Below are 42,047 nucleotides of genomic sequence, written 5' to 3' on the forward strand. Positions count from 1 at the left end.
TGGCGTCCGCATGCTCGTCGAAGCGGCCGCTGTCGCGGTCGGCCACCCGCAGCACCCGTTCCAGGAAGGAGAGGCTGCCACTCGCCTCGGTGGCGCTGCACTGCTCGTCCACATGGCCCGCGTTCAGTTGCGCCAGGCCCCACTCGAGGCCGGCCTCCGCGGCTTCCAGTGCCTGCGTGGCGCGCAGCTGGTTGGCGGCATTCTTCTGCTCGACCACCAGCGAGCGGCTGGCGTAGGCGGCCGTGAGCATCATCGTGAACAGCAGCAGCATCACGACGACCAACGAGGCAGCGCCTTGCTGGCGCGCAGGGCATAGGCGGGCCATGGCCTCAGGCTCCGCAGCTGCCGACCACGCGGTCGTTGCGCAGGCGCACGGTCGTGTTCAGCGACCGCGTCACGCGCGCATCGCTGGCGGCCGTACCGTTGATCTGCAGCTGCAGCTCGCGCACCTGCTGCACCGGCGGGCAAGTGGCCGGCGTGCCGGAGGGCGGGCAAGGCGCATCGCAGTACGCGGCCAGCGACAGCTCATGCGTGTTCATCGTGAGCCTGAAGCCGGTGACGGTCACGACCGCCGGGTCGGTGATCGCCTGCCAGCCGCCGTCGCCCATCAGGAGCTTCAGCGTGCCGCTGTCGAGCTTGACGCCGCTTTGCTCATTGCTGTCGAGCACGTCGTTGTCATGGCCCGGCGCGTCCTGCGAGTAGGCGTAGCTGGCGCTCTGGCCGGCTGCCGTGACGGCGGCGTACCGGTTGGTGGCCGAACCGGAGGACGCGAACTGCAGCGCGGCGTTCTGCCAGTAGCCCGCACGCCGGAGGTCGCGTGCGATCAGATCGGCTGCGGCGCGCAGGTCCTGCTCGACCTGCGCCTCCAGTGCCAGCTTGCGGTTGTCGTTGAGCTGGTTGCTCACGGCGAAAGAGGCGGTGGCCACGATGAAGAGCCCGACGGCGATGCCGACCATCAGCTCGACCAGCGACACGCCTTGCTGGTGGCGGCTCACAGGTTCCAGCACCGGCTGGTGCCCGAGGTGGACTCGACCTTCGCCGCGTCGATCGAGCTGTAGACCACGCGGCCGCCCGCCTGCGTCAGCTTGAGCACCTGGCAGCTGCGGTCGCCGCTCTGGCCGGCGGCCACGGTGGCAGTGGCGACATACCCTTCGGCATCCGCCTCGGTGATGGCCAGCGTGTACAGGCCGGTCGGCGTGGTGGCCGGCAGGCCCAGCGAGCGCAGGTCGGCGCCATAGTCCAGATGGTCGGCACGCCAGCGTTCCTGCGCCAGCTGCAGCTGCATCAGCGCGGCCACGGCCTCGGCACGCCGACCGCGCCGCAGGGCGTCGGCAAACGAAGGCAGTGCCACGCTGGCAAGCACGCCGGCGATCGTGACGACGATGAGGAGCTCGACCAGGGTGAAGCCGCGGACCGCGCGGCGGGCGGGCAAGGTGTGTGTCATCGCGGCACCCTTCAGCAGGCCTTGTAGCCCGGCACCTTGGCGCCCGGCGAGCAGGCGCGCACCCGGCCCATGACATTCAGCACCTGGTGCACGGCCTCACCGGCGGTGTTGACCAGCTTCAGCGTGGCGGTGGGGGTGACGGTGCCGCGCGCCGGCTCGAAGGCCAGCGCCGCGCTGGTGGACTGCAGCTGCACACGGCCGGTGGGCTTGAACCCCACGGCCTTGAGCGCCTGGGCGCCGTCGTTGCAGGTGGACTGGCCGCTGGCGTCGCAGCGGCAGTCGCCCTGGTGGCCGGTGTGGATGAGGTAGCAGCTGCCTTCGGCGCCTGCCTGCACGGCCAGCCACAGGCGCTCGCCCCGGCTGATGCTGGCCGAGCGGAGGTAGTGCAGGTCCGTGCGCAGTTCATCGGCGCTGCCGCGCAATGTCTGGCGGTCCATCAACGCGCGCATCGACGGCACGGCCGCTGCGGCGACCACGGCGCAGATCACCACCACCACGCACGCTTCTATGAGCGTGACGCCTCCCTCGGCGTGTTGCATGAGTTCCCCCTGAGTGCTTGTCGTTGAACGAGGCGCACTGTAGGGAAGCGTGATGGAGTTGGCATTCCCCCTTGGGGGCCGAATCCCCGCGAATGCGGCACCCACTGAAAGGGGTGAAGGGCTGCTCCCCCGAAGGAGGGAGGAGGGGGGTCAGATGTCCCGGATCAGCTGCCGGAACTCGTCCACGTCCTCGAAGGAACGGTAGACGGACGCAAAGCGCACGTAGGCCACCTTGTCCATGCGCTTGAGCTCACGCATCACGTGCTCGCCCAGGCGGGTGGAGGGCACCTCACGCGCGCCGCTGGTGAGCAGCTTGTCCTCGATGCGCTCCAGCGCCGCGTCGACCTGCTCCACGCTGACGGGCCGCTTGCGCAGCGCCAGCAGCATGGAGGCACGCAGCTTGGCACGGTCGAAGTCCACCCGCGCGCCGTCCTTCTTCACCACCGACGGCAGCGCGATCTCGGGCCGCTCGTAGGTGGTGAAGCGCTTGTCGCACTTCAGGCAGCGGCGGCGACGCCGGATGACGTCGCCTTCATCGGATTCCCGGGTCTCGACGACCTGGGTTTCCTCATTGCTGCAGAAGGGGCAGCGCATGCGGCGCCGGTCTTACTTGTAGACAGGGAAGTCGCGCGTCAGCGCGGCCACCTTGGCGCGCACGGCGGCCAGGTTCGCTTCGTCGTGCGGCTTGTCCAGCACGTCGGCGATCAGGTTCGCGGTCTGGCGAGCCTGTTCTTCCTTGAAACCGCGCGTCGTCATCGCGGGCGAACCCAGGCGGATGCCGCTGGTGATCATCGGCTTCTGCGGGTCGTTGGGGATGCCGTTTTTGTTGCACGTCATGTGGGCCGCGCCGAGGATGGCCTCGGCCTCCTTGCCGGTCAGGCCCTTGGGCCGCAGGTCGACCAGCATCACATGGCTTTCGGTGCGCCCGGACACGATGCGCAGGCCGCGCTCGGTGAGCGTGTCGGCCAGCACGGCGGCGTTCTTCACCACCTGCTGCTGGTAGGCCTTGAACTCGGGCGACAGCGCTTCCTTGAAGGCGATGGCCTTGCCGGCGATCACATGCATCAGCGGGCCGCCCTGGATGCCGGGGAAGATGGCGCTGTTGATCTTCTTGGCGATGGCCTCGTCGTTCATCAGGATGATGCCGCCGCGCGGGCCGCGCAGGCTCTTGTGGGTGGTGGAGGTGACCACGTCGGCGTGCGGCACCGGGTTGGGGTACACGCCCGCGGCGATCAGGCCGGCGTAGTGCGCCATGTCCACCATGAAGAACGCGCCGATGTCCTTGGCGACCTTGGCAAAACGCTCGAAGTCGATGCGCAGGCTGTAGGCCGAGGCGCCGGCGATGATGAGCTTGGGCTTGTGCTCGTGCGCCAGGCGTTCCATGGCGTCGTAGTCGATGGCTTCGTTGGCGTCCAGGCCGTAGCTCACCACCTTGAACCACTTCCCGCTCATGTTGAGCGACATGCCGTGCGTGAGGTGGCCGCCTTCGGCCAGGCTCATGCCCATGATGGTGTCGCCGGGCTGCAGCAGCCCGAAGAACACCGCCTGGTTGGCCTGTGAGCCGGAATTGGCCTGCACGTTGGCGTACTGCGCGCCGAAGAGCTGCTTCAAGCGGTCGATCGCGAGCTGCTCGACGATGTCGACGTTCTCGCAGCCACCGTAGTAGCGCTTGGCCGGATAGCCCTCGGCGTACTTGTTGGTGAGCTGCGAGCCCTGGGCTTGCATCACGGCCGGCGAGGTGTAGTTCTCGCTGGCGATGAGCTCGATGTGCTCTTCCTGGCGGCGGTTCTCGGCCTGGATCGCGGCCCAGATTTCCGGGTCGACGGAAGCAACGGTGGATTGGGAACGGTCGAACATGGCAGTCCTCTCAAACTGCGCCCAAGACGCCTGGAAGCGGCTCGCCGGCGCATACGGTGAAGGGCCATCGCCCGCCAGCGTGAAGCGGCGGACCGAGGGCTGCCCAGGCGAACGGCGGGCAACGGCGCCTTGGCGGCAGCCGTCCGCGCTCCACGGTGCTTATGTCACCTCGGGTTCGCGTTGGAACCCTATCGCCAGTCGCGCGGCCTGCCAGTTTAGCGGAAGGCGCGGCGTTCGCCGGGTGGTCAGTGCAGCAGCGCCAGCCGCTGCGCGGTGGACGCGCTGGCTTCCTTGGGCGCGGCGGCGGGCAGCGGCTCGGCCTCGGGCGCCGGGCGTGCGGTGGTGGGAATCGGGGCGGCCGGCATAGGCGCGGTCGGCGACACGCGCTGGCCACTGGCCACGCGCTTCAGGTTGCTCTGTTCGGCCAGCACCTTGAAGACATAACCGCCGTCGTCTTCCAGGTTGGCAGCGCCCACGTAGAAGCGCAGGCCGGCTTCCAGGCCACCGGCGCGCTGGATGCATTCCTTCAGCACCTGCACGCCCACTCGCAGGTTGGTGACCGGGTCGAAGGCGGCATGGCGGCCGCCGAAGCCTTCGTACTTGGCATCGTGCACGGTGGTCATCACCTGCATCAGGCCCTGGGCGCCCACCGAGCTCTGCGCAAACGGGTTGAAGCTGCTCTCCACCGCCATGATGGCGAGGATGAGCGTCGGGTCCAGGCTGGCGCGCTGGCCCACGCTCCAGGCCTCCTGCACCAGGCGGCTGATCGGCTCGGGCGCGACGCGGTAGCGGTGCGAGATCCAGGTGGCCACCGCCGCCTGCTGCCGGGTGAGCTCACGCGGATCGGCCGCCGTGGCGCGCGACACCGCCTGGGGCTCGGTCAGGCTGACCAGCAGGTTGCCTTCGCGTTCGGCTTTGGCTTCCTGGCGGGCGTGCAGCCAGTGGTAGGCGTACTGCTCGGCGGAGGCCCGCACGTCGGCGCGGCCGCCGGCGAACACCAGCACCGCCACCACCGCCAGGCCCACCAGGGCGAGGGTGTTGTGGCTCACCTCCAGCAGGCCTTGTCCCACATCGCGCAGGAACACCGCGGCGGAACGTCCACATGCCTGGGGCAGCGAACGGATCAAACCTAGCGCTGTCATGTCACTCCTTTCGTCGTCGCCATCCGACGCAGACCAGCGGCTCATCGAGCCGGGCATCGCCTACAGCGACGTTGATAATCGGCCGGAGCCTCCAGAACACCGGCAAGAACACACGGTGTGGGGCGGCGGCCTCGTTGGCAGCGTGGCGCCCTGATCCATCCCTTGGTGGGCGGGGCGCGGGTTAACCCTGATCTGGATCAGGAACGCCCGAATTCTAGGAAGCTGTTTCATAACCAGTCAAGGATATGCAAACGCGTTGTTATTTCTTTTGTGTATGAAGTATCGCGACCTCCGTGAGTTCGTTCACCAGTTGGAGGCAGCTGGTGAGCTCAAACGCGTGCTACAGCCGGTATCTCCGCGCCTGGAGATGACCGCGCTGGCAGATCGGGTCCTCCAGGCAGGGGGACCAGCCTTGCTCTTCGAACAGCCCGCCGGTTACAAATTCCCGGTCCTGGCCAACCTTTTTGGCACCCCTGAACGAGTGGCCCGGGGCATGGGTGCGCAAGACCTGGGCGATTTGCGAGACGTGGGTCAGCTCCTGGCCAACCTGAAAGAGCCCCAGCCACCACGCGGCCTGAAGGACGCCGGCAAGCTGTTACAGATGGCCAAGGCCTTGTGGGACATGAAGCCGGCGATCGTGCGGCAACCGCCGTGCCAGGAGGTCGTGCTCGAGGCCGGTGATGTCGACCTTGGCCGCTGGCCGGTGCAATGGTGCTGGCCGGGCGACGCCGGGCCGCTCATCACCTGGGGCCTGGTGATTACGCGCGGGCCGCAGTCGGTGCCGCAGCCGCGCCTGCGGCAGAACCTCGGTATCTACCGCCAGCAGGTCATCGGCCGGCGGCAGGTCATCATGCGCTGGCTGGCGCACCGCGGCGGCGCGCTCGATTTCCGCGATTTCAGCCTGGCAAACCCGGGCCAACCGTTTCCGATCGCCGTGGCGCTGGGCGCCGATCCGGCCACCATCCTGGGCGCGGTGACCCCGGTGCCGGACACCTTGTCGGAGTACCAGTTCGCCGGGCTGCTGCGCGGCGGCCGCACCGAACTGGCCGCCAGCGGCGTGGGCGAAGGCGAACTGCGGCTGCAGGTGCCGGCCACCGCCGAGATCGTGCTGGAAGGCCACATCCCGCCGGCCGCGCCTGGATATGAAGGCGAAAGCGAACACGGCGTGCGCCTGAAGGAGAGCGGCGGCTACCTGCATGCCCTGGAGGGCCCCTTCGGCGACCACACCGGCTATTACAACGAGCAGGACTGGTTTCCGGTCTTCCAGATCGACCGCCTCACGCACCGCCGCGACCCGATCTACCACTCCACCTACACCGGCAAGCCGCCGGATGAGCCGGCGGTGCTCGGCGTGGCGCTCAACGAAGTGTTCGTGCCGCTGCTGCAGAAGCAGTTTCCGGAGATCGTGGACTTCTACCTGCCGCCCGAAGGCTGCAGCTACCGCATGGCGGTGATCTCGATCCGCAAGAGCTACGCCGGCCACGCCAAGCGCCTGATGTTCGGCCTGTGGAGCTACCTGCGCCAGTTCATGTACACCAAGTTCATCGTGATCACGGATGACGACGTGGACGTGCGGGATTGGAAGCAGGTGATCTGGGCGATCACCACCCGGATGGACCCAGTGCGCGACACCACCCTGGTGGAGAGCACGCCGATCGACTACCTGGACTTCGCTTCGCCGGTGAGCGGGCTGGGCGGCAAGATGGGCCTGGACGCCACCCACAAATGGCCCGGAGAGACGAGCCGGGAATGGGGCCGTGTGATCACGATGGACAAATCGGTGGAGCAGCGCGTCGCAGCGCTGTTCGATGCGCTGATGGGCCCGGCCTGACGCGGGGGGCCACCTCCCAATCGACCGGCGGCGCGCCATAGGCCCGCGGCCTTGATCTGGCGCCGCACATGCATTAACTTTGGCCTGCCTGCCAAGCAGGCACACCCCATGGGCGCAGTCTCTGCGCACCAGGAGCCCCGGACTCACTTCCTCTGGAGCTCCAATGGTCATTCGTGGCCCGCCCCCTCCATGCTGTCAAAGGTGTGGAGGGGTTTCGCTTTGTGGAGTGACCCGGTTCTAGGCGCCCACCAGCAGCCCGAGCAACTCGTGCAGCGCCTGGCGGGTGGACCGCAGGCCTTCGCTGCTAGGCAGCCAGCGCAACACGGGCCGGTCCTCGGTGGGGGCGAGCCCCATGGGCGCGGGTATCACTCGCACCGGGGTCCCCGTGCGCTGTGCGGCCTGCTCGAAGGCGCGGATGGCACGCGGCATGTGCCAGCCGTGGGTGACGAGCAGGATCTGTTCGATGCCCGGGCCGCGCAGCAGCGCCATCGTGTGCGCAGCGTTCTCGCGGGTGTCGCGCGATTCCGGTTCGGTCCACTTCAGCGGCCGCGCGAACTCACGTGCCGCAATGCGCGCCGCGATGTCGGCTTCGGACGCGCCCGAGGTGGCCGCATGGCCGCTGCCGCCGCTGAACGCGATCGGTACGCCGGTTTCACGGCTCAGCCACACGCCGTAGCGCAGCCGTTCCATCGACGCAGGGCGCAGGTTGGAGATGCCGTATTCAGGGGCCAGGGGTTCGCGGCCGGCACCCAGCACCACGATTGCGGTCTTCACGCTCGCGCTTTCTCGCTTGAGTTCGGCGAGGCGGTCCGTGCCCAGCGCCATGGGTGGCTTGAGCGCCGCGCGCACCAGCCAATCCCCCACGCCGCTGCAGGCGCTGAGCCACAAGCCGGTGAGCGACAGCACCACCACCAGCCACCCCCAGCCGCGGCGCCACAGGATCATGCGGGCTCCGACCAGCGTGAGCAGCAGCAGCGGCACAGGGGGCAGCAGGAAGGCCCCGAGCACCGGCTTCCACGATTCCATGCCCAGAAGAACCAAAAGGTCGTTCAACGAAACGCTCCGCACGCGCTGCCTGCAATGGGCGGCGATTGTGCCGGAGTGTTACCGCGTGCCGGCCACTGGAGGGCCAGGTGCGACCACTGCTTTGCGGGGGATGCGACTGTCAGCGTACGCGCCGGCGCCGGGCCACGACACCCAGTGCCGCGAGGCCGGCGAGTGCGAGGCCGGCGGTGCCGGGCTCGGGCACCGGGGCGATACGCGCCAGGTCGAACATGTCGATGTCGTTCTGCCCTGAGGCCAGCACCGACCCGTCGGCCTGCAAGACCTTGAACCAGCGGCCATCGCTGCAGCTGAGCACCAGCGTGCCCGGCGCGCCGGCCGCGATGCCGGTGCCGCCCATCGGGCAGGCCGAGGCGGCGTTCGGAATGGACTTCACCGCCGCGCCGGTGACGAAGTCACGCGCCACCAGCGTGCTGCCGATGGACCAGAGGAAGTGGCCGTCGTAGGCCAGGCCTTCGACGCTGTCCTGGCCGAGCGACAGCTGCGCCGTGTAGGTGCCCTGGCGCGCGTCGAACAGGTAGAGCGTGTCGTCGGACGCCGCGGCGATGTAGTGGTCGACGAAGGCAATGCCCTGCACCCGGTACAGGCCCGGATCGCTCCAGCGGAATTGCTCCTGGCCAGTGCGGTCGTACGCCACCACCGACGAGTTCATGAAGTAGGCAGCGAAGATCAGGGTGCCGTCGCTGCTGACGCCGTTCGGAAACGCATCGCTGACCGCGAAGCTGCTCAAGGGGTTCAGGTCTTCGTCGAGGTAATAGATGCTGTTGCTGCCGAAGCTGCTGGCCACGTAGGCCGGCGTCGTCGCCGCGGCGCAGCCCAGGCTGGTGAACAGCGCAGCGGCGGCGCACGACAGTGTGACGAGTGATGATTTCATGGTCTCCTCCCAACGGGACACGGCGCGGCTTGTTGCCGCGGCGCGATGCTACGGAAGGTCACTCGTCTTCAACGCAGCCGGCCCCCGTGTTTGCAGGGGCCGGATCTGAAAGAAACGTCTCCGAACGTGTCGTGGTCGGAGGAGGGTCAGAAGAAGGCCTGCAGGCCGGTCTGTGCACGCCCGAGGATCAGCGCATGGATGTCGTGCGTGCCCTCGTAGGTGTTCACGGTTTCCAGGTTGATCATGTGGCGGATGACGTGGTATTCGTCATGGATGCCGTTGCCGCCGTGCATGTCGCGCGCCACGCGGGCGATGTCCAGTGCCTTGCCGCAGCTGTTGCGCTTGATCAGGCTCACCATCTCCGGCGCCCACTTGCCTTCGTCCATCAGCCGGCCCACGCGCAGGCAGGCCTGCAAGCCGACCGTGATCTCGGTCTGCATGTCGGCCAGCTTCTTCTGCACCAGCTGGTTCTGCGCCAGCGGGCGGCCGAACTGCTGGCGGTCCAGGGTGTACTGCCGCGCGGCATGCCAGCAGAACTCGGCTGCGCCGAGTGCGCCCCAGGCGATGCCGTAGCGCGCCTTGTTGAGGCAGCCGAACGGGCCCTTCAGGCCGCTCACGTTGGGCAGCAGGTTCTCCGCCGGCACGAACACGTTGTCCATCACGATCTCACCCGTGATGCTGGCGCGCAGGCTCATCTTGCCTTCGATCTTGGGCGCGGACAGGCCCTGCATGCCCTTGTCGAGGATGAAGCCGCGGATCGCTTCCTGCCCGCCCACCTGGCCGTTGCCGTCCTCGAGCTTGGCCCAGACGACGAACACGTCGGCGATCGGCGAGTTGGTGATCCACATCTTGCTGCCGCGCAGCAGGAAGCCGCCGTCCACCGGCTGGGCGCGGCTCAGCATGCTGGCCGGGTCGCTGCCGTGGTTGGGCTCGGTGAGGCCGAAGCAGCCCACCCATTCGCCGGTGGCCAGCCTGGGCAGGTACTTCTGGCGCTGCGCTTCGCTGCCGTAGGCATGGATGGGGTGCATCACCAGCGAGCTCTGCACGCTCATCGCGCTGCGGTAGCCGGAATCCACCCGTTCCACCTCGCGCGCCACCAGGCCGTAACACACGTGGTTCAGGCCCGCGCAGCCATAACCTTCGATGGTGGAGCCCAGCAGGCCGAGCGCACCCATCTCGTTCATGATCTCGCGGTCGAACTTCTCGTGGCGCGCGGCCATCAGCACACGCGGCTGCAGCTTGTCCTGGCAGTAGGCCTGCGCCGCATCGCGCACCGCGCGTTCCTCGTCGCTCAGTTGTTCGTCGAACAGCAGCGCGTCGTCCCACTTGAAGCTGGCTTTGCTCATGGTGTCTCCTTGGTCTCAGCCTGGAATGATAGGCGGTGGGTTGCCGGGCCCTCGTCATGCCGGTGACAGCGCGCGCTGAAAGGTTTTGCGCCGGTCTTCGACAATGCAACTCACCCACAAAAAAGGATGCGCATGAGCACGAACCTCGAACAGGCCACGCTGGCCGGCGGCTGCTTCTGGTGCCTGGAGGCGGTGTACGGGCAGGTCGATGGCGTGGAGGCGGTGGAATCCGGCTACAGCAACGGGCCGGTGGCCAACCCCAGCTACGAGCAGGTGTGCAGCGGCAGCACCGGCCATGCCGAGGTGGTGAAGGTCAGCTTCGACCCGCAGCGCATCTCGTACCGCGAGATCCTGGAGATCTTCTTCACCATCCACGATCCGACCAGCCTGAACCGGCAGGGCAATGACGTGGGCACACAGTACCGCTCGGGCATCTACGTGCACACGCCTGAGCAGGAGCGCGTGGCGCGAGAGGTGATCGCCGAGGCGAACCAGACGCACGGCGGCCGCGTGGTCACCGAGCTCAAGCCGGTGGACAACTACTGGCGTGCGGAGGACTACCACCAGCACTACTACGCCAACCACCCGGACCAGGGTTACTGCGCCTTCGTCGTCGGCCCGAAAGTGGAGAAGTTCCGCAAGACCTTTGCGGCACGCCTCAAGCGCTGAAGCCCGGCGAGTGCATGGCGCGGCTCAAGGCGCCAGCCGCTCGCGCAGCCACTGGCCGGCCTCGAGCCGGTAGCGCAGCCGGTCGTGCAGGCGCGACTTGCGGCCCTGCCAGAACTCCCAGCGATCCGGCTGCAGGCGGTAGCCGCCCCAGTGCGGCGGACGCGGCGGCTTGAGCGCGAACTGAGCGCCATAACGCGCCGCGTTGGCCACCAGCACCGCGCGGGATGGAATGACCTGGCTTTGCGGCGACGCCCATGCGCCGATGCGGGAGTCGAGCGGGCGCGACGCGAAGTAGGCATCCGACTCCTCCGCGCTCACCTTCTCCACCCGGCCCTCGATGCGCACCACACGCTCCAGCTCCACCCAGTGGAACTGCAAGGCGGCAAACGGATGGGCGGCCAGCTCGCGGCCCTTGCGGCTGTCGTAGTTGGTGTACCAGACGATGCCACGCGCATCGAAGCCCTTGATCAGCACCACGCGAGTGGACGGCCGCTGGTCCGGGCCCACGGTGGCCAGGGTCATCGCGTTGGGCTCGGGCAGTTGCGCTGTCAGTGCCTGCTGCAGCCAGAGTTCGAACAGCTTCAGCGGGTCTGCTGCCGAAGCCTCTTCGTTCAGTTCGGCGCGCTCATAACTCTTGCGCAATGCGGCGAGTTGCTCGTTGTCCATGGCTGGCGAGTATCCGTCAGCAAGAAATCTCGTTCAGTACTAGCATGCGCCGCTCACACCAATAAACACCCTGCTCCCGGAGGTTGCAATGACGTCACTCAACGTCAACGGCAAGGCGGTCAACGTCGATGCCGATCCGTCCACCCCTGTGCTGTGGGCACTGCGCGATTCGCTGCAGATGACCGGCACCAAATTCGGCTGCGGCGCGGCGCTGTGCGGCGCCTGCACCGTGCATGTCAACGGCCAGCCGGTGCGCTCCTGCGTCACGCCGATCTCGTCGGTCGCCGGCCAGAAGATCACCACCATCGAAGGCATCGCCACCGACCGCGTCGGCAAGGCGGTGCAGGCGGCCTGGGTCAAGCATGACGTGGCCCAGTGCGGCTATTGCCAGAGCGGCCAGATCATGAGCGCCACAGCCTTGCTGCGCACCAACAAGAAACCCACCGACGCCGACATCGACGGCGCCATGGCCGGCAACGTCTGCCGCTGCGGTACCTACGCCCGCATCCGTGCGGCCATCAAGGAAGCGGCCCAGTCGCTGGCATGAGGAGCGCACGGTCATGAACTATTCCCAATTGATGGCCCGTGTGGCCAAGACCCAGCGCGCCACCGACGCCGGCCTGGACCGGCGCCTTTTCCTCAAGCTGGGTGCCAGTGTCGGCGTGGGCGGCGGCTTTGCACTCGGTGTGCTGCCGGCCACGGCGCAAACACCGGCTGCGGCCCTCAAGCCGGGCCAGATGCCGCCGGCGTTCCTGAAGGTGGCGCCCACGGGCGAGGTCACCGTGCTGGTGAACCGGCTGGACTTCGGCCAGGGCATCGCCACCGCACTGCCGATGCTGGTGGCCGAGGAACTGGACGCCGACTGGGCCAAGGTGCGCAGCGAGCTGGCACCGGCGGGTGAGGCCTACAAGGACGCCGGTTTCGGCATCCAGATGACCGGTGGTTCCAACTCCATCCACAACTCCTGGCAGCAGTACCGCGAACTCGGTGCGCGGGCGCGTGCGATGTTCGTCGCAGCGGCCGCCGAACGCTGGAAGGTGGCGCCCGAGCAGGTGCAGGTGTCGCAGGGCGTGGTGTCTGCAGGCGGGCACAAGGCCACGCTCGGTGAGCTGGCCGACAGCGCCATGAAGCAGCCGGTGCCGGCGCAGGTGCGCCTGAAGGACCCGGCGCGCTACCAGCTCATCGGCAAGCCGGTGCGGCAGATCAGTGGCAGTGCCAAGTCCACCGGCCGGCAGGCATTCGGGATGGATGTGCAGCGCCCCGGCATGAAGACGGTGGTGATTGCCCGCCCGCCGGTGTTCGGTGCCAAGGTGGCCTCTGTCGACGCGACGCCTGCCAAGGCGGTGAAGGGCGTGGCGGCTGTGCTGCAGGTGCCCCTGGACCGTGGCGCCAGCGGCGTGGCGGTGGTGGCCGACGGCTACTGGGCCGCCAAGATGGGCCGCGACGCATTGCAGGTCCAGTGGAACACCGACGGCGTGGACAAGGTCGACAGCGACAAGCAGCTGGCCCTGTACCGCGAGCTGGCCGCCAGGCCGGGCATCAAGGTGCGCGATGCCGACGCCTCCAAGTTCGCCGATGCGCCGCACAAGCTGAGCGCGGAGTACGTGTTTCCGTACCTCGCCCATGCGCCGATGGAGCCGCTGAACTGCACCATCGAGCTGAAGGACGGCGCGGCGGAGGTGTGGGTCGGCAGCCAGTTCCAGACCATCGACCAGATGACGGTGGCCGGCGTGCTGGGCCTCAAGCCCGAGCAGGTGACCTTGCACACCATGATGGCCGGCGGCGGCTTCGGCCGGCGCGCCGTGCCCAGCTCCGACTACCTGATGGAAGCGGCGCAGATCGCCAAGGCCTGGCGCGCCAGCGGGCAGACCGCGCCGCTGAAGATCGTGTGGAGCCGGGAGGACGACATCCGCGGCGGCTACTACCGCCCGATGCACCTGCACCGCGCCGAGATCGGCTTCGATGCGCAGGGCAATGTGCTGGCGTGGCAGCACCGCATCGTGGGCCAGTCCATCCTGATGGGCACGCCCTTCGAGCAGTACCTGGTGAAGAACGGCGTCGACGGTGTCATGGTCGAAGGTGTGGCCGACACACCCTACCAGGTGCCGCTGGCGTTGGAGATTCATCATCCGAAGATGAATGTGCCGGTGCTGTGGTGGCGCTCGGTGGGCCACACCCACACGGCCTACGTGATGGAGACGCTGGTCGATGAGATCGCGCGCACCACGAAGCAGGATCCGGTGGCCTACCGGCGCCGGCTGCTGGGCGACAAACACCCGCGCCACCTGGCGGCGCTGGACCTGGCGGTGCAGAAGTCCGGCTACGGCACCAAGGCCTTGCCTGCAGGGCATGCGTGGGGTGTGGCGGTGCACGAGTCCTTCGGGTCGGTGGTGAGCTATGTGGTGGAGGCCTCGCTGCAGAACGGGCAGCCGGTGCTGCACAAGGTGACGGCGGGCGTGCACTGCAATCGTGCGATCAACCCGCTGAACATCGAGGCCCAGGTGCAGGGCGCGGCCCTCATGGGGCTGGGCACCACCTTGCCCGGTGCGGCCATCACCTTGAAGGACGGCGTGGTGCAGCAGAGCAACTTCGGCGACTACACCGTGGCCCGCATGCCGCAGATGCCGCAGATCGAGGTGCACATCGTGCCGAGCAACGACGATCCCTTCGGCATGGGTGAGCCCGGCCTGCCGCCGCTGGCGCCCGCCTTTGCCAACGCGCTGGCCCGCCTGACCGGCAGGACGCCGCGCCAGCTGCCCTTCCAGATGGCGTGATACCTGGCTCCGCACACGCCAAAGCGGTGCGGTTTTTCACGCAGGAGGCCGTGGCACGGCAAGTGCCGCGGCCTCTTTTCATTGGTGGCCCGCCAAGCCCAGGGGAATGCCTTAGGTACTGATCCCACTGGTCCATGCCGGCGCACCCGCCGATGCTTGATGCAAGGGTGCGGCGAGGACGCCGCACGCCAGGGAGCAGAAGAAACGAAGAAAGCAGGTCATGACCTCGCGACCAACCATCATCGTGCTGGCCGCCGGCAAAGGGAGCCGTTTCCGGGGCGACAGCCACAAGCTCGAACAGGACATCGGCAGCGGCAGCGTGCTCGCCAGCACCTTGAAAAATGTGCTCGCCAGCCGGCTGCCCTTTCTGGTGGTGACCACTGCGCCGCTGGAAGCCGCCACCCGCCGCCACGTGGCCGCACGCGATGTGGTGGTGGTGCCCGAGGCCAATGGCAGCGCCATGCTCGGCATGGGATATTCCATCTCCGCCGGTGTGTGCGCGCGCTCGGATGCCTCGGGCTGGCTCATCCTGCCGGCCGACATGCCGCTGGTGCAGGGCGCCACGCTGGTGGCGGTGGCGCAGGCGCTGGACCATCATCCGGTGGCCTATGCCCAGCATCGCGGGCGGCGCGGCCATCCGGTCGCTTTTGCCGCAGAGCTGTATTCCGAGCTCGCCACCCTGAGCGGGGACGAAGGTGCGCGGCGCCTGACCGCGCGCTACCCGGCCTACGGCGTGGAGGTGGACGATCCGGGCGTGCTGGTGGATGTGGACACGCTGGAGGACCTGAGCGCCGTGCGTGCGCGGCAGGCGCAGCAGCCGCCGGACGCGGCGCGCCCGCTGCAGTGAACCAAGGCGCCGCCTGAGCGCCTTGGCGGCGTTCAGATCAGCTGGTGCTCGCGCGCCAGCCGCACCAGGCGCTCGATCTCACGGTCGCGCACACCGCGTTCGCGCAGGCAGTTGGCGGTTTCCACCAGGTACTGCAGGGTGGTGCCGAAGCGGCCGCTGGCGGCGCGCAGGATCTGCACCATGTCCTCGTCGGACAGCCGCGGCACATAGCTCGGGCTGCGCCGGCTCAGGGTGAACGCCAGCGCAGAGACGCTGCCGCGCGGTGTGCGGCAGGGCAGCCATTTCGGGTCGTAAACACCGTTGGGCATCTCACGCGCCCACAGGCGCTGCAATTCGTCGGCCGCCCGCTCGCGTGGGATGCGGTACACCACGCCGCGGCAGGAGCCCCCGGGCACGAGCGCGAACACCAGGCCAGGGCGCTCCGGCGTGCCGCGGTTCACGCGCGAGCGCATCCGCAACGCCCGGTGCCAGCCGTGCACCGAGGCGCTCAGGTGCTCCACCGCCTCGAACTCCGGCCGCCAGATCAGCGAGGCATAGCCAAACACCCACAGGTCGCTGCTGCCGCCCCATTCCGCCAGGGTGCGCAGCAGCAAGGCGGCGGGGTCGCGCAGGGCTGGGGGGCTCAAAGAGGGGGCGCTGTCGTTCATGGCTGGGAAGGGTGCCGCAAGGCCGGCGGCGTGTCGTGCATTTTGCGCATCAAACCGATGCGCGAATCCTTTTGGGGTTGGGCCGCCTCTTGGAAGGGGAGGCAGGTGCCTCGGCAACAGGAGTGAACCATGTTCTATGTGAAAAACGTACCCGGCTGGGAACGCGCGCTGCGCCTGATCGTGGGCGCGGCCACGGTGGCGGCGTCGCTGTCGCTGCTGGGCGGCGGCTGGCAAGGCTGGCTGGTAGGCGCCTCCGGAGCTGGGCTGGTGCTGTCCGGGCTGTGCGGCTTCTGTCCCGCCTGCGCCATGGTCGGCCGGCGCCTGAAGCCCTGATACTGCGGCGCCATGTGGAACCCACAGACCCAGGCGCCGCTGCTGGAGGCGGCGCGCACCGGCGATCCGGCGGCGCTGAACCGGCTGCTTGCGGCCTGCCGCCCCAACGTGCGCCGCTACGCCCAGCGCCACTGCCTGCTGAGCGACGTGGACGATGCGGTGCAGGAGGCGCTGCTCAGCGTGTCGCGCCACCTGGGCTCGCTGCGCGTGGCGGCGGCCTTCACCGGCTGGCTGGTGCGCATCGTGCAGCGCGAGTGCCGCCGGCTGGGCCGCATCACCCTGCGCTACGACCCCTACGACGAGGCCACGCTGGAGGCCTGGCTGGGTGCGCGCGACGACGACACCCTGCGCCATGAGCTGGCGCAGGCGCTGGAGGCGCTGCCGGCGCACTACCGCGAGGTGGTGTTGCTGCGCGACTTCGAGGAGCGCACCATCGCCGAGATGGCGGCCACCCTGAACCTCACCGTGCCGGCCACCAAAAGCCGCCTCCATCGGGCACGGCAATTGATGCGCGAGTACCTTCTATCCTGATTTGACGCTGTAACTCGGTTACCAGATAATCGATTTCACGGTTACAGCCTCATCTCTCCAGAGACTCGCGTCCATGAAACAAGCCCTCGTCGAGATCACCCAGCGCATCCAGGAACGCAGCGCCGCCACCCGGCGCCCCTACCTGGCGCGCATCGACCAGCTCGCCCAGCGCGAGCGTGGTGCCGACCGCTTCAGCCCGGCCAACGTGGCGCATGCCTTTGCCGGCATGCCGCAGCACGACAAGATCCGCATCGTGGTGGAGCGGGCCACCAACATCGGCATCGTCACCGCCTACAACGACATGCTGTCGGCGCACCAGCCCTATGAATCCTTCCCCGCGGTGATCAAGGACGAAGCCCACCGCCATGCCGCCACCGCCCAGGTGGCCGGCGGCGTGCCGGCGATGTGCGACGGTGTCACCCAGGGCCTGCCCGGCATGGAGCTCAGCCTGTTCTCGCGCGACACCATTGCGCTGGGCACGGCGGTCGCGTTGACGCACGATGTCTTCGATGCCGCGCTGCTGCTGGGCATCTGCGACAAGATCGTGCCCGGCCTGCTGATCGGGGCACTGCATTTCGGCCACATCCCTTGCGTGTTCGTGCCGGGCGGGCCGATGAGCACCGGCCTGTCCAACAGCGAAAAGGCCAGGGTGCGCGAGCTGGCGGCCCAGGGCCAGGTGGGCCGGCCGCAGCTGCTGGAGGCCGAGCAGAAGGCCTACCACGGCCCCGGTACCTGCACCTTCTATGGCACCGCCAACAGCAACCAGATGCTGCTCGAGGCCATGGGCCTGCACGTGCCCGGCGCCGCCTTCGTGCACCCGCACCTGCAGTTGCGCGAGGAGCTCACGCGCGAGGCCGTGCGCACGGCCTTGTCCATCACCCGCGCCAAGCGCTTCACGCCGATCGGCCGCCTGGTGGACGAACGTGCCATCGTCAACGCGATGGTGGCGCTGCTGGCCACCGGCGGCTCCACCAACCACCTCATCCACTGGGTGGCGGTGGCGCGCTCGGCCGGCATCCTGATCGACTGGACCGACTTCTCGGACCTGTCCCACGTGGTGCCGCTGCTGGCCCGCGTGTACCCCAACGGCCAGGCCGACGTGAACCAGTTCCAGGATGCGGGCGGCCCCGGCTTCGTGCTGCGCGAGCTGATGGACAGCGGCCTGCTGCACACCGACGTGATGACGGTGGACGAACGTGGCATGCGCGCCTATGCCGAGCTGCCGCACCTGGAAGGCAACCGCCTGGTGTGGCAGCGCCTGCCCGCCGAGAGCGGCGACCGCAGCATCGTGCGCAAGGCCAGCGAGCCCTTCAGCCCCAGCGGCGGCCTGCGCCTGCTCACCGGCAACCTGGGCCGTTCGGTGATCAAGGTGTCCTCCGTGCCGGAGGATCGCCACATCATCGAAGCCCCGGCGCGGGTGTTCGAGGACCAGGAATCGCTGCAGCAGGCCTTCAAGGCCGGTGAACTGGACCGCGACTTCGTGGCGGTGGTGCGCTTCCAGGGCCCGCGCGCCAACGGCATGCCGGAGCTGCACAAGCTCACGCCGCCGCTGGCCGTGCTGCAGGGCAAGGGTTTCAAGGTCGCGCTGGTGACCGACGGCCGCATGAGCGGCGCCTCCGGCAAGGTGCCGGCAGCCATCCACGTGAGCCCCGAAGCGCTGGCCGGCGGTGCCCTGGGCAAGGTGCGCGACGGTGACGTGATCCGGCTGGACGCCGACGCCGGCACGCTCAATGCGCTGGTGGACCCGGCCGAGTGGGCCGCACGCGAAGTGGCCACGCTGTCGCCCGAGCGGGCGGAGATCAACAACCACGGCCTGGGCCGCGAGCTGTTTGCCGGCATGCGCCGCAACGTGGTCACTGCGGAAGAGGGCGCCTGCAGCTGGCTGTGAGGCGCTTGGCCAGGAACAAGGAACAAGACATGAACACCATCGAACTGGCCAACTACGGCCCCGTGATCCCTGTCATCGTGATCCAGCGCCTGGAGGACGCCGTGCCCCTGGCCCAGGCCCTGGTCGAAGGCGGCGTGCGCGTGCTGGAAGTGACCCTGCGCACCCCCGTGGCGCTCAAGAGCATGGAAGCGATCGCCAAGGCGGTGCCCGAGGCCATCGTGGGCGCCGGCACCGTGCGCTCGGTGGCCGACTTGCAGGCGGTGCGCGACGCGGGTTGCCAGTTTGCGGTGAGCCCGGGCTACACCTCGGAGATCGGCCGCGCCTGCCTGGAGATCGGCCTGCCGCTGCTGCCCGGCGTGGCCACCGGCAGCGAAGTGATGACGGCCCATGCCGATGGTTATCACTTCCTCAAGTTCTTTCCCGCCACGGCCGCGGGCGGCATCCCGATGCTCAAGGCCTTGGCCGGGCCGTTCCCGGACATCGCGTTCTGCCCCACCGGTGGCATCACGCCCGAGACGGCGCCGCAGTTCCTGGCCCTGCCCAACGTGAAGGTGTGCGGCGGCTCCTGGCTCACGCCGCAGGACGCGGTGGACCGCAAGGACTGGGCGCGCATCCGCGAGCTGGCGCGGGCCGCGGGCCGCCTGCGCGCCTGAGCCGCTGAGCCGACCCGCTAGGGAGCCGCGGGCCTCCTTCATCCTGGGGATACCGAGCCCCCAGGATGTGAGCAAGCACTTGGATTGTGCTGACCTGCCGCCTACAACTGCAGCAGGAGGTGGCCCATGAACCCCACGCAGGCGATCGACCATACGCTGCTGCTGCAGTGGCTTTTCGGCGCGGTGGTGGTGGGCCTGTACGCCCGCGACCGCTTCGACTCACCGCTGGCGGCCCGCTGCACCACCACCTTCACCCGCTACTGGGTGGCGCGCCTGGGCTACATCGGTTCCATGCTGGCGATCTTCCTGGTGCTGGGCGGTGCGGTCACCGACCTGGACCTGAAGCCGCTGTGGCAGCTGCTGGACCTGGACGCGGTGGCCAAGGATTCGGCCGCGCTGCCGGGCCCGCTGCTGTCCGCCCTGGTGCTCACCTCGCTGCTGCCGCATTTTCCTTACCTGAGCAAGATCGACGATTCGGTCAAGCTGTGGTTCCAGCGCGTGGGCAACATCCCGTTCGAGGTGCGTGAGCTCAGCGGGCAGATGCGCAATGCCGAATTCCGGCCCTCGCCCGACACGCTGGCCCGCCTGCGCGCGCGCCTGGAGGAGCTGGGCATCGACGAGCGCCTGCTGGAGGCGCCGCGCGGCAGCTTCCGCCTGCGTTGGGGCCAGGCCGCGGTGCTGTTCGCCAGCGTGCAGGCCTGGTCGGGCTCGCGCGGTTACCTGCGCTATGTGGACAGCCAGCACGCACGCCTTGCGGAGCTGAGCGCCCGCTTCGAATCCCTGGCCAGCCTGCTGGACCGGCGCACCCTCAACGAGCTGGACCACAGCGGCGAATCCTCCCTGGCCGATCCGTTCCGGCGCAAGCTGCGCCGCGACATCGACGAGGTGCACCAGGCGGTATGCGACTTCGCCAGCGGCGGCGTGCTGCACACCGAGTGGGGGCCGCGCGGGCGCTACGCCGCGCTGGCGACGCTGGGCTTCGTGGGGCTGGAGCGCCCTCGCCACGCGCTGGGTTCGCACGAGCTGGTGCTGGTGGGAGGGCTGATCTTCTTCGCGATGATGTTCGGTACGCTCATCGCGCGCCGGTTCGTCGACCCCGAGCCCCTGAACAACGGGCTTCGTGTCACCGTGATGGTCACGCTCATCTACGTGATCGCCATCGTGCTGGCGATCTACCCGAAGGCCGTCTGGCCTTTCGCCGACATCCGCGCCGCGGGGCGACGCCCGGTCGCCGCCTATGCCGTCTCCGGCGTGGCCGCTGCGGGCGCGGCGCTGGTGGTGTCGCTGCTGTTCCGCTTCGTGCTGGACGAGCCGGGCAACCTGCTGCACATGCTCTCCACACCAGGCCGGTTTTCCAATGCCTGGTTCACCACGCTGCAGCGCTGGCCCTGGCTGCTGATGACGCTGTTCGCCACCATCGCGATCGCCTGGGCCGCCGACGACCACCTGCTGGCCAGCACGCCGGTGCCCCGCTGGCTGCGCCATGCCGAGGCGGCCGGCATGGCGACCGTGTTTGCGCTGCTGCAGTGGATGGTGGTGGAGTTGATGGTCAGCGGCGCGTCGCAGGCGCAGCACGACGAATGGATGCGCCGGCTGCCGCAGATGGTGCTCACCTCGGTGACCATCGGCCTGTGCATCGGCTTCCTGGTGCCGCACCTGTACCGCAGCAAGAGCGGGCCGGTGCCGGCCGCGCCGTCGGTGGCGCCGGCTTTGCAGGCGGCCGGCTGAAGCGCGCGCCTTGGCTGGCCGTGGCCTTCAGGCGCCCGGTGCCGCGGCCTGCCTGGCCAGCGTGATGTCGAAGTGCGTGCCCTCACCAGGTTCGCTGCGCGCGTCCACCGTGCCGCCGAGCACGCGGTGCACCAGCTTGTAGACCAGGTACAGCCCGATGCCGGAGCCACCGTGGCCCAGCTTGGTGGTGTAGAAGGGGTCGAAGATCTTGTCGAGGCGGCCACTCGGAATGCCGGCCCCGTTGTCGCTGAACTCCAGCAACACGGTGTCCTGGTCCCTGGCCCGGGCCCGGATGCTGATGCGGCCGTGGGCCTGGCCGTCGAAGCCATGGCGCACGGCATTGCTCATCAGGTTGGTGAGCACCTGGCCCAGCGCACCCGGGTAACCCTCCAGCACCAGGTCGGGCGGGATGTCGGTGTGCACCTCGTGGCCGTGGCTGCGCAGCGTGGGCGCGAAGCTTTTCACCGCGTCCTGCACCGCGTCGGCCAGGCGAAAGCGCTGGCGCGCCTCGCCGGTGCCGGCGTCACCCTCCACCTGCTTGAAGTGCTGGATCAGGTCGGCCGCCCGGCGCAGGTTGCGCTGGATCACGTCGGTGGTGTCACGGCAGGTCTGCAGATGGGTGTCGAGGTCCTTGCGCGTGAGGCGCTGCTGCGCCAGCGCGGTGTCCACCTGCTGCGCGGTGTCGCCCAGCGTGGTGGCCGACAGCAGCGCGTTGCCCAGCGGCGTGTTCAGCTCATGCGCAAAGCCCGCCATCAGGGAGCCCAGGCTGGCCAGCTTCTTGGAGCGCAGCAGCTGTTCCTGCGTCTGCTCCAGCGTGCTCAGCGTCACCGCCAGTTCCTCGTTGGAGCGGGCCAGCTCCGCGGTGCGCTCGCCCACCTTGCTTTCCAGCTGTTCGTTCCAGGATTCGAGCAGGCGCTTGGCTTCGATCAGCTCGTTCACCTGCTTCTGCAGCCGGGTGGTCACGCGGTTGTAGTCCTCCCGCACGCGGCCGAGCTCGAAGCGCAGGCGGTCGTTGTCCAGCAGCGCCACGCGGTGCGCCTCTTCGTGCGCGCAGGCTTGGCGGATGGCCTCCAGCCAGCCGGCCAGCCAGTCGTTGAGCGTGGTCATGCGCTCGACCCGCAGGGTGAGCAGCCACAGCAGCGGCCCGAGCGAGCGGGCGCTCGATGGCACGCCCTGCACCAGCACCACGCCCCGCATGCGCTCGCGGAAGTCCGGCAACAGCTGCTGCAGCTCGTCCAGCGAGCGCACCAGGATCACCACCGTGCCGTCGAGCAGGTGCCGCTTGCACAGCTGCACATGCTCGAAGCCCGGCGGGGGCGGTGCGATGGTGCTGTAGAAGAGCTGGCGCGGATCCACGGGTTCAGGGCGCGGGTGGCTGGCCCACCAGCAGCAGCACGTAGGTCATGTTGTGGAAGAGGTTGCGGGTGTAGCTGCCGTCGGCGCGCTTGAGCGGGCCGATCTCGCCGAAGGATGCAAAACCCACCAGCGGCAGCTGCGCACCGAAGGTCTGCGACAGCGCCAGCGTCTCATGGCGGATCTGCTCGCCCAGCAGCCACTTGCGGCCGTTGCAGCTGACCACGAAGGCGGCAGCCGGCTCGAAGGCGTGGGATCGCGCCTCGGCCGCGATGCGGTACACCTCGCTCACCAGCTGCTCCGGCTCGGCCAGGCACACGCGTACCTGCTTGCCCGCCTGGATGCCACCATACAGCCCGAGCGAACCCGACTCCACGCTGAAGTCCGGCACGATGGTGCGCAGGATCTTCTCGCCCTCGCGTTCGCTGTCGGTCACGGTGAGCGCCAGCACGCCGCGGTCGGTCTGCAGCACCTGCTTGCCGGTCTCGCGCTCGATGAAGCCCATGGCCTCCAGGCCGTCGATCTGCATCACATTGGTGCCGCTGGCGCGCTCCACCTGGCCGGCGCGGCCCACCGGCGTGAGCGAGTTGCCGATCGCGATGTCGAAGTGCAGCGGGCCGTCGGCCGCCACCATCACGACGCCGTGGGTCTGGATCTCGCGGTTGGCGAACACGAAGCACTGCACCATCTGGTTGTCGTCGGCGGCCAGCCCGCCGATCACCGGCACGTCCACCTCGTCGCGCACCACGGTCTCGATGCGGCTGGCATCGGTGCGGAAGTCGGAGAACATGAAATACAGCGCCGGCTTGGCCTTCAGCCGCGGTGCCAGCTGGGCCAGGCAGTGGCGCACCGCCGCTTCGGGCTGGGTGCCCACGCCGCCAGCGCTGGCGAGATGGAAGGTCACCGCGCCTTCGGTGCTGATGCCCAGCGCGGCCACGCCCAGGTTGGACACCTCGCCCGGCACGAAGTAGCCGTCCCCCGAGTTGCCCGCCACGATGACGTCGGGGTTGCCGAGCGCGTCGTACAGGCCTTCCAGCAGCTCCGGGTTGCGGGCGTGCGCCACCGCGGCAAACAGCAGCACCAGCTCGGGCTTCACCGGCGCCAGCGCGGTGCCCAGCTCGATGCCGGCACGGTAGGGGTCGGATGCGAGCGAACTGGCGGACCGGGCGATCACGGCCATGGATGCCTCCTGTGCCTATCAGCGCTCGGCCAGCAGGCGCAGCAGCGCCTCGCCGGTCATGGGCTTGCCCCAGAGGTAGCCCTGGGCCTCGTCGCAGCCCAGGCCGCGCAGCAGCTCGGCCTGGGCCTGTGTCTCCACCCCTTCGGCAATCACCTTCAGGCCGAGCTTGTGCGACAGCGCGATCACCATCTCCACGATGCGGGTGTCCGGCTGCGGCGCGCCCAGCGGGCGGATGAAGGCCTTGTCGATCTTGATGCGGTCCACCGGCAAGCGGTCCAGGTAGGACAGGCTCGAATAGCCGGTGCCGAAGTCGTCGATGGCCACCGCCACCGCGCGGGCCTTCACCTCGTGCAGCGCGCGCTCGATCGCGCTGGAGCCGGTCATCGCCACCGATTCTGTGATCTCCAGCTCCAGCGCCTGGGCCGGCGTGGCGTGGTCGCGCAGGGCGCGGTCCAGCACTTCCAGGAACGCCGGGTGGCGGAACTGCACCGGTGACACGTTGACCGCCATGCGCAGCGGTGGCAGCCCCTGCGCCTGCACCTGCTGCAGCATCTGCAGTGCGGCGCGCAGGCCCCATTCGCCCAGGTTGACGATCAGGCCCGACTGCTCTGCCACCGGGATGAAGACCTCCGGCGACACCAGGGACTCTTCCGACGTGGGCCAGCGCATCAGCGCCTCCACGCCCACGATGCGGCCGCTGGCCAGCTCCACCTGCGGCTGGAAGGCCATGTACAAACGCTCGAACTGGAACGCATGGCGCAGGTCGGCCAGCAGCCGGGTGCGGTGGCGGGTCTCGTGCGCGATGGTGTCGGTGAAATACACCACCTGGCCCTGGCCGGCGGCCTTGGCGCGCTTGATCGCGATGGAGGCGTCCTTCAGCAGGTCGGCCCCGCTGCCGCCATAACCGGTCAGGCGCACCAGCCCGATGGAGGCGGACACCATGTGGTCGGTGCCCGCGGGCGCAAAAGGCTGGGCGAACAGCTGCCGCAGCACCTCGGGCCGCACCTGGGCCTCGTCGCCGAGCACACCGAACACGTCGCCGGCCACGCGCGCCACCACGCAGTGCGCGCCCAGCCCATCGACCAGCCGGGCGCTGATCGCCTGCAGCAGTGCGTCGCCATAGGCGTGGCCGAACATGTCGTTGGCTTCGGAGAACTGGTCCACGTCGAGCAGCGCCACGGCCTTGCCGGCCTGCTGGCCGGCGCTGCGCAGGGTGTCGATGCGGTGGATCAAGGCCAGCCGGTTGGGCAGGCGCAGCAGCCGGTCGGTGAAGGCATGCTCGCGCAGCTCGGCCACCAGCTCCACGTTTTCGCAGCAGATGGCGATGTTGGAGCAGAACACCTCCAGCAGTTGCTCATCGACGTGGCGCAGCGGCGCGGCCGACTCCAGGTACACCGCGAAGGAGCGCCCCTGGCGGCCGCTGAAGTGCAGGGTGAGGTGGCGCGGGCCGATCTGCCGCGCGCCGGTGTCGAAGCTGCGGCGCAAGCTGGCCACCAGTTGGGGGTCGTCGATCTCGGACAGCGGCCGGTTCAGGAAACCGGCGCAGCGCCCGGCCGCCGCGATCACCAGGCCGTTGCCCGGCTGCGCCCGGTTGGCGCTGGCGCACACCAGGCCCGCCGGCGCGATGCCCATCAGCGCGGCCAGCTGGGTGAGCACGCCCTCGCTGAACTCCGTGATGCCCTGCAGCGAGATGAAGTCGTTGCAGGCGTTGACGATCTGCTTGAGGCCGCGCCGGCTGTGCTGCAGCCGGCTCAGCTGGTCGAAGGACCGCACCGCGGCGATCATCGCGGTGAGCAGCTTGGTGCGGGTGAGCTCGCTCTTGGTCTTGTAGTCGTTGATGTCGTAGTGGCAGATCGTTTCGATCTCCGGGGCATAGCCCGGCTGGCCGGTGCGCAGGATGATGCGCACCTCCGCCAGGCCCAGCACCTCGCGCACCACGCGCACCATCGCCAGGCCGGCGTCTTCGCGCTCCATCACCACGTCCAGCAGGATGACCGCCACGTCGGGGTGCTCGCGCAACAAGGCCACGGCCTCGTGCGAGGTGGCGGCATGCAGAAAGGCGAGTGGCCGCTCCAGGATGCGGCTGGCACGCAGCGCGAGTTCGGTGCTGCGGTGCACATCCTGGTCGTCGTCGACGATCAGGATCTTCCACGGAGCGGCATAGTCCGGCGCATTGGCGGCGGTGTCGTCGCCGTAGAACTCGACCAGTTCGCCGCCAGTGGCCATTCGCGCTCTTGCGGGAGGGGTTGTTGCAGGATGCTACCCGGGCAGGAGGGGGCCTCAACCCGGGCTTACCAGCAGGTGTGTGACACCTTGCCGGAAGGCGCTGCTGCCTAGAATCCCCGGCTTCCGCCTCACAGGGAGCTCCCATGCGTTTGTGCCTCACCGCGGCACTCCTGGCCGTCACCATCGGCCTGTCACCCGCCACCCAGGCCGCCGAATCCGAAGCCGACCGCTGGAACCTGGCCGACATCTACCCGGCGCAGGCGGCCTGGGATGCCGACGCCGCCAAGCTGGAGTCCCAGTTCAAGGCCTTCGGCGCCTGCAAGGGGCAGCTGGGCCGCAGCGCCGCGCGCCTGCGCGAATGCCTGGACCTCAACGCCGACATGACCAAGCGGCTGTACCGCCTGTACGTGTACGCCGCCGAGCGGCTGGCCGAGGACACCGGCGTGTCGGCCAGCCTGGCGCTGCAGCAGCGCGTCGACCTGCTGCAGAACCGCCTGAGCGAAACGGTCGCCTTCATGGAGCCCGAGATCCTGCGCATCGGTGCGCCGAAGGTGAAGCAGTTCCTCGCCCAGGACAAGGGCCTGGGCGTCCACCGCTTCGGCCTGGAACGCACGCTGCGCACCGCGGCCCACACGCTGAGCGCGGAAGGCGAGGGCATCATCGCCGCCTTCGGCTTGATGAACGACAGCGGCCAGGCGGCCTACAACATCCTGTCCAACGCCGACATTCCCTGGCCCAAGCTCAAGCTCGCCAGCGGGGAGGAGGTGACGCTGGACGCATCGGCCTACACCAAGTACCGCGAGGCGCCCAACCGCGAGGACCGCAAGCGCGTGATGGACGCGTTCTTCGGCACCTTCAAGACCTACGAGCGCACCATGGGCGTGACGCTGTATGCGCAGCTCAAGCAGGACAAGGTGTACGCCGCGGTGCGCAAGTACCCCGACTCCATCACCCGCTCGCTCGACCAGGAGAACCTGCCGGTGGCGGTGATCGACACCCTGATCGCGCAGACCAACGCCAACCTGCCCACGCTGCACCGCTACTTCAAGCTGCGCGCGAAGCTGCTGGGCGTGAGCGACATGCGCTACTACGACATCTACCCGCCGCTGGTGCGCGGGGAGAACTTCAAGTTCCCGCTCGCCGCGGCCAAGCAGTTCACCCTGGAGGCGGTGGCACCGCTGGGCACCGAGTACGTGGAGGCCATGCGCAAGGGCTTCGACAGCCGCTGGATGGACGCCTACCCGCGCCCGCGCAAGCTCTCCGGTGCGCACATGGCCGGTTATGCCTACGACCTGCACCCCTTCGTGCTGATGAACTACAACGACGACTACGAGTCGGTGACCACCCTGGCCCATGAATGGGGCCATGCGATGCACTCGTACCTGGCCAGCCGCGCCCAGCCCTTCGTGACGGCCAACTACGCCACCTTCACCGCCGAGATCGCCTCCACCTTCAACGAAGCCCTGCTGCTGGACCGCATGCTCAGGGCCGCCAAAACCGACGACGAGCGCCTGTTCTACCTGGGCTCGGCGCTCGAAGGCCTGCGCGGCACCTTCTTCCGGCAGGCGATGTTCGCGGAGTTCGAGCGCACCATCCACGCCCAAGCCGACCGCGGCGAGCCGCTCACCGGCGAGGCGCTCACCAAGACCTACTGCGACATCCTCAAGCGCTACCACGGCGCCGACCAGGGCGTGGTGGCCATCGACGAGGCCTACTGTACCGAGTGGGCCTACATCCCCCACTTCTACAACGCGTTCTACGTCTACCAGTACGCCACCTCCATCGCCGCCAGCCAGCAGTTCGCGAAGGCGGTGGCGGGCGGCGACAAGGCGGCGCTGGAGCGTTACCTCGGGCTGCTGAAGGCGGGCGGCTCGGGCTACCCCTACGACCTGGTCAAGCGCGCCGGGGTGGACCTGGCCACGCCCGCGCCCTACCAGGCGCTGGTGGCGCGCATGAACCAGATCATGGACGACATCGAGGCCATCCTCGCCAAGCGGCGCTGATTGCGGCGGGAGTGGAGCCTGGAAGGCTTGCTGCAAAGCCGTCCAGGTGACGGCCCTGCGATTGCTCACGTTCGTAGGGCTTGGTCACATCCGGGGTCGCCGCCCTCGGGGGCGGCGCACCACGGGGCCGGCGCCGACGCATCCGGGAAAGTACGGGCACGGCGTGTGCTGGCCTGCTGCTGTTTCCAACCCCCAGCCCAGGAGCTCTCACATGCAATCGACCACTTCCCTGTTCCGCCTGACCGCCCTTGTTGCCGCCACGTCGGCCGCACTGATGCTCTCGGCCTGCAACAAGGCCAACGACGCCGGCAGCGGCAGCACCACCGGCACCAGCACCACCGCTCCTACCGGCGCTGACACCAGCTCCACCACCAGCGGTACCGGCAGCACCACGGGCGGCGCCACCAGCGGCTCCACCTCGTCCACCACCGGCACGTCCGGCACCGACACCACCGGCACGGCGGGCAGCACGACCGGCAGCACCTCTGCCACGATGCCGGCCGACGCGGCTTCCGCTCCGAAGACCACCCCGTAAGCCGTTTCTCAGACTGGCAACGCGCGGGCAGGACGTCAGCCCGCGTGCTGCCAGCGCCCCTGCACCGTGATCTCCGTCTTGACCGAGTTCGCGATGTAGCACTGCTCGTGTGCACTGTGATGCAGGCGCTCCACGTCTGCATCACTCGGGCGCTTGGTGCCCGAAAACACCACCTCGGGGCGCAGCGTGGCCCGGGTCACGGCCTGGCGGCCGTGGCCGATGTCCTCCATTACCCCTTCGGCCGCGTCGCTGTAGCGGTCCACGCACAGGCCTTCGCGCCCCGCCAGCCACAGGAAGGTGAGCATGTGGCAGCTCGACAGGGCCGCCACGAACGCCTCTTCCGGATCCACGTTGGCCGGATTGGAATACGGCACCCGCACCGACAGCGGCGAGCTCGACGCCGGCACCACCGCACCCCCGTCGAAGCGCCATTCATGCGCGCGGCTGTAGCGGTTGTCGGTGAAGGCGGCGTCGCCGCGGGTCCAGTCGATCTGGGCGGTGTAGAGGTGCATCGCAGGCTCCTGTTGAACGACCGTCAGGCCACGGCGGCCACGGCCAGGGATTGGGTTTCTCGCAGGTGCCGGGTGAGCACCTCGACGGCCTTGTCGACATCGCGTGCCTGCACGGCGCTCAGCAGCGCATGGTGTTCGTCGTGCCAGCCGGCCCGGCGCGAGCCGGGCTGCAGCCGGGCCACGTAGAAGCGCTGCACCGAGCCGCGCAGGCTCGCGATGATCTGCAGCGTGCGGGGGCGTTCACAGGGCGCATACAGCGCGTCGTGGAAGGCCCGGTCGCCACGCGCCCAGCCCTGCACGTCATCTTCGGCATCCAGCTGGCGCTGCAGGGTGGCCAGCCGGCGCACAGTGGCCTCCGTATGGCGCGGCACGGCGTGGCGCAGCGCCTCGCACTCCAGCAGCACGCGCAGGTCGAACACCTCGCTCATCTCCTGCGCGCTGAAGCCGGCCACGAAGGCCCCGCGGTTCGGCTCCACCACCACCAGGGCTTCCGCCTGCAGCGCGCTCAGCGCATCGCGCACCGGGATGCGGCTGACACCGAACTCGGCGGCCAGCTCTTCCTGGCGCAGCGCCGCGCCCGGCGGCCAGCGCCCAGCGTTGATGGCGTCCCGCAGCGCGCTGGTGAGCGAGGCTGCGGCCGTGGGGGAACTGGTGCGCATCCGTTCATTGTATACATGTATACAAACGCCTGGGATTGAAAAAAGCCCGTTCACCACGGGTGGCAACGGGCTTCGTTCACCGGGCCTGGGGAACAGCCTTCAGGCCTCCAGGACGGGATTTGCTGACAACGGTGACGGGTTCCATGATTCCGCCCATTGGTGCGGCCGGTTCATGTCAGCAATGTCGTTATTGTGCGGGCGCCGTGTGACAGTGATTTGACGAGAAGCAGGCTTTGCGCGGCGCTGTTCAAGCCATGCCGGGCCGGCGCACAAGCTGCGCCATCGCCGCGGTGCCGGCATCGCTGCCTTCGGCGAGCAGCCCCTGGGTCACGCCCTCGCGGTCGGCGGCGGGGCGGTTCTGGCTCACCTTCCACTTGCCTTCCAGCCGCAGCAGCGGAATCTCGATGCCCACGATCGCGCCCAGCAGCTGGGCCGTGAAGTCCGCCGGCGCATCGTCGATCTGCCAGGGCTCGGCACGGGGGCCTTCATGGCGGGCCGTGAGGCGCTGCAGGAAGGCACGCAGCCACACCGGGTCGTCCTTGGCATGGAAGCGGCCGTGCGCATGCACGACCGCATAGTTCCAGGTCGGCACCACCTTGCCGTGTTCGCGCTTGCTGGCGTACCACGCCGGCGACACATAGGCCTGCGGCCCCTGGAAGATGGCGAGTACCGGCGCCCCTGCGGCCAGCTCCTGCCACAGCGGATTGGCGCGTGCCACGTGGCCACGCAGGGTGCCGTGCTCGCCATCCGCCGCGTCGTACAGCAGCGGAATGTGGTCGGCGCTCAGGCTGCCGTCCGGCGCCTGGCGCACCAGCGTGGCCAGCGGATGCGCCTGCATCAGCGCCTGCAGCTCGGTCGGGTCGTCCTGCACGAAATGGCGCGGCTGGTACATCAGTCGCCCGTGCGTTCGATCAGCTCGATCTTGTAGCCGTCCGGATCGGTGATGAAGGCGATGACGGTGCTGCCGCCTTTCACCGGGCCCGGTTCGCGGGTGATGGCGCCGCCAAGCGAGGCCGCCTTGTCGCGCAGCCCTGCGCAGGTGGCGGCCACGTCCGGCACGCCGATGGCGATGTGGCCGTAGGCGGTGCCCAGTTCATAGCGGTCCACGCCATAGTTGTAGGTGAGCTCGATCTCGGCGTGTTCCGGATTGCTGCCGTAGCCCACGAACGCGAGGTCGTACTGCTGTTCAGGCCGCCGCGTGGTGCGCAGCAGTTGCATGCCCAGCACCTGGGTGTAGAAGTCGATGGAGCGCTGCAGGTGGCCAACGCGCAGCATGGTGTGGAGCAGTCTCATGATGAGGGCCGCCCGGCCGCCCGAAGGCCCTGAAGCGCCCCGAGGGCCACGAGAGTGGCCCTCTTCGAGGTCCATGGGGGCAGCGAACGAAGTGAGCGTGGGGGTTTCATGTCGCTATCGTGCATCGAGCACGATGCAGGTGGTGGTGGCGTGGGCGAACAGTGTGCCATCGGGGCCGACCAGCCGCCCTTGCGAAGTGCCGATCTTGCCGCCGCTGTAGATCACTTCGCCGATCGCGCGCACCAGCGGTACCTGCTCGGTGAGGCCCTTCACATAGTTCACCTTCAGCTCCAGCGTGGTGTAGGTCTTGCCCGCGGGCAGCAGGGTGTGGATGGCGCAGGCCACCGCCGAATCCAGCAGGGTGGCGATCCAGCCGCCGTGCACCGTGCCCAGCGGGTTGTAGTGCTCGAACAGCGGCCGGCCCTGGAACACCGCGCGGCCGGGAGTCGCCTCCACGAGCGAGAAGTTGAGGGTGGCGCTGATCGGCGGTGCCGGGATCTCGCCTGCGAGCAGGGCCTCGAAGACCTGCATGCCTGTCTTGCCGGCGAACTGCTCCGGGCGGCCCAAGCCGGTGTGGCGGATGCGCGCACGCACCTCGGCATCGCGCGCCTGCCATTCGGCGAGGGTGCGCTCGGTGGTGGAAAGGTCGTTGACGGTGGTCATGCGAGGCCTCGATGCGGTTGTATATGCAATCATTGTAGCTACAATGATCGACATGCCACAGGCCGACACCGCCATCGCATCCATTGCCGTGCCGCGCGGCTGCACCAACCTCAAGCTGCGCCAGCTCAGCCGCGCCGTGACACGCCACTACGACGCCTACATCGCCACCACCGGGCTGAAGAACACGCAGTACGCGCTGCTGTCCAACGCGGTGCTGTTCGGTCCTATCCAGCCGTCCGAACTGGCGGCGCGCATGCGGTTGGACCCCTCCACGCTCACGCGCAACCTGCAGCCGCTGATCGCCCAGGGCTGGCTGGTGCAGGGGCCGGGCGACAACGCGCGCAGCCGGTTGGTGAGCGCCACCGACCAGGGGCGCGCCAAACGGGCGGAAGGCCAGCGCGCCTGGAAGCAGGCGCAACTCGCGTTGAACGCGCGGCTGGGCCCGCAGCGGGTGGCGGCGCTGCATGCGCTGGTGGACGAGTGCATGGCTGTGCTGGACCTCGGCGACGACGAGCCGGCCTGAGCCGGCGCGCAGGCCCGCCACTACAATCGCGCGCTGTCATGGGGGAGTAGCCTCCCTTCCTTCGGAACAGCGCCGAAGCGAGAGGGCCCTGCGTCAACAGACTTGCCCGTCCACGGGCATGGCGCAGGCGGCAATTGGCGAGACCTTTGACTGCACTGCCTCCTGTTCGGCCGGAGACGCGGTGCGGTCATCGGTATTCGGTCCGGCCGCGGAACCCCTTGAAGTGGAATCCTTTTTCGTCTCCACCGGCATCGTCGCGCTCGCCGAAATGGGCGACAAGACGCAGCTGCTGTCCCTGGTGCTGGCCGCGCGCTTCAAGCGCCCATGGCCCATCGTGCTGGGCATCCTGGTGGCCACCTTGCTCAACCATGCCGGCGCCGGCGCCGTGGGTGCCTGGGTCACGCACTGGCTGGGGCACGACACCTTGCGCTGGGTGCTCGGCCTGTCCTTCATCGCCATGGCGGCCTGGACGATGGTGCCCGACAAGCTCGACGAGGACACTGCCGTGCAGAAGGCCGCGCACGGCGTGTTCCTCAGCACGCTGATCGCCTTCTTCCTGGCGGAAATGGGGGACAAGACGCAGGTGGCCACCGTGGCCCTGGCGGCCCGTTACGCCGACCTGTGGCCGGTGGTGGCGGGCACCACGCTGGGCATGATGCTGGCGAACGTGCCGGTGGTGCTGCTGGGCGACAAGGTCACGAAGAAGGTGCCCCTACGCGTGGTGCACGCGGTGGCCGCGCTGCTGTTCCTGGTGCTGGGTGTGGGCGTGCTGGCCGCGGCCTAGGCGGACGGTTGGCGCGAGCAGCTTTTCGAAGTCCGCTTCGTGGGGATGAGCCGAAGGCCAGCTCAGGCGTCCGGGTTGCGGTCCAGCCAGATGCCCAGGCCCTGGGCGTTGAGTTCCACGTCCATGGCCAGCAGCTCCGCAACGAGCGCTGCGTCGTTGATGCCATGGCCGGCGAGGCGGTCCTGGTAGAGCGCGAGCAGGCCGTGTTTGAGGCGCTGGTGGCGCTCGGGTACATCGCGCAGTGCACGCGCGAGGATCACCATGGCCTCCACCTGGTCCAGCAGCAGCTGGCCCAGGCGTGGCACGTCGCCCACCCGGCCGTAGTGGGTGAGGTACATCCAGCGCGGCTGCCGTGCCAGCAGGCGCTGTACCGACTCGCGCAGGGCTTCGGGCTCGAACTGCACCGGCGTGGAGGTGGGCATGATCCACGCGCCTTCCAGCGTGTCGAACTCGCGGTAGCTCAGGCCGAAGGTGTCGCCGGTGAACCAGCCCTGGCTCATGGCGTCCCAGATGCAGTGGTGGTGGCGCGCGTGACCGGGCGTGTCGATGAACTCCAGCGTGCGGCCGGCCAGCTGAAGCGTCATGCCGTCGCTGCTGTGCAGCACCCGCTCGGCAGGCACGCCCACCAGCGTGCCGTAGGAACGGTCCATCTCCGCCTGGCCATACACCGCGAGCGCGCCCTGGTAGAGCTGGCTGGGGTCCACCATGTGGCGCGCGCCGCGCGGATGCACCACCAGCCGCGCTGACGGCAGCTGCTGCATCAGCAGCCCGGCGCCGCCCGCATGGTCCAGGTGCACATGGGTGGGGATCACGTAGTCCACCGCGTCGGGCGCCAGGTTCAGGGATGCCAGCGCCTGCAGCAGCCGCGGCACCGCATGGTTGGTGCCGGTATCGATGAAGGCCGCGCGGCCCTCGTGCACGATTAGGTAGGCCGCATCGAACTGCGGGCGGTGGAAACCGGTGTCGATGGCGTACAGGCCGGCGTGCAGCGGCTCCACGAAGTCGGGCAGGGGTGTCATGGGCTCGGAGGCTGGAGAATCGACGGAGACCGCGGCATTCTAGGCAGCGGGGAATTTGCTTTACTTCTAAAGTATTTTCCCCGCACAATGGATTCATCATGCGCATCGTCTGCATCGGCGGCGGCCCGTCCGGCCTGTACTTCGCCCTCCTGATGAAACAGCTGGACCCGACGCACCACATCACCGTGGTGGAGCGCAACCGGCCCTATGACACCTTCGGCTGGGGCGTGGTGTTCTCCGACGCCACCATGGACCGCATGCGCCAGTGGGACGCGGTCACCGCCAACGAGATCGAGGTGGCCTTCAACCACTGGGACGACATCGAGCTGCACTTCAAGGGCCGCACCCTGCGCTCGGGCGGCCACGGCTTCGTGGGCATCGGCCGCAAGCGGCTGCTCAACATCCTGCAGGCGCGCTGCGAGGCGCTGGGCGTGGAGCTGGTGTTCGAACGCGAGGTGGAGTCGGACACCGAGTACCCGGATGCCGACCTCATCATCGCCAGCGACGGCATCAACTCGCGCATCCGCCAGAAGTACGCCGACGTGTTCGAGCCCGACATCGTGACGCGGCCCAACCGCTACATCTGGCTGGGCACCACCAAGCTGTTCGACGCCTTCAACTTCCTGTTCGAACGCACCGAGCACGGCTGGTTCCAGGCCCACGTCTACAAGTTCGACGACAAGACCACGACCTTCATCGTCGAGACACCCGAAGATGTGTGGAAGGCGCACGGCCTGGACCGCGCCGACACCGACGCTTCCATCGCCTTCTGCGAACAGCTGTTCAAGGATCACCTCGACGGCCACCAACTGCTGAGCAATGCACGCCATCTGCGCGGCTCTGCGTGGCTCAATTTCCAGCGCATCAAGTGCGAGCAGTGGTCCCACTTCAATGGCCGCAGCCATGTGGTGCTGATGGGCGACGCGGTGCATACCGCGCACTTCGCCATCGGCTCGGGCACCAAGCTCGCGCTGGAGGATGCGATCGAGCTGGTGCAGCAGTTCAAGGCAGTGGGCGACACGGTGGAGCACATCCCGCAGGTGCTGCGGCAGTACCAGGCCGTGCGCGCCATCGACGTGCTGCGCCTGCAGAACGCGGCCTGGAACGCGATGGAGTGGTTCGAGGTGGTCGGCCGGCGGTATGCCGACCAGCTGGAGCCCGAGCAGTTCATGTACTCCATGCTCACGCGCTCACAGCGCATCTCGCACGAGAACCTGCGGGTGCGCGATGCCGCCTGGCTGCAGGGCTACGAACGCTGGTTCGCATTGCGCGCGGGCATGCACCTGAGGCCCGACGACGTGCCGCCGCCACCGATGTTCACCCCGCTCACCGTGCGCGGGCTCACGCTGCTCAACCGGGTGATCGTGTCGCCGATGGCGATGTACTCCGCACAGGACGGCGTGGCGGGTGAATTCCACCTGGTTCACCTGGGCGCGCGCGCCATGGGCGGCGCCGGGCTGGTGTACACCGAGATGACCTGCCCGTCGGCCGACGCGCGCATCACGCCCGGCTGCGCCGGCATGTATGCGCCCGAGCATGTGCAGGCCTGGAAGCGCATCGTGGACTTCATCCACGCCAACACACCGGCCAAGGTGGGCCTGCAGCTTGGCCATGCCGGCCGCAAGGGCGCCACCCGTGTGGCCTGGCAGGGCATCGACGAGCCGCTGGATGACACGCAGGCCTGGCCGCTGGTCTCCGCCTCGCCGCTGCCCTACCTGCCGCAGTCGCAGGTGCCGCGCGAGATGAGCCGCGCCGACATGGATCGGGTGACTGCCGAGTTCGTGCGCGCGGCCCGCATGGGCGCCGAGGCCGGCTTCGACATCCTGGAGCTGCACTGCGCGCATGGCTACCTGCTGTCGAGCTTCCTGTCGCCGCTGACCAACCGGCGCACCGATGACTACGGCGGCTCGCTTGCCAATCGCCTGCGCTATCCGCTGGAGGTGTTTGCCGCGGTGCGTGCCGTGTGGCCGCAGGACAAGCCGATCTCGGTGCGGCTGTCCTGCCACGACTGGTTCCCCGGCGGCAACACCGCCGACGATGCGGTGGCGATGGCACAGGCCTTCAAGGACGCGGGCGCCGACCTGATCGACTGCTCCTCCGGCCAAGTGTGGCCCGACGACAAGCCGCAGTACGGCCGCATGTACCAGACGCCGTTCGCCGACCGCATCCGCAACGAGGTGGGCATCCCCACGGTGGCCGTGGGCGCGATCTTCGAAGCCGACCATGCCAACATGGTGATTGCGGCTGGTCGCGCCGACCTGTGCGCCGTCGCGCGGCCCCACCTGGCCGACCCGGCCTGGACGCTGCACGAAGCGGCCCGCATCGGCTACGACGGCCTGGCCTGGCCGCCGCAGTACCAGTCGGGCCGGCGCCAGTACGAGACCAACCTGCGCCGCCACTACCAGGCGCCTGGGGCATGACGAGCGAACCCTTGCGAGGCCGCCATGCGCTGGTGACCGGCGCCGGCAGCGGCATCGGTGCCGCCGTGGCCCTGGCGCTGGCCGAGGCCGGCGCGCACGTCACGCTGCTGGGCCGGCGCGAGGCCGCGTTGCAGGCCACGCGCGAACGCCTGCCGCAGCCGGAGCGCCATGCGGTGTGCGTGGCCGATGTGTCCGATGAGGCGCAGGTGCGCCAGTGCGTGGGCCAGGCGCAGCACACGCGCGGCCCCGTCACCCTGCTGGTGAACAACGCCGGCCAGGCGCGCAGCCAGCCCTTTCTCAAGAGCGACCCGGCGCACTGGCGTGAGATGCTCGACGTGAACCTGATGGGCACGGTGCACTGCAGCCACGCGGTGCTGCCGGGCATGCTGCAAGCCGGCGGCGGGCGCATCGTGAACGTGGCCAGCACGGCCGGCCTCACCGGCTATGCCTATGTGAGCGCCTATTGCGCGGCCAAACATGCGGTGGTGGGCTTCACGCGGGCGCTGGCGCTGGAGCTGGCGCGCAAGGGCGTGACGGTGAACGCGGTGTGCCCTGGCTACACCGACACGCCGCTGCTGGACGATGCAGTGCACAACATCGTGGCCAAGACCGGGCAGGGCGAAGTGTCGGCCCGTGCCGCCCTGGCCCAGCACAATCCGCAAGGCCGCCTGGTGCAGCCGGCGGAAGTGGCGCACAGCGTGCTGTGGCTGTGCCTCGACGAGAGCGCTTCCATCACCGGCCAGGCGATCGCCGTGGCCGGTGGCGAGATCATGTGACGGAGACCTCCATGCACGACGACAAACGCCCGCTGCGCGACTATGCGGCGCGCCACTTCGGCTGGCAGTGCAGCGACGATGGCCGGGTGGCCACCATCACGCTGAACCGGCCGGAGAAGAAGAACCCGCTCACCTTCGAGTCGTACGCCGAGCTGCGCGACCTGTTCCGCGCGCTCGTCTACGCCAGCGACGTGCGCTGCGTGGTCATCCAGGGCGCGGGCGGCAACTTCTGCTCCGGCGGCGACGTGTTCGAGATCATCGAGCCGCTCACCCGCATGGCCGCACCGCAGCTGCTGCAGTTCACGCGCATGACCGGCGACCTGGTGAAGGCGATCAAGCGGGCGCCGCAGCCGGTGGTGGCCGCCATCGACGGCATTTGTGCCGGTGCCGGCGCCATGGTGGCCCTGGCGGCCGATCTCCGGCTGGGCACGCCGCGTGCGAAGACGGCCTACCTCTTCACCCGCGTGGGCCTGGCCGGTGCCGACATGGGCGCCTGCGGCCTGCTGCCACGCGTGATCGGCCAGGGCCGGGCCACCGAGCTGCTGATGAGCGGGCGCAGCATGAGCGCGGAAGAGGGCGCCGCCTGGGGCTTCTTCAATGCCCTGCATGCGCCGGAGGCGCTGCTGCCGGCGGCGCAGGCGATGGCGCGGCAACTGGCCGACGGGCCGTGGTTCGCGCACACCATCACCAAGACCATGCTGAACCAGGAGTGGGCCATGGGCATCGAGGAGATGATCGAGAGCGAAGCGCAGGCGCAGGCGCTGTGCATGCTGACGCAGGACTTCAAGCGCGCCTTCGATGCGTTTGCCGCCAAGCAGGCGCCGCGCTTCGAGGGTCATTGAGCCGGAGCCCCGATGTCACGCCTGTCCCACCTGCAGCTGCCGTTCTTCGATGACGGCCACCGTGCGCTGGCCGCCGCGCTGGACGCCTGGGGCGCGCGCGAACTCCAGCATGTGAACCATGAGGAGACGGACGCAAGCTGCCGGCAGCTGGTGCGTGCGCTCGGGCAAGCCGGTTTCCTGCGTTACTGCGTGCCCAAGGCGCATGGCGGCGCGCTGGAGGCGGTGGATTCACGCTCGTTGGTGATCGCCCGCGAAACCCTGGCCCGCCACGACGGGCTGGCGGACTTTGCGTTTGCGATGCAGGGTTTGGGCAGCGGCGCCATCACGCTGGCCGGTTCGCCCGAACTGCAGGCGGAGGTGCTGCCGCGGGTGGCGGCGGGCGAGTGGATCGCTGCGTTTGCGCTGTCCGAACCGGAGGCCGGCTCGGACGTGGGCGCCATGGCCTGCGAGGCCGTGAACCAGGGCGACCACTACGTGCTCAACGGCGAGAAGACCTGGATCTCCAACGGCGGCATCGCGGACGTGTACTGCGTGTTCGCCCGCACCGGCGAGGCGCCCGGCACGCGCGGCATCTCGGCCTTCGTGCTGCATGCCGGCACGCCGGGCTTCGAGATCGCCGAGCGCATCGAAGTGATGGCGCCGCATCCGCTGGCGCGCCTGCGCTTCACCGACTGCCGCGTGCCCAAGGCGCAGCGCCTGGGCGCGGCCGGGGAGGGCTTCAAGCTCGCCATGCGCACGCTGGACATCTTCCGCGCCTCGGTGGCGGCGGCCGCGCTGGGCTTTGCGCGCCGCGCGCTCGACGAAGCGCTGGCGCATGCCAGCCAGCGCCGCATGTTCGGGCAGGCGCTGGCGGACTTCCAGCTCACCCAGGCGACCCTGGGTGACATGGCGAGCGACATCGATGCGGCGGCACTGCTCACCTATCGTGCGGCCTGGCAGCGCGACGTGCAAGGTGGCCGCACCACGCGCGAGGCGGCGATGGCCAAGATGGTGGCCACCGAGAACGCGCAACGCGTGATCGACCGCGCGCTGCAGCTGCACGGCGGCCGCGGCGTGCAGCGCGGCTCGGCAGTGGAGTCGCTCTACCGCGAGATCCGCGCGCTGCGCATCTACGAAGGCGCCACCGAGGTGCAGCGCCTGATCATCGGCCGCGATCTCGTCGCGCAGACGCCGGCCTGAGGGTTCGTGCGTCGGCGCGTGCGTGCGGCGCGCCGGCAAGGTGACTTCATCACCGCGAGTGCGGCGGTGTCAGGCCGGCGGATCTGCAGGCGGCAGTGACCGTTTCAGCTCGCCGAGCAGATCGAACAGCGCGGCCTGCTGTGCCGGCGCCAGCCCGCCGAGCAGGTCCACCACCCAGCCTTCATGGGCCCTGGCCATGGTTCGGAACTGGCGCTTGCCCTCGGCAGTGAGCCGCACGGTGTAGGCACGCCGGTCGCTCGGGTCGTCCCGGCGCTCCACCAGGCCTTCGGCGACGAGCTTGTCGGTCAGGCCGGTGATGTTGCCGCCGGTCACCATGAGCCGGCGCGACAGCTCGCGCATCTTCAGGCCGTCCGGATGGCGGTCCAGCTGGGCCATCAGGTCGAAGCGGGGCAGGGAACCGTCGAACTGGGTGCGCAACCGGGTGCGCAAGGGCGCTTCGATCAGGTTGGTGCAGGCCAACAGCCGCAACCACAGGCGCAAGGCCATGTGGTCGTCGGCGGTGGCCCGGGTTTCGGAGTCGACGCTGACCGGGTCGACAGCGGCAGGATCGGCGGGGGGCGGCATGCCTGCTAGCGTATAGCAGCCGCCCCGCCCGCGGGCGGTCAGGACAGCGGTTGCTGGTTGGCCTGGATGGCCCACAGGCGCGCGACGTCGGCGGCACCGTCCGTGCCTTGCACGCTCTTGAGCGTCTGGATGCCCTTGGCCTTCTTGCCCGCCTGGATCTGCGCCAGGCCGAGCCGCAGCTTGGCATCCTCCGGGCGCTTCAGGCTGCCCTTGGCGATGCCTTCTTCGATCAGCGCCAGGCCCTTGTCGGCCTGGCCCATGGTGACGTACTGGTAGCCCACCTTCACCAGGCCGTTGCCGTCCTTCGCGGCCTTCGCCTCGGCGGTTTCCTTCTCGATGTTGGCGGTGGCTTCGGCCTCCTGCTTGAGCGCCAGGTCGCGCAGGCGCTTCTGGCGTTCCGCTTCCGCCCCGGTGCCCAGCACGCCGGTGGAGAAGCCCTTTTCCACGATGCGCTTGCCTTCGGAGGCCAGGCCGGCTTGCAGGGCCAGCTGGGCGGCTTCCATGAAGTCGTTCGGCTTGGTCATGTTGCCGGTGGCGATCTGCAGGCGGTAGATGTCCAGCGCGAAACGATCGGAGAAGCCCGGCTTGCGCGGCAGGCGCGAGAGGATGTCGACCCAGTACTCCTTCTTGGGGTAGTAGGCGAGCAGCTTTTCTACCGTGCTGGCGAAGCCGGCGTTGTTGTTCAGGCGCTGGTAGGCGTTGGCCAGCAGCTGCAGGTCCTGGTCGCTGGGGCGGCGGCCGGCCTGCTCGTCGGCGGAGACGTCGGCCTGCATCTGCTTGGCCACCGAGGCGAAGTCACCCGACTGGAACGAGGCCTGGACGATCAGCTGGCGCATCGCCGGGCTGTTGCCGGCCTTCCGGGCCCACTGGATCGACTTGGCATAGTGCCCGGCGCGGTATTCGGCCCCGGCCAGCGCTTCGGCGATCTTGGCTTCCTCACCCGCGGGCAGCTTGCCCGACGCCAGCACCTGCTCGAACGCCCGCGCGGCGGTGTCGTAGTCCCCGGCGCCGAGTGCGGCCGAGCCGCGGGCCCGTTCGATGGTGAGCTGCTCGGCCGGCGTCTTGCCGGGCACCGCGTCGGCCTCACGCACCTTGGCCATCGCGTCCTTGAACTTGCCCGCACGCATCAGGTCTGCGGCGGCTTTCAGTGCCTTGGCAATGTCCGGCTTCACTGCCTGCGCCTGCGCTTGCGCGGCCGCGACGCCGACCGCGCCGTCGGGCGCGATGTTGAACAGCATTCCCGCGGCGAGCAGAGCGGCGGGGAGAAGGCGCAAGGACGTGTGGATCATGCGGGCCTCAAAAAAGGGAAAAGGGGCGTGCCACCGTCAAAACGGCGCAGGCCCCTTGGGGGATTACTGCAGGAACTGCTCGTTACCGACCAGGCCGATCTTGGTGACACCCAGGCGCTGGGCCGTGGCCATCACGTGGGCCACGTGCTTGTAGGTCACCAGCTTGTTGGGCCGCAGGTGCACCTCGGGCTGGTCGGCCTGGGCGGCCACGCCGGCCAGCTTGGCCTGCAGCTCGGCATCGGTGCCGACGATGGTGCCGTTCCAGCCGATGGTGCCGTCGAAGTCCACGTCGATGCGGATGATCTCCGGCGGCTTGGGCGGCGGTGCGCTCGGGCCGACCGGCATGTTCATCTTCACCGCATGGGTCTGGATCGGGATGGTGATGATCAGCATGATCAGCAGCACCAGCATCACGTCGATCAGCGGCGTGGTGTTGATGTCCACCATCACCTCGCCGTCGCCCGCGGAACCTACGCTCATTGCCATGTCAGTACTCCTTACTGCGCTACGTTCGGCGGCGGTTCGGTGATGAAACCGACCTTGAGGATGCCGGCGCGCTGGCAGGCCACCACCAGGCGGCCCACGCTTTCGTAGCGCACTTCCTGGTCGCCGCGGATGTGCACTTCCGGCTGCGGCTCCTTGACCGATTCCTTCTTCAGCCGCTCCACCAGCTCGTCGATGGTGGGGATGAGCTTGACGCCCCAGTAGATGTCCCCGTCCTTGCTGACGGCCAGGAGGATGTTCTCCGGCTTGGTCTGCGTGGGCAGGTTGCGCTCCTTGGGCAGCTCCAGCGCGATCGACTGCGTGACCACGGGAATCGTGATCAGGAAGATGATCAGCAGCACCAGCATCACGTCCACCAGCGGCGTGGTGTTGATGGTGGAGTTGACCTCTTCTTCGTCGCTATCGGGGCTTCCGACGTTCATTGCCATGACGGCTCTCCAACTTCAGTGCGGGTTCCGGCCGGCTGCCTTGCTGCGTTGAGGCGGCTGGCTGCACCCACCCGATGGGCAGCGCAGCGGCGCAAGGCAGGCCGGTGCCCTTGAATCAGCGAACGACCTTGGCCGAACCGGCCAGCAGCACGTTGTGCAGGTCGCCGGCGAAGGCGCGCACACGCTCCAGCGCGCCCTTGTTGCGGCGAACCAGCCAGTTGTAGCCCATCACCGCAGGCACCGCGACGGCCAGGCCGAAGGCGGTCATGATCAGTGCTTCACCCACCGGGCCGGCCACCTTGTCGATGGAGGCCTGGCCGGCGATGCCGATGGCGGTCAGCGCGTGGTAGATGCCCCAGACGGTGCCGAACAGGCCCACGAACGGTGCGGTGGAGCCCACGGTGGCCAGGAAGGCCAGGCCGTCGGACAGGCGGCTCTGGATG

At 68.8% G+C, this 42,047-nt stretch carries 44 protein-coding genes and 2 riboswitches (1 of these 46 only partly in view); of the genes, 18 read left to right on the forward strand and 26 right to left on the reverse strand.

The window, feature by feature from the left end:
* From VPH43_RS18775 to VPH43_RS18805, 7 genes are all read right to left on the reverse strand, one after another.
* A protein-coding gene (locus tag VPH43_RS18775) for a pilus assembly PilX family protein (protein WP_328579266.1) crosses the window boundary here: on the reverse strand, positions 1–325 show its 5' end (the start). The gene continues 953 nt to the left of window position 1, outside the view; 325 of the gene's 1,278 nt are visible here — the first part of the coding sequence; the start codon lies at positions 323–325; its stop codon lies off the left edge, out of view.
* Positions 326–329: 4 nt separating this feature from the next.
* Entirely contained in the window at positions 330–995 is a 666-nt protein-coding gene (locus VPH43_RS18780; RefSeq protein ID WP_328579267.1) for a PilW family protein, read from the reverse strand.
* A complete protein-coding gene (locus VPH43_RS18785; RefSeq protein ID WP_328579268.1) occupies positions 992–1,444 on the reverse strand; it encodes a type IV pilin protein in 453 nt (150 codons plus the stop codon). The genes VPH43_RS18780 and VPH43_RS18785 overlap by 4 nt, the downstream gene beginning before the upstream one ends.
* 11 nt (positions 1,445–1,455) lie before the next feature.
* Positions 1,456–1,983, reverse strand: coding sequence for a GspH/FimT family pseudopilin (locus VPH43_RS18790; RefSeq protein ID WP_328579269.1), 528 nt, complete (start codon positions 1,981–1,983; stop codon positions 1,456–1,458).
* Between the two features lie 150 nt (positions 1,984–2,133).
* Positions 2,134–2,577, reverse strand: coding sequence for a transcriptional regulator NrdR (nrdR, locus tag VPH43_RS18795; protein ID WP_328579270.1), 444 nt, complete (start codon positions 2,575–2,577; stop codon positions 2,134–2,136).
* A 12-nt stretch (positions 2,578–2,589) separates the two neighbouring features.
* Positions 2,590–3,840, reverse strand: coding sequence for a serine hydroxymethyltransferase (glyA, locus tag VPH43_RS18800; protein ID WP_328579271.1), 1,251 nt, complete (start codon positions 3,838–3,840; stop codon positions 2,590–2,592).
* A 94-nt stretch (positions 3,841–3,934) separates the two neighbouring features.
* A riboswitch (ZMP/ZTP riboswitch) is annotated at positions 3,935–4,052 on the reverse strand.
* A gap of 33 nt (positions 4,053–4,085) precedes the next feature.
* On the reverse strand, positions 4,086–4,982 hold the full coding sequence (locus VPH43_RS18805; protein ID WP_328579272.1) for a lytic transglycosylase domain-containing protein: 897 nt from the start codon (positions 4,980–4,982) through the stop codon (positions 4,086–4,088).
* A gap of 274 nt (positions 4,983–5,256) precedes the next feature.
* Between VPH43_RS18805 and VPH43_RS18810 the strand changes: the two genes are divergently transcribed.
* Positions 5,257–6,813, forward strand: coding sequence for a UbiD family decarboxylase (locus VPH43_RS18810; RefSeq protein WP_328579273.1), 1,557 nt, complete (start codon positions 5,257–5,259; stop codon positions 6,811–6,813).
* A 237-nt stretch (positions 6,814–7,050) separates the two neighbouring features.
* Here VPH43_RS18810 and VPH43_RS18815 read toward each other — a convergent pair whose 3' ends face one another.
* From VPH43_RS18815 to VPH43_RS18825, 3 genes are all read right to left on the reverse strand, one after another.
* On the reverse strand, positions 7,051–7,866 hold the full coding sequence (locus VPH43_RS18815) for a YdcF family protein (protein WP_328579274.1): 816 nt from the start codon (positions 7,864–7,866) through the stop codon (positions 7,051–7,053).
* Between the two features lie 112 nt (positions 7,867–7,978).
* Complete coding sequence (locus VPH43_RS18820; protein WP_328579275.1) at positions 7,979–8,749, reverse strand: PEP-CTERM sorting domain-containing protein; 771 nt, start codon at positions 8,747–8,749, stop codon at positions 7,979–7,981.
* Between the two features lie 146 nt (positions 8,750–8,895).
* On the reverse strand, positions 8,896–10,095 hold the full coding sequence (locus VPH43_RS18825; RefSeq protein WP_328579276.1) for an acyl-CoA dehydrogenase: 1,200 nt from the start codon (positions 10,093–10,095) through the stop codon (positions 8,896–8,898).
* 132 nt (positions 10,096–10,227) lie between these two features.
* On the opposite strand from VPH43_RS18825, the gene msrA reads away from it, so the two are divergent.
* Positions 10,228–10,764 (forward strand): peptide-methionine (S)-S-oxide reductase MsrA, encoded by a 537-nt coding sequence (gene msrA / locus VPH43_RS18830; RefSeq protein ID WP_328579277.1) that lies wholly within the window; start codon positions 10,228–10,230, stop codon positions 10,762–10,764.
* A gap of 24 nt (positions 10,765–10,788) precedes the next feature.
* On the opposite strand, the gene pdxH is transcribed toward msrA, so the two are convergent.
* Entirely contained in the window at positions 10,789–11,430 is a 642-nt protein-coding gene (gene pdxH, locus VPH43_RS18835; RefSeq protein WP_328579278.1) for a pyridoxamine 5'-phosphate oxidase, read from the reverse strand.
* Positions 11,431–11,518: 88 nt separating this feature from the next.
* Between pdxH and VPH43_RS18840 the strand changes: the two genes are divergently transcribed.
* The 3 genes from VPH43_RS18840 (at position 11,519) to VPH43_RS18850 (ending at position 15,051) form a co-directional block, all read left to right on the forward strand.
* On the forward strand, positions 11,519–11,977 hold the full coding sequence (locus tag VPH43_RS18840; protein ID WP_328579279.1) for a (2Fe-2S)-binding protein: 459 nt from the start codon (positions 11,519–11,521) through the stop codon (positions 11,975–11,977).
* A gap of 13 nt (positions 11,978–11,990) precedes the next feature.
* Positions 11,991–14,204 carry a xanthine dehydrogenase family protein molybdopterin-binding subunit gene (locus tag VPH43_RS18845; RefSeq protein WP_328579280.1) on the forward strand — a complete coding sequence of 738 codons (2,214 nt, stop codon included), beginning with the start codon at positions 11,991–11,993 and terminating at the stop codon, positions 14,202–14,204.
* A gap of 220 nt (positions 14,205–14,424) precedes the next feature.
* Complete coding sequence (locus VPH43_RS18850) at positions 14,425–15,051, forward strand: nucleotidyltransferase family protein (RefSeq protein ID WP_328579281.1); 627 nt, start codon at positions 14,425–14,427, stop codon at positions 15,049–15,051.
* 32 nt (positions 15,052–15,083) lie between these two features.
* On the opposite strand, the gene VPH43_RS18855 is transcribed toward VPH43_RS18850, so the two are convergent.
* Entirely contained in the window at positions 15,084–15,698 is a 615-nt protein-coding gene (locus VPH43_RS18855; RefSeq protein ID WP_328579282.1) for a gamma-glutamylcyclotransferase, read from the reverse strand.
* A gap of 129 nt (positions 15,699–15,827) precedes the next feature.
* On the opposite strand from VPH43_RS18855, the gene VPH43_RS18860 reads away from it, so the two are divergent.
* The 5 genes from VPH43_RS18860 (at position 15,828) to VPH43_RS18880 (ending at position 20,831) form a co-directional block, all read left to right on the forward strand.
* Positions 15,828–16,031, forward strand: a complete 204-nt coding sequence (locus tag VPH43_RS18860) for a YgaP family membrane protein (protein ID WP_328579283.1) — start codon at positions 15,828–15,830, stop codon at positions 16,029–16,031.
* Positions 16,032–16,043: 12 nt separating this feature from the next.
* Positions 16,044–16,562 (forward strand): RNA polymerase sigma factor, encoded by a 519-nt coding sequence (locus VPH43_RS18865; protein WP_328579284.1) that lies wholly within the window; start codon positions 16,044–16,046, stop codon positions 16,560–16,562.
* 73 nt (positions 16,563–16,635) lie between these two features.
* Complete coding sequence (gene edd / locus VPH43_RS18870) at positions 16,636–18,450, forward strand: phosphogluconate dehydratase (protein ID WP_328579285.1); 1,815 nt, start codon at positions 16,636–16,638, stop codon at positions 18,448–18,450.
* 29 nt (positions 18,451–18,479) lie between these two features.
* The gene (locus VPH43_RS18875; RefSeq protein ID WP_328579286.1) at positions 18,480–19,103 is read left to right on the forward strand and encodes a bifunctional 4-hydroxy-2-oxoglutarate aldolase/2-dehydro-3-deoxy-phosphogluconate aldolase; all 624 of its coding nucleotides are present in this window, start codon (positions 18,480–18,482) and stop codon (positions 19,101–19,103) included.
* A 126-nt stretch (positions 19,104–19,229) separates the two neighbouring features.
* Complete coding sequence (locus VPH43_RS18880; protein WP_328579287.1) at positions 19,230–20,831, forward strand: hypothetical protein; 1,602 nt, start codon at positions 19,230–19,232, stop codon at positions 20,829–20,831.
* 27 nt (positions 20,832–20,858) lie between these two features.
* On the opposite strand, the gene VPH43_RS18885 is transcribed toward VPH43_RS18880, so the two are convergent.
* From VPH43_RS18885 to VPH43_RS18895, 3 genes are read right to left on the reverse strand one after another with little or no spacing between them, the layout of a single operon-like run.
* Positions 20,859–22,187, reverse strand: coding sequence for a sensor histidine kinase (locus VPH43_RS18885; RefSeq protein ID WP_328579288.1), 1,329 nt, complete (start codon positions 22,185–22,187; stop codon positions 20,859–20,861).
* Between the two features lie 4 nt (positions 22,188–22,191).
* Complete coding sequence (locus tag VPH43_RS18890; protein ID WP_328579289.1) at positions 22,192–23,364, reverse strand: FIST signal transduction protein; 1,173 nt, start codon at positions 23,362–23,364, stop codon at positions 22,192–22,194.
* An 18-nt stretch (positions 23,365–23,382) separates the two neighbouring features.
* Positions 23,383–25,590 (reverse strand): EAL domain-containing response regulator, encoded by a 2,208-nt coding sequence (locus VPH43_RS18895; protein ID WP_328579290.1) that lies wholly within the window; start codon positions 25,588–25,590, stop codon positions 23,383–23,385.
* Between the two features lie 143 nt (positions 25,591–25,733).
* Between VPH43_RS18895 and pepF the strand changes: the two genes are divergently transcribed.
* Together pepF and VPH43_RS18905 are read left to right on the forward strand one after the other, a co-directional pair.
* Complete coding sequence (gene pepF / locus VPH43_RS18900; protein WP_328579291.1) at positions 25,734–27,593, forward strand: oligoendopeptidase F; 1,860 nt, start codon at positions 25,734–25,736, stop codon at positions 27,591–27,593.
* A 211-nt stretch (positions 27,594–27,804) separates the two neighbouring features.
* The gene (locus VPH43_RS18905) at positions 27,805–28,128 is read left to right on the forward strand and encodes a hypothetical protein (protein WP_328579292.1); all 324 of its coding nucleotides are present in this window, start codon (positions 27,805–27,807) and stop codon (positions 28,126–28,128) included.
* 35 nt (positions 28,129–28,163) lie between these two features.
* Here the strand turns inward: VPH43_RS18905 and VPH43_RS18910 are convergent, their stop codons facing one another.
* The 5 genes from VPH43_RS18910 to VPH43_RS18930 form a co-directional block, all read right to left on the reverse strand.
* The gene (locus VPH43_RS18910; RefSeq protein WP_328579293.1) at positions 28,164–28,640 is read right to left on the reverse strand and encodes an OsmC family protein; all 477 of its coding nucleotides are present in this window, start codon (positions 28,638–28,640) and stop codon (positions 28,164–28,166) included.
* A gap of 23 nt (positions 28,641–28,663) precedes the next feature.
* Complete coding sequence (locus VPH43_RS18915) at positions 28,664–29,299, reverse strand: GntR family transcriptional regulator (protein ID WP_328579294.1); 636 nt, start codon at positions 29,297–29,299, stop codon at positions 28,664–28,666.
* A gap of 247 nt (positions 29,300–29,546) precedes the next feature.
* Positions 29,547–30,191: an FMN-binding negative transcriptional regulator gene (locus VPH43_RS18920; RefSeq protein ID WP_328579295.1), complete on the reverse strand. Its 645-nt coding sequence runs from the start codon at positions 30,189–30,191 to the stop codon at positions 29,547–29,549.
* Positions 30,191–30,592 (reverse strand): lactoylglutathione lyase, encoded by a 402-nt coding sequence (gene gloA / locus VPH43_RS18925; RefSeq protein WP_328579296.1) that lies wholly within the window; start codon positions 30,590–30,592, stop codon positions 30,191–30,193. Before gloA ends, VPH43_RS18920 begins: the two co-directional genes overlap by 1 nt.
* A gap of 114 nt (positions 30,593–30,706) precedes the next feature.
* The gene (locus tag VPH43_RS18930) at positions 30,707–31,255 is read right to left on the reverse strand and encodes a PaaI family thioesterase (protein WP_328579297.1); all 549 of its coding nucleotides are present in this window, start codon (positions 31,253–31,255) and stop codon (positions 30,707–30,709) included.
* A 52-nt stretch (positions 31,256–31,307) separates the two neighbouring features.
* Here VPH43_RS18930 and VPH43_RS18935 point away from each other — a divergent pair, with 52 nt between their 5' ends.
* Both VPH43_RS18935 and VPH43_RS18940 read left to right on the forward strand, forming a co-directional pair.
* Positions 31,308–31,778 (forward strand): MarR family winged helix-turn-helix transcriptional regulator, encoded by a 471-nt coding sequence (locus VPH43_RS18935; protein WP_328579298.1) that lies wholly within the window; start codon positions 31,308–31,310, stop codon positions 31,776–31,778.
* A 29-nt stretch (positions 31,779–31,807) separates the two neighbouring features.
* A riboswitch (yybP-ykoY riboswitch) is annotated at positions 31,808–31,998 on the forward strand.
* Between the two features lie 3 nt (positions 31,999–32,001).
* Positions 32,002–32,562, forward strand: coding sequence for a TMEM165/GDT1 family protein (locus VPH43_RS18940; RefSeq protein ID WP_328579299.1), 561 nt, complete (start codon positions 32,002–32,004; stop codon positions 32,560–32,562).
* Between the two features lie 62 nt (positions 32,563–32,624).
* Here VPH43_RS18940 and VPH43_RS18945 read toward each other — a convergent pair whose 3' ends face one another.
* Positions 32,625–33,581 (reverse strand): MBL fold metallo-hydrolase, encoded by a 957-nt coding sequence (locus VPH43_RS18945; RefSeq protein WP_328579300.1) that lies wholly within the window; start codon positions 33,579–33,581, stop codon positions 32,625–32,627.
* 98 nt (positions 33,582–33,679) lie between these two features.
* Here VPH43_RS18945 and VPH43_RS18950 point away from each other — a divergent pair, with 98 nt between their 5' ends.
* Genes VPH43_RS18950 through VPH43_RS18965 form a run of 4 tightly spaced genes read left to right on the forward strand, consistent with a single transcriptional unit; the run spans position 33,680 to position 38,798 of the window.
* Complete coding sequence (locus VPH43_RS18950) at positions 33,680–36,001, forward strand: bifunctional salicylyl-CoA 5-hydroxylase/oxidoreductase (RefSeq protein WP_328579301.1); 2,322 nt, start codon at positions 33,680–33,682, stop codon at positions 35,999–36,001.
* A complete protein-coding gene (locus tag VPH43_RS18955; protein WP_328579302.1) occupies positions 35,998–36,777 on the forward strand; it encodes an SDR family NAD(P)-dependent oxidoreductase in 780 nt (259 codons plus the stop codon). The genes VPH43_RS18950 and VPH43_RS18955 overlap by 4 nt, the downstream gene beginning before the upstream one ends.
* Before the next feature lie 11 nt (positions 36,778–36,788).
* The gene (locus VPH43_RS18960; RefSeq protein ID WP_328579303.1) at positions 36,789–37,619 is read left to right on the forward strand and encodes an enoyl-CoA hydratase family protein; all 831 of its coding nucleotides are present in this window, start codon (positions 36,789–36,791) and stop codon (positions 37,617–37,619) included.
* 12 nt (positions 37,620–37,631) lie between these two features.
* A complete protein-coding gene (locus VPH43_RS18965; protein ID WP_328579304.1) occupies positions 37,632–38,798 on the forward strand; it encodes an acyl-CoA dehydrogenase family protein in 1,167 nt (388 codons plus the stop codon).
* 69 nt (positions 38,799–38,867) lie between these two features.
* Here the strand turns inward: VPH43_RS18965 and VPH43_RS18970 are convergent, their stop codons facing one another.
* The 5 genes from VPH43_RS18970 to VPH43_RS18990 form a co-directional block, all read right to left on the reverse strand.
* The gene (locus tag VPH43_RS18970; protein ID WP_328579305.1) at positions 38,868–39,383 is read right to left on the reverse strand and encodes a MarR family winged helix-turn-helix transcriptional regulator; all 516 of its coding nucleotides are present in this window, start codon (positions 39,381–39,383) and stop codon (positions 38,868–38,870) included.
* A gap of 38 nt (positions 39,384–39,421) precedes the next feature.
* Entirely contained in the window at positions 39,422–40,621 is a 1,200-nt protein-coding gene (locus VPH43_RS18975; protein ID WP_328579306.1) for a hypothetical protein, read from the reverse strand.
* Between the two features lie 114 nt (positions 40,622–40,735).
* Positions 40,736–41,158: an ExbD/TolR family protein gene (locus VPH43_RS18980; RefSeq protein ID WP_328579307.1), complete on the reverse strand. Its 423-nt coding sequence runs from the start codon at positions 41,156–41,158 to the stop codon at positions 40,736–40,738.
* An 11-nt stretch (positions 41,159–41,169) separates the two neighbouring features.
* Positions 41,170–41,604: an ExbD/TolR family protein gene (locus VPH43_RS18985; protein ID WP_328579308.1), complete on the reverse strand. Its 435-nt coding sequence runs from the start codon at positions 41,602–41,604 to the stop codon at positions 41,170–41,172.
* 115 nt (positions 41,605–41,719) lie between these two features.
* A partial coding sequence (locus VPH43_RS18990; protein WP_328579309.1) for a MotA/TolQ/ExbB proton channel family protein occupies positions 41,720–42,047 on the reverse strand: 328 nt, incomplete at its 5' end.

Origin of the sequence: Ideonella sp. BN130291 (assembly GCF_036231905.1) — a bacterium.
GTDB lineage: Bacteria > Pseudomonadota > Gammaproteobacteria > Burkholderiales > Burkholderiaceae_C > CAMLIZ01.

Coding starts and splice junctions, on each gene's coding strand:
- VPH43_RS18880 (WP_328579287.1), top strand. CDS start 19,230: ATGAACCCCACGCAGGCGATCGACCATACGCTGCTGCTGCAGTGGCTT.
- VPH43_RS18865 (WP_328579284.1), top strand. CDS start 16,044: ATGTGGAACCCACAGACCCAGGCGCCGCTGCTGGAGGCGGCGCGCACC.
- pepF (WP_328579291.1), top strand. CDS start 25,734: ATGCGTTTGTGCCTCACCGCGGCACTCCTGGCCGTCACCATCGGCCTG.
- VPH43_RS18825 (WP_328579276.1), bottom strand. CDS start 10,095: ATGAGCAAAGCCAGCTTCAAGTGGGACGACGCGCTGCTGTTCGACGAA.
- VPH43_RS18935 (WP_328579298.1), top strand. CDS start 31,308: ATGCCACAGGCCGACACCGCCATCGCATCCATTGCCGTGCCGCGCGGC.
- VPH43_RS18810 (WP_328579273.1), top strand. CDS start 5,257: ATGAAGTATCGCGACCTCCGTGAGTTCGTTCACCAGTTGGAGGCAGCT.
- nrdR (WP_328579270.1), bottom strand. CDS start 2,577: ATGCGCTGCCCCTTCTGCAGCAATGAGGAAACCCAGGTCGTCGAGACC.
- VPH43_RS18875 (WP_328579286.1), top strand. CDS start 18,480: ATGAACACCATCGAACTGGCCAACTACGGCCCCGTGATCCCTGTCATC.
- VPH43_RS18785 (WP_328579268.1), bottom strand. CDS start 1,444: ATGACACACACCTTGCCCGCCCGCCGCGCGGTCCGCGGCTTCACCCTG.
- pdxH (WP_328579278.1), bottom strand. CDS start 11,430: ATGGACAACGAGCAACTCGCCGCATTGCGCAAGAGTTATGAGCGCGCC.
- VPH43_RS18845 (WP_328579280.1), top strand. CDS start 11,991: ATGAACTATTCCCAATTGATGGCCCGTGTGGCCAAGACCCAGCGCGCC.
- VPH43_RS18915 (WP_328579294.1), bottom strand. CDS start 29,299: ATGCGCACCAGTTCCCCCACGGCCGCAGCCTCGCTCACCAGCGCGCTG.
- VPH43_RS18890 (WP_328579289.1), bottom strand. CDS start 23,364: ATGGCCGTGATCGCCCGGTCCGCCAGTTCGCTCGCATCCGACCCCTAC.
- VPH43_RS18965 (WP_328579304.1), top strand. CDS start 37,632: ATGTCACGCCTGTCCCACCTGCAGCTGCCGTTCTTCGATGACGGCCAC.
- VPH43_RS18820 (WP_328579275.1), bottom strand. CDS start 8,749: ATGAAATCATCACTCGTCACACTGTCGTGCGCCGCCGCTGCGCTGTTC.
- VPH43_RS18855 (WP_328579282.1), bottom strand. CDS start 15,698: ATGAACGACAGCGCCCCCTCTTTGAGCCCCCCAGCCCTGCGCGACCCC.
- VPH43_RS18930 (WP_328579297.1), bottom strand. CDS start 31,255: ATGACCACCGTCAACGACCTTTCCACCACCGAGCGCACCCTCGCCGAA.
- VPH43_RS18805 (WP_328579272.1), bottom strand. CDS start 4,982: ATGACAGCGCTAGGTTTGATCCGTTCGCTGCCCCAGGCATGTGGACGT.
- VPH43_RS18860 (WP_328579283.1), top strand. CDS start 15,828: ATGTTCTATGTGAAAAACGTACCCGGCTGGGAACGCGCGCTGCGCCTG.
- edd (WP_328579285.1), top strand. CDS start 16,636: ATGAAACAAGCCCTCGTCGAGATCACCCAGCGCATCCAGGAACGCAGC.
- gloA (WP_328579296.1), bottom strand. CDS start 30,592: ATGAGACTGCTCCACACCATGCTGCGCGTTGGCCACCTGCAGCGCTCC.
- VPH43_RS18955 (WP_328579302.1), top strand. CDS start 35,998: ATGACGAGCGAACCCTTGCGAGGCCGCCATGCGCTGGTGACCGGCGCC.
- VPH43_RS18840 (WP_328579279.1), top strand. CDS start 11,519: ATGACGTCACTCAACGTCAACGGCAAGGCGGTCAACGTCGATGCCGAT.
- VPH43_RS18970 (WP_328579305.1), bottom strand. CDS start 39,383: ATGCCGCCCCCCGCCGATCCTGCCGCTGTCGACCCGGTCAGCGTCGAC.
- VPH43_RS18945 (WP_328579300.1), bottom strand. CDS start 33,581: ATGACACCCCTGCCCGACTTCGTGGAGCCGCTGCACGCCGGCCTGTAC.
- VPH43_RS18895 (WP_328579290.1), bottom strand. CDS start 25,590: ATGGCCACTGGCGGCGAACTGGTCGAGTTCTACGGCGACGACACCGCC.
- VPH43_RS18960 (WP_328579303.1), top strand. CDS start 36,789: ATGCACGACGACAAACGCCCGCTGCGCGACTATGCGGCGCGCCACTTC.
- VPH43_RS18905 (WP_328579292.1), top strand. CDS start 27,805: ATGCAATCGACCACTTCCCTGTTCCGCCTGACCGCCCTTGTTGCCGCC.
- msrA (WP_328579277.1), top strand. CDS start 10,228: ATGAGCACGAACCTCGAACAGGCCACGCTGGCCGGCGGCTGCTTCTGG.
- VPH43_RS18850 (WP_328579281.1), top strand. CDS start 14,425: ATGACCTCGCGACCAACCATCATCGTGCTGGCCGCCGGCAAAGGGAGC.
- VPH43_RS18980 (WP_328579307.1), bottom strand. CDS start 41,158: ATGGCAATGAGCGTAGGTTCCGCGGGCGACGGCGAGGTGATGGTGGAC.
- VPH43_RS18790 (WP_328579269.1), bottom strand. CDS start 1,983: ATGCAACACGCCGAGGGAGGCGTCACGCTCATAGAAGCGTGCGTGGTG.
- VPH43_RS18975 (WP_328579306.1), bottom strand. CDS start 40,621: ATGCTGTTCAACATCGCGCCCGACGGCGCGGTCGGCGTCGCGGCCGCG.
- VPH43_RS18985 (WP_328579308.1), bottom strand. CDS start 41,604: ATGGCAATGAACGTCGGAAGCCCCGATAGCGACGAAGAAGAGGTCAAC.
- VPH43_RS18910 (WP_328579293.1), bottom strand. CDS start 28,640: ATGCACCTCTACACCGCCCAGATCGACTGGACCCGCGGCGACGCCGCC.
- VPH43_RS18950 (WP_328579301.1), top strand. CDS start 33,680: ATGCGCATCGTCTGCATCGGCGGCGGCCCGTCCGGCCTGTACTTCGCC.
- VPH43_RS18920 (WP_328579295.1), bottom strand. CDS start 30,191: ATGTACCAGCCGCGCCATTTCGTGCAGGACGACCCGACCGAGCTGCAG.
- glyA (WP_328579271.1), bottom strand. CDS start 3,840: ATGTTCGACCGTTCCCAATCCACCGTTGCTTCCGTCGACCCGGAAATC.